We start from the raw sequence: 56707 nt of genomic DNA, 5'->3' as shown, positions 1-56707 counted from the left end.
GTACGCCAGCAGCCACCCGCGGGCCCTCAAGTGACAGCCGTCCACAGGTTCTCTCGGTAGGTTCTGCCAGGACTTTCGGCTCGACGGCCGCTCGCTGTTGGCATCGTTCGACACGCCGCACCAGGTGTGCGGCGTGCCTCCTCGGGAAAGCGCACGAGCTTCCCTACCGTCGGGGACACCCGAGCGGGCAGGACGGCTGACCGCACCCGGAGGACCCCGGGATCGGGCACCTGCATGGAGGCAACGGACCGATGGCGACCCGAGCGGACGCGGCAAGCTCTGCCGTCGCGCGCCCGCACGACAGCGACCCGGAGATGGGGGCCGCCGCGCTGCGGTCCGGCGACCCCGCCCGAGCCCGTCAGCGGAAGCTCCCCGAGCCGCCGCCGCTCACCGAGCACGGCCCGGCCCGGGTCATCGCGATGTGCAACCAGAAGGGCGGCGTCGGCAAGACGACGTCGACGATCAACCTGGGTGCCGCGCTGGTCGAGTACGGCCGCAAGGTGCTGCTGATCGACCTCGACCCGCAGGGCGCGCTGTCGGTCGGCCTGGGCGTGCCGGCCCAGAACCTGGACCGCACCATCTACAACGCGCTCATGGAGCGGCGGACCACGCTGGCCGACGTCACCGTGCCCACCGACATCCCGGGCCTGGACCTGGTGCCCAGCAACATCGACCTCTCGGCCGCCGAGGTGCAGCTGGTCAGCGAGGTCGCCCGCGAGCAGACGCTGCTGCGCGTGCTGGCCGACGCCCGGCACGAGTACGACTACATCCTCATCGACTGCCAGCCGTCGCTGGGCCTGCTGACGGTCAACGCGCTGACCGCCGCGCAGGGCGTGATCATCCCGCTGGAGTGCGAGTTCTTCTCGCTGCGCGGCGTCGCCCTGCTCGTCGACACCATCGACAAGGTCAAGGAGCGGCTCAACCCGCAGCTGGAGATCTCCGGCATCCTCGCCACGATGTACGACTCGCGGACCGTGCACTGCCGCGAGGTGTTCAGCCGGGTGGTCGAGGCCTTCGGCGACACCGTCTTCCGGACCGTCATCACCCGCACCGTGCGCTTCCCCGAGACGACCGTCGCCGGCCAGCCGATCACCACCTGGGCGCCGACGTCGTCGGGTGCCTCGGCCTACCGCGACCTCGCCAAGGAGGTGCTGGCGCTGTGACGCGTCGGCCCGTGCTCCCCGGCGCGAACGAGCTGTTCCGCCGCACCGACACCCCGGCCGCCGAGGCCGAGGTCACCGAGCTGCCGAGCCTCAGCTCCGCGACGAGCTCGCCGGCGCTGCGCGGCACCGCCCCCCGCGGGGAGGAGCCCACCACCTCGCTGACCCTCGTGCCCGGCGGCGCGGGCGACGAGCTGGCCGCGTACCGCACCCCGCCCGTGCCGGGCGCGGCGGCGGCCCCGGCGATCCCGACCCGCGGCCGGCCGCAGAAGTCGGTGCGCAACGAGCGGACCCGGCACGACGAGAAGATCACCGTCTACCTCTCCGCCGACGAGCTGCTGGCCCTGGAGAGCGCCCGGCTGACGCTGCGCGCCCACCACGGCGTCGCCGCCGACCGCGGCCGGATCGTCCGCGAGGCCGTCGCCGTGCTGCTCGGCGACCTGGCCGAGCGCGGCGCCGAATCGGTGCTGGTGAAGCGGCTCCGCGGCGCCTGAGCACTACCCTCGCCCGCGTGGGCACACCGGACGTCGCGGCACCGGACGGCGACCGGCCGTCGCGGTTCACCGTCCGGCTGACCAACTTCGAGGGTCCGTTCGACCTGCTGCTGCAGCTGATCGGCAAGCACAAGCTCGACGTCACCGAGATCGCGCTGTCGAAGGTCACCGACGAGTTCATCGCGCACCTGCGGGCCCTCGGCGACGAGCTCGACCTCGACCAGGCCAGCGAGTTCCTGGTGATCGCCTCCACGCTGCTCGACCTCAAGGCCGCCCGGCTGCTGCCGGCCGCCGAGGTGGAGGACGAGGAGGACCTCGAGCTGCTCGAGGCCCGCGACCTGCTCTTCGCCCGGCTGCTGCAGTACAAGGCGTACAAGGAGGCGGCGGCCTTCCTCAAGGCCCGCGAGGCCGACGCGGTCCGCCGGTTCCCGCGCGACGTCTCGCTCGAGCCGCGGTTCGCCGAGCTGGTGCCCGAGGTGCTGCTCGGCGTGACGCCGCAGCAGCTCGCCGCGCTGGCCGCGAAGGCGCTGGCCCCCAAGGCGCCGCAGACGGTGAGCGTCGCGCACCTGCACGCGCCGCCGGTGAGCGTCGCCGAGCAGCTGCTCGCCGTCCGCAACCAGCTCATGCGGTCGGGCACCGTGAGCTTCCGGGCGCTGACGGCGGACTGCGGGCACACCCTGGAGGTGGTGGCCCGGTTCCTGGCACTGCTGGAGCTCTACCGGCAGCAGCGGGTGGTCTTCGAGCAGCTGACCCCGCTCGGCGACCTCTCGGTGCGGTGGATCGGCGGGGACGACGTCGACGCGGCGACCCTCGCCGACCTCGGCGGCGCGGCGGACGGGGAGCACGCATGAGCGGGCCGGACGAGAAGCCGCCGATCTCGTGGGACGCGCTGGCCGCCGAGCTGGCCGCCACCCGCGAGGCCGACGAGGACGGCGACCCCTCGACCTGGGACGCCGTCGCCGCCGCGCTGGCCGCCCGCGTGGCCGAGCGCCCGGACGTGGCGGAGCCGCAGCTGCGGCCGGTCGAGGAGCCGGCGCCGCTGCCGCCGCCGGTCGCCGTCCGTGCCGGGGAGCCGGCGCCCGGGCCGGAGGACGAGCCCGAGCAGCTGGAGATCGCCGTCCTCGACCCCGAGGAGCTGCGCGGCGGGCTCGAGGCGCTGCTGTTCGTCGTCGACAACCCGGTCGACGAGGAGACGCTGGCCACGGCGCTGCGCTGCCCGCGGTCGCAGGTGGCCGAGGGGCTGCGGGCGCTGGCGGCTGAGTACGACGGGCGCCGGGCGGGGATCACGCTGCGCCGGGTGGGGCAGGGCTGGCGGCTCTACACCCGCGAGGAGCACGTCGACGTCGTCGAGCGCTACCTGGTCGGTGGCCAGCGCAGCAGGCTGACCCAGGCGGCGCTGGAGACCCTCGCCGTCATCGCCTACCGGCAGCCGGTGACCCGGGCGCGGGTCTCGGCGATCCGCGGCGTCGGCGTGGACGGCGTCATGCGCACCCTGCTCGCGCGCGGCCTGGTGCACGAGGTCGGCACCGATCCCGACAGCGGGGGAGGGCTGTACGAGACGACGCCGCTGTTCCTCGAGCGGCTGGGCCTGTCCAGCCTGGCCGAGCTGCCCGAGCTGGCGCCGCTGCTGCCGGAGACCGCCGCCGTCCTGGAGGAGCACCCCGACGCCTGACCGCCGCTTTCGGCGCCGAGAACGGGCCCGCTTTCGGCGCCGAGAGGCGAGACGGGGTCAGGCGCGGCGGGCGACCAGCGCGGCGGCGGCGAGGACGACGGCGGTGAGCGTGATCAGCACCAGCTGGAGCTGACCGGCGAGCACGTCGCCCAGCGACAGCACCGGGCAGGCGCACACCAGCACGAGGGCGGCGACGGTGAGGCCGAAGCCGCGGCGGGCCCCGGCCGGCCGGTCGATCGCGGCGGTCCACAGCAGCACCGTGCCCACCAGGCCGACGAGGACCCCGAGCAGGTACAGCGCCCCGCCGCCGATGTTCACCCCGTACGGCCGGCCACCGGCCAGGAAGACGGTGACCGCGGCGAGCAGCAGGAGCGCCGCGGCGAGGCAGACCGCGACCCCCGCTCGTCGCAGACCGGCCCCTGCCCCGGGGTCGTCGCCGCGGTCCGGTCGGTCCACGGCCACCTTCCTACCCGCAGCGCTCACGGGCCGGACGGCGCCACCTCGAGCAGGAAGGCGGCGATGTCCGCGGCGAGCCGGGCGGGCTGGTCCCAGAGGACGACGTGGCCGGCGTCCGGATACCGCACCCAGCGCGCCCGCGGGATCGCCGCGGCCAGTTCGGCGGCCTGCCCGGCGAGCAGCTGGTCGCGGTCGCCGCTGACCACCAGCGTGGGTGCCGAGATGGTGCCGGTCGCCGTCGGGGGCGGCGCCTGGCCGAGTCCGTGGAGGCTGGCCCGCCAGACATCGGCCGGGATCCGCAGCGCGTCCTCGACGCCCAGGTCGACGTACCACCCGGGCAGCCGGGAGACGTCGGTGAAGCCGGCGAGGAACCGCCGCACCCACGCCGGGTCGACCGGGTCCCTCAGGGCGTCCACGTCGTCGGCGAACGGCGCCCGACGGCCCTGCAGGTCACGGGGGCAGCCGGCCAGCACCAACCCCGTCACCCGTGCGGGCGCGTCCACGGCGACCTGCTGGGCCACGTAGCCGCCGCTGGAGGCGCCGACCAGAACGGCGTCAGGCAGGTCGAGCGCGTCCATGGCAGCGACGACGTCCCGGGCCACGGTGGGGACGTCGTAGCCGGACGGCGGCTTGTCGGCGTCCCCGTGCCCCCGCAGGTCGATCGCCACCGAGCGCACCCAGGCCGGGAGCAGCGGCTGCAGCAGCGAGAACTCCCGCCGCGAACCGGCCCAGGCGTGCACGAGGAGCAGCGCGGGACGTCCGTCCGGGTCGCCGTCCTCCGTGTACCCCGTGCGCAGGCCGGTGGACAGCCGCAGCGTGCCCTCCGTGCGGGGCCCCATGGAGGGACGCTAGCGCCGCACCGCGGTCGCCGGGTAGGGGTGGCACCGGCGGTGGGAGACTGGACCGGATGAACACCGCCCTGCCTGACGAGGACCCCACGACCGAGGGCGGCGAGGGCTGGTCGGAGGACATGGAGCTCGCGCCGCTGCACCCCGGCGACCGCGACGACGAGCCCGCCGAGCAGCGCCAGGGCGAGCGGTTGCAGAAGGTGCTGGCGCGCGCCGGCGTCGGCTCGCGCCGGGTGGTCGAGGACATGATCGACCAGGGCCGGATCAGCGTGAACGGCCGCACGGTCGCGGTGCAGGGCATGCGGGTCGACCCGCACGTCGACAAGATCGCCGTCGACGGCGCCCGCATCGAGCTGCGCGACGACCGGGTCACCTACGCGATCAACAAGCCCGCCGGCGTCATCACCGCGATGACCGACGACCGGGCCCGCCCGACCATCGGCGACATGGTCGGCGACCTCGCGCCCGGGCTCGTGCACGTCGGCCGCCTCGACCAGGACACCGAGGGCCTGCTGCTGGTCACCAACGACGGCGAGCTGGCCCACCGCCTGGCGCACCCCTCCTACGAGGTGCCGAAGACCTACCTGGCGCAGGTCGCCGGGTCGGTGAAGCGCGACCTCGGCCGCCGGCTGCGCGAGGGCGTCGAGCTGGAGGACGGCCCGGTGACGGTGGACTCGTTCCGCGTCGTCGACACCCACGCCGGCCAGTCGGTCGTCGAGGTGGTGCTGCACGAGGGGCGCAAGCACATCGTCCGGCGGCTGCTGGCGCACGTCGGCCTGCCGGTCAACCGGCTCACCCGGACGGCGATCGGCCCGGTGCAGCTGCAGCGCATGCGCAGCGGCTCGATCCGCAAGCTGACCCGCCAGGAGCTGGGCGCCCTCAAGGACATCGTCGGCCTGTAGCGGCGGCTCACTAAGCTCAACAGGGCTCCCGGAGTGCGGGGTGCCGGGCAGCGAACGAGGAGAGTGCATGGCCGTCCGAGCCATCCGGGGCGCCACGCAGGTGGACGCCGACGACCGGGAGCAGGTGCTCGAGGCGACCCGCGAGCTGGTCACCGCGGTGATGGACCGCAACGGCCTGCACCACGACGACGTCATCAGCATCCTGTTCACCGCCACCCCCGACCTGGTGTCGGAGTTCCCGGCGCTGGCCGCCCGCGAGCTCGGGTTCGGCGACGTGCCCCTGATGTGCGCCAGCGAGATCGACGTCCCGCACGCGCTGCCGCGGGTGCTGCGCCTGATGGCGCACGTCGACGTCGACAAGCCCCGATCGGAGATCCAGCACGTGTACCTGCGCGGCGCGGTGGCCCTGCGACGGGACATCGCCCAGTGAGCGAGGACCGCAGCGGGGAACGAGCGAGGAGCGGAGCGAACGGGGCCGCGGAGCGGCGGCATGTGCAGGGCGCGAGCGACTTCGTCGGTTGCGTGACGTTGGACGGGCCGTCGGGCACGGGCAAGTCGAGCGTCGGCCGCGCGGTCGCCACCCACCTGGGCGCGGCGTACCTCGACACCGGCGCCATGTACCGGGCGGCGACGGTCGCCGTCCTCGACGCCGGGGTCGACCCGGAGGACGCCGACGCCGTCGCCGGCGTCGTGGCCCGCACGGCGATCGAGGTGGGGACGGCGGCCGACACCGAGCTGGTGCGGGTGGACGGCGTCGACGTCGCCACCCGCATCCGCGGCGCCGAGGTGACCCGCACGGTGTCCGCCGTGTCCGCGGTGCCGGCGGTGCGCCGGCAGCTGGTCGACCAGCAGCGCGCGCTGGTGGCCGGCGTCGCCGCCGTCGTCGTCGAGGGCCGCGACATCGGCACCGTCGTCCTGCCCGACGCGACGCTCAAGGTCTACCTGACCGCCGCGCCCGAGGCCCGGGCCGAGCGGCGCGCGCTGCAGCTGGGGCTGACGACGCCGGAGGAGATCACCGCGCTCGCCGCGGACCTGCGCCGGCGCGACGAGTACGACAGCAGCCGGGAGGACAGCCCGCTGCGCCCGGCCGCGGACGCCGTGGTCGTCGACAGCACCGACCTGGTGCAGGAGCAGACCGTCGCGCGCATCGTCGAGCTGGCCCGCTCGGCCGTCGCGGCGGGGGAGCGCACATGACCGAGGAGAGCACCGGCCCGCTGCCCGTGGTGGCGATCGTGGGCCGGCCCAACGTCGGCAAGTCCACGCTGGTCAACCGGTTCCTCGGCCGCCGCGCGGCGGTCGTCCAGGACACCCCGGGCGTGACCCGCGACCGGATCGCCTACGAGGCGCTGTGGAACGGCAAGCGGTTCACCGTCGTCGACACCGGCGGCTGGGACCCGAAGGCGGCCGGCCTCGGTGCGTCGATCACGCGGCAGGCCGAGTACGCGATGAAGACGGCGGACGTCATCGTCTTCGTCGTCGACAGCTCGGTCGGCGCCACCGACACCGACCTGGCCGCGGCGCGCATCCTGCGCCGCAGCGACCGGCCGGTGATCCTCGTGGCCAACAAGGTCGACGACGAGCGCAGCGAGGCCAACGCCGCCGAGCTGTGGTCGCTCGGCCTGGGCGAGCCCCAGCCGGTCAGCGCGCTGCACGGGCGGGCGAGCGGCGACCTGCTCGACCTCGTCCTGGACGCCCTGCCCGAGGCACCCCGCGAGCAGCCCGAGGAGGGCGGCCCGCGCCGCGTCGCGCTGGTCGGCCGGCCGAACGTGGGCAAGTCGAGCCTGCTCAACCGCCTGGCCCGCGACGAGCGGTCGGTCGTCGACTCGGTCGCCGGCACCACGGTGGACCCGGTCGACTCGATCGTCGTGCTCGGCGGCGAGGAGTGGCGGTTCGTCGACACCGCCGGGCTGCGGCGCAAGGTCAACACCGCCAGCGGCATGGAGTACTACGCCAGCCTGCGCACCGAGGCGGCGATCCAGGCCGCCGAGGTCGCGGTCGTGCTGCTCGCCGCCGACGAGGTGATCAGCGAGCAGGACCAGCGGGTGATCAGCCAGGTGGTCGACGCCGGCCGGGCGCTGGTGCTGGCCGTCAACAAGTGGGACACCCTCGACGAGGACCGGCACGTCCAGCTGGAGAAGGAGGTCGAGCGCGAGCTGGCCCGGGTGAGGTGGGCGTCGCGGGTCAACATCTCGGCCAAGACCGGCCGCGGCGTGGAGAAGCTCGCCCAGCACCTGCGGGCGGCGCTCGCCTCCTGGGAGACCCGCATCCCGACCGCGGAGCTGAACACCTACGTGCGGGCGATCGTGCAGGAGACGCCGCCGCCGGCCCGCGGCGGCCGGGCGCCGAAGATCAAGTACGTGACGCAGGCCGACGTCCGCCCGCCGCGGTTCGTCGTCTTCTCCACCGGGTTCCTCGAGGCCGGCTACCGCCGCTTCCTGGAGCGCAAGCTGCGCGAGCAGTGGGGCTTCGGCGGCACGCCGATCGAGATCTCGGTCAAGGTCCGGGAGGGCAAGGACCGCGAGCGCGGCCGGAGCTGACCCCCGGCGCCGTCACGACCCGGGACGGACGTGCGGCGCGACGTCGGCCTCCCCGCGGGGCGCCGGGATCGGCGGCGTCCCGCCCTCGACGGACCCGTCGGGGTCGTCGCGCCGCTGCGCCAGCCGGCTCGGCCACCACATGCGCCGGCCCACGTCGAGGTTGAGCGCGGTGACCAGCACCGACCGGACGATCATCGTGTCGAGCAGCACGCCGAGCGCGACCGCGATGCCCAGCTGGGTGGTGAAGGTCAGCGGGAGCGTCGCCAGGACGGCGAAGGTCGCGGCGAGCACCAGCCCGGCGGAGGTGATCACCCCGCCGGTCGCGGAGAGCCCGATCAGCGCCGCCCGCCGGGTGCCGTGGTCGGCGGCCTCCTCCCGCACCCGGGTCATCAGGAAGATGTTGTAGTCGATCCCGAGGGCGACCAGGAACACGAAGACGAACAGCGGGAACGAGCTGTCGGTCGAGGTGACGCCCAGCACCCAGTCGAAGATCAGCGCGCTCAGGCCGAGGGCCGCCGCGAAGGAGAGCACCACCGTCGCGACCAGGATCAGCGGGGCGACCACCGCGCGCAGCAGCAGGGCCAGCACGACCAGCACCACGAGCATGACCAGCGGGATGATCACCCGGTTGTCGCGCTGGGCGGCGTTCTGCACGTCGAGGTTGAGCGCGGTGTTGCCACCGACCAGCGCCTCGCCGTCCCCGACGTCGTCCAGGGTGGTGCGCAGCTCCTCGACGGTGGCGTAGGCGGCCGGGCTGTCGGCGGCGTCGGTCAGGGTCGCCGTGACGAGCGCCTCGTCGCCGACCACCACGGGTTCCGCGACCTCGCTGACGCCGTCGGTGCCGGCGACCGCCCGGGCAACCTCGTCGGCGGTGTCGGCGGTGGTGACGACGAAGACCGGGTTGCCCTGGGCGGCCGGGAAGTGCTCCGCCGCCACCTCCTCGCCCACGACCGACTCGGGGGTGCCGCGGAAGGCCTCGGCCTGGGTCAGGCCGGAGGGGTCGAGCCGGAACAGGCCGAGGGCGGCGGCCGCGAGCAGCAGGCTCGTGACCAGCCACACCGCGCGCGGACGCGGCTTGATCAGCCCGCCGACCCGCGCCCAGAAGCCGGTCGCGCTGGGTTCGGCGCTGCCCAGGGTGGGCTTGACCGGCCAGAACACCCAGCGGCCGCAGATGACCAGCAGGGCGGGCAGCAGCGTCATCAGCACCGCGAGGGAGACGGCGACGCCGATCGCGGCGACCGGCCCGAGGCTCGCGGTCGAGTTCATCTCCGCGGCGAGCAGGCAGAGCATGCCGAGGATGACCGTGCCGGCGCTGGCCAGCACCGCGGGGCCGGCCCGGTGCACCGCCTCGGTCATGGCCTCGTGCCGGTCGCCGTGCAGCCGCAGCTCCTCGCGGTAGCGGGCGACCAGCAGCAGGGCGTAGTCGGTGCCGGCGCCCACGACCAGGACGGTGAGGATGCTCGCGCTCTGGGCGTTCACGGTGAGGTCGGCGTAGCGGGCGAGCAGGTAGACGATGGCCTGCGCGCAGAACAGCGCGATGACCGCGCAGAAGATCGGCAGGATCCACAGCACCGGGCTGCGGTAGGTGAGCAGCAGGATCAGGATGACGACGCCCAGCGCGGCGAACAGCAGCGTGCCGTCGATGCCGGCGAAGGCCTCCGACGAGTCGGCGGCGTTCCCGGCGGGGCCGCTGACCCAGGCCGAGAGCCCGTCGGGGCCGTCGGCGGTCGCGGCGCGCATCTCGTCCACCGCCGGGGCGAGCGCGTCCCACCCGCCCGGGCCGGCGTTCAGCGGGACGACGAGCTGCACCGCCTGGCCGTCCTCCGAGGGGATCGGGCCGACGACGTCGCCCGCGATGATGTCGAGCTCCGCGAAGGCGGCCGCGTCCTCGGCGACGGCCTCGGCGTCCTCCTCCGTGAGACCGGAGGTCCGCTCGTAGACGACGACGGCCGGGAAGGTGTCGGGGTCCGACCCGAGCTCGGCCTGGCGCTGCAGCGCGAGGTAGGACTCGGCGCTACCGGGCAGCCACGCCGAGATGTCGTTGTCCTGCTCGGCGGTGAGCTTCCCGGCCAACGGCGCCGCGAGGGCCGCCAGCACGAGCCAGAACACGAGGATGACCCACTTGAACCGGCGGTGGCTGACGCGGGACGCGAACGACCTGCCCATGGCGGAGCCCCTGCTCGACGACGACGGTCCCCCCGTGCGGCACGCACGCTAGCGAGACCGGAGAAGGGGTGTCACGCCCTTTGCGCGCCGTTCGCCCGCTGTTGGCGCGGCGCCCACCGGGCGGAAGGGGCGCTCGGCGGTGCGGTAACCTTCTCGGGCGGTCGTCGACCGGCCCCGGACTCCCGGGGAGGCGGACGGCGCGCGGGCTGTAGCGCAGCTTGGTAGCGCACTTGACTGGGGGTCAAGGGGTCGCAGGTTCAAATCCTGTCAGCCCGACACGAACGCTCAGGGGCCGTTCCGGACACGATCCGGGACGGCCCCTGACCGCTTTCCGCACGGTGCGACCACATGTGCGGTGTCGGTGACCGGACCAGCCCGTCAGGCCAGCAGCTGGTGCCCGCCTCACGTGGCACGGGCGAGCGCCCGCCGCAGGCGGCGTTCCACCGGGGCAGGCGGCCCGGCGGGGGAGCGCGCCACCGCCGGACCGGCCCGGCGCCGGTCGGGCGTTCTCCGCGTCCGGCAGGAAGTCGATTGCGCACCGCGTCGCCGGCGTGCGACCGTCCCGGCGATCGTGACCGTCCGGCAGGAGGTGAGACCCGTGAACGCAGTGTCCGCAGCGGGTGCTCCCCCGCAGTCCACGATCGCGCGACAGAGGTAGTCGCCACCGGGAGCGCCCCCCAGGCGATCCCCGAGAGGCGACTCCCGTGAACACCGAACCTCCTGCACCCCCGCCCGTCACGTCGACGACCTCCGGCCCGGCGGGTGACCGCCGCGGGGAGCGCGCGCTGGTCCTCGGCGGGGGCGGATCGACCGGCAACGCGTGGCTGATCGGCGTCATCGCCGGCCTGTTCGAGGCCGACGTCGACGTGACCCGGGCCGACCTGGTCGTCGGGACGTCGGCCGGAGCGACGGCCGCGGCCCAGATCACCGGCGCGACCCCGCCCGACCTGCTCGCCGCCGTCCTCGCCGCCGCGCCCCCGGCACCGACCGGTCCGGCCGGGTCCGGCGGCGGGCGCGGTCCCGCCGGGTCGGTGGCCGACCACCTCGACCGGATGGGCCGGACCATCGCGGCCGCCGGCGACGCGGCCGACATGCGCCGCAGGATGGGTGCCGTGGCCCTCGAGAGGGCCGCGGCGTCCGGCGGCTCCGGGACCGAGCGGTGGCGCGCCACCGTCGCCGCCCGGCTGCCCGCTCAGCGCTGGCCGGACCGAGCCGTGCTCATCACGGTGGTCGACGCCCACACCGGTGACCCGGTCGTCCTCGACCGCCACAGCGGGGTCGATCTGGTGGACGCCGTCGCCGCCAGCACGGCCGGCGGCCCCGCCTACGCCGTCGGTGACCGCTGGTACGTCGACGGCGGATACCGCTCCGTCGAGAACGCCGACCTGGCGGCGGGCTACGCGCGGGTGCTGGTGCTGTCACCGCTCGGCGGCAGATCGCACCACCCGCGGGAGTGGGGCACCCACCTGGCCGCGCAGGTCGGCGAACTGCGTGCCCGCGGCAGCAGGGTCGAGACGGTCGTCCCGGACAGCGACTCCGAGCAGCTGTTCGGCGTCAACGCCATGGACCCGTCGCTGCGCCCGCCCGCCGCTCGAGCCGGTCACGACCAGGGCAGGGCCCTCGCCGGCCGGCTCGCCGAGTTCTGGCGCTGACGCGTGCACGGCCGCCTCGCCAGGGATCCGGGTCACCGCAGCCAGCGGTGGAGGGACTTGCGACCCGCGGCCTCCCACGCGGCCGCGAAGTGCTCGTGCGACTGCACGCCGCGGGCCTCCTCCTGGGCGTGCAGGCGCCCGTAGAGGAACGCCACCTCGGTCGACGAGGCGTTCACGGCCAGCTCGTGCAGGCGCTCCCGGGTGAGGACGGAGTCCTGGTGCTCACCCAGTGCCTCCTGCACGGCCTCCATCGCGGCGGCGAAGGCGGTGGCGTCCGAGCCGAAGACGGGTGCGACCGACTCGGCGGCGTAGCGGGACTGCTTGGCCGCCTTGCGGGCGTCGTGCCACAGCTCCTCCTGCTCGGGCCCGGCGGGCACGGTCTGCGCCTTGTCCACGTACCTGCGGACCCGGTCGTAGCTGTGCGCGACGAGTTCCGGCAGCGTCGCGGTGGCGCGCGCCTTGGCGGGCTTGCGCAGCGGTGGCCGGTCCACCAGCTCCTGCAGCGTGGCCAGGATCCGGTGGTAGCGGTCGCTGTCGAGCCCGGCGAGCACCCGGTCGTGCGCCGCGCGGTAGGCGGCGTCCAGCTCGGCCAGGGCGGCGCCGGTCCCGGCACCCCCGCCGTCCACCGCCTCGCGCACCCGGTCGCGCATGACCTCGGCATCCCGGGCGGCGCCCAGCTCGCCGGCCAGCCACTTGAGCTCGTCGCGCAGCGAGCCGGCGACCGCGGGGTCGAACAGCGGCTTGAAGGTGCTCAGCGCGCTGCGCAGCCGTCGGGTGGCCACCCGCATCTTGTGCACGCTGTCGGGGACGTCCAGGCGCACGGGCAGGTCCTGGGCCCGCACCTGCGCGACCTGCTGGCGGACGTGCGCCAGCAGCACGTCGCCCGCCCTGGACTTCCGAGTCGGGCGCTCGGGGTCGGCAGCCGGCCCGCCGTCGACGGTCAGGACGTGCGCCGGCCCCGTCCCCGGCCCCGCCTTGCGCAGGCCGTGCCCGCGCAGCTCCTTGGAGAGCGCCTTCTTCCGGCCCGCGGCGCGGCCGGCCAGGGACAGGCCGACCTCCCGCCAGCCGGTGACGGCGCCGGCGGCCTCACCCGGGCCGTCGTGCGGGTGCAGCCGGCGTCCGGTGACCCGGTCGTCGGTCACCTCGACGAGGACCTGCCCGCTGGCGTCGGTCACGTGCCGCACGACCCGCTCGGTCGTGATGCGGGCGACCGGCTCGAGCGGCGCACCGAGGGTCCGCGCCCGCACCAAGGCCTGCAGCTCGTCCGGGACCGTGCGAGGTGTCCGGCCCGGCGGGACCCTCCCGGGTGGCAGCCGCACCTCCGACCCGCCCGCCGTCCCGGCCGGAGGCGTGAGGTGCCAGCCGGACCCGCTCCCGCCGGTCCGCCGGAGCAGGGTCACCCCCGAGGCGAGCAACCGCAGATCGGCCGTGTCGAAGTAGACGGCGTCCAGCCGCTGCTGCGCCACGTCGCCCTCGGCGAGCGGCCCGCTGCCGGGTGCGGCACCGTCGCCCCCGGTGATCGATCCGATGAGGGGAGGCAGGACGAAGGCGTCGTCGGCCTCGAACCTCAGCTCTTCTCGCTGATCGGGAACAGGCATCGGTCAGGTGTACACCAGGTGGGTGAACGGGCGACGCGCCCGGAGCCTGCCACTCCCTGGGCGACCGTCGGCGCGCCTCCGCGGCTCGGCGGGACGGGTGTGACGCAATCAGGCGATGGGCCGCGCCGAGGCTCACGATCACGTGCCGGGGGCGATCCCGCCCGCGGCCCTCGGCGCGTGGCGAGAGCTCCGCGCCGGGCTCGAGGAGGTCGGCACCGTCGAGTGCCAGCAGCAGGACCACGCGGCCTGGTGGCCGGACAAGCGGGACCTCGACTCGCCCGCGACCCGTGACGCCGTCGCCGCCTGCCGGCGTTGCCCGCTCCGAGGTCCCTGCGCCGAGTACGCCGTCGCCGCGGACGAGCGCTTCGGCGTGTGGGGGGCGACGCTCCCTGACGAGAGGCGACGCCGCCGGAACCCGTAGAGATCGTCACACCTCCTGACTCACTCGTCGCAAACTCGACACCGAAGTCGAGAGCCCGGACACTGCGTGCATGACGACCGCCCGAGACCTCCTGGACCTGATCGCCGAGTACGTCGCCGCCCGGTCGGAGGGGGGCGACGAGGCGGACCTGCAGGACGTCGCCCGACGGTTCGACGTCGCGCTGGGCGAGGCGCTGGTCGACCGGGCCAGCGTCCAGAGCGAGGCCTGACGCGCCTGTTGACAAACCGTCGCATGTGTCGAATATTCGTCAGTGGCGTCAACGAGGGGAGGCGGCGGTGCACCGGATAGGCCTGGTGGTCCCCAGCTCGAACGTGACGGTGGAGACCGAACTCCCGGCGCTGCTCGCGCGCCACCCGGACGCGGAGTTCTCGTTCCACTCCAGCCGGATGCGCATGCAGTCGGTGTCACCGGCGCAGCTGCGGGCGATGAACGCCCAGCGCGAGCGCTGCGTCCTCGAGCTCGGCGACGCCGGTACCGAGGTGATCCTCTACGCGTGCCTGGTCGCCCTCATGGCCGGCGGGCCGGGAGAGCACCAGCGGGTGGAGTCGGCCGTCGCCGAGCAGCTGGCCACCGGCGGTTCCGACACCCGGATCCGCAGCAGCGCGGGCGCCCTGGTCGAGGCGCTCCGGGCGCTCGGCGCGCAGCGGCCGGCCCTGGTCATGCCGTACACGCGCCCCCTGGCCGAGCAGGTCGTCGCCTACCTGGAGGCGGAGGGCTTCGCCATCGCCGACTGGTGCGCGCTCGAGGTCGCCGACAACACCGACGTCGGATGCATCCCGGGGGAGCGGGTGATGGAGGCTGCTCGGTCGCTGGACCTGTCCGGCGCCGATGCGCTCGTCGTCTCCTGCTGCGTGCAGATGCCGTCGCTGTCCCTGGTCGACGCCGCCGAGCGGGAGTTCGGGGTGCCCGTCCTGTCCGCAGCCACCGCGGGGGCCTTCAGCCTGCTGCGCGCCCTCGGGCTGCCCGTCGACATCCCCGGCGCCGGCAGCCTGCTGCGGGCCGACCGCGCCGCGGTCCCCGCCTGATCCGGAGGAGGACCACCCGTGAGCGAACTGCAGCACCGCGTGCGCGGCGTCGACCACGTCGCCTACCCGACCTTCGACCCGGCCGGCACCGTGCGCTTCTACCGCGACGTGCTGGGCTTCCCGGTCGTCCACTCCATCTGCGCCGCCGGCTGGGGTCCGGAGCGGCACCCCGACTTCATCCACTTCTTCTTCGACATCGGCAACGGCGACCGGCTGGCCTTCTTCTACTACTTCGGGCTCGAGCCCTTCGAGGGCGGACCGCAGGGCGACGCCTACTCCCGCTTCGCCGAGGACGTCCCGATCTTCTTCATCCGCTCGCGACACCTGGCCATCCACGTCGACTCGGAGGAGGACCTCCTCGAGTACCGGCGCCGGCTCGACGGCAGCGAGTGGCCGGTCGAGATGCAGATCCAGCACGAGACGATCGAGTCGATCTACACCCACGACCCGAACGGCTACATGATCGAGATCACCCGGGCGCTGCGGCCGGTGACGCCGCAGGAGGACCTCGACGCCCAGCTGACCGTCGACGCGCTCGTCGACGTCGTCTCCAGGCCGGAACCCAGCATGGCCGCGCTGCTCGCCCGCAAGGCCGAGCTCATCGTCGAGCGTGCGGCGGCGTGGGAGGACGAGCACCTGGCGAGGACGACGCAGCCGTGACGACCCTGTACGTGCTCGACGTGCCGGAGAACGTGCCGGTCGCGGAGGTCGCCGGCCGCGCGCCGGACGTGACCGTCGCCCGCGTCGGCCCCTACTTCGAGATCAGCGCCCCCGGGGCCATCGTGATCGACCGCAGGGCGACCGGCTGCCGGCACGCGGTCTGGTACTCCTGCGTGGCGGGCCTGCGCGGCTCGGCGATCACGCAGCAGGACAAGGACGCCCTCCGGGTCGAGCCGGCATGACCGCGCCCGCCCGCCTCGGTGCCGGCCGCTGGATCGCCGCCGCCCAGCCGCCCGACTCCACGGTCACCACCGCGCACCAGCTGACGACGGCGGACGGCGCCACCGTGACCGGCCTGCTGCGCGTCGTCCCCGGCGCCGGGACCGTCGTCTGCCTCATGCACCCGCGGCAGGACGTCAGCCACCACGCCCTCGTGCCCGAGCTCCTCGCCCGCGGCTACGCGGTCTGGACCCAGGGCAGCCGGTCCGTGAACAACGACCTGGCGCTGGTGCACGAGCAGGCGCTGCTCGACGTCGCCGCCGGCCAGGTGTTCCTCCGCGACCGCGGCTTCGCGTCCGTGGTGACGCTCGGGCACTCCGGCGGCGGCACGCTGTTCGCCTTCTACGCCGAGCAGGCCGGGCGCGCGCCCGCCGACCGCATCGCGAGGACACCCGCCGGCCGCCCGGTCGCGCTGGCCGACGCGGAGATGCCTCTTCCCGACGGCGCCGTCTTCATGGCGCCCCACCCGGGGCAGGGCGCGCTGCTGGCCCGGCTCGTCGACCCCTCGGTCACCGACGAGGCCGACCCGCTGTCGGTCGATCCCGACCTCGACCCCTACGCGCCGGCCAACGGCTTCGCGCCGCCGGGGGAGAGCTCCGCCTACGCGCCGGAGTTCGTCGAGCGCTACCGGCGGGCCCAGGCCGAGCGGATCGCCCGCATCGACGTCCGTGCCCGCGAGGCGGCCGCCGAGGCCTCCGCCGCCCGCCGCCGGTTCGGGGATTCCGGCGACCCCCGTGACCAGCGCGCCTCCCTCGCCCCGCGGATCGGAACGGTCCACCGGACCGACGCCGACCTGCGCTCGGTCGACCTCTCCCTGGACCCGAACGAGCGCCCGTACGGCTCGCTGTTCGGCCGCCGTCCCGACCTGACGAACTACGGCCTGCTCGGCTTCGGCCGGCTCAGCACGCCCGACGCGTGGCTGTCGACGTGGTCGGCGAACACCACGAACGCCGACTTCCTCCGCTGCGCGCCGGGGGTCACCGTGCCCACGCTGCTGGTCGAGCTCACCGGCGACCAGGCCTGCTTCCCGGCCGACGTCCGGGCGATGACGGCGACCCTGGGCGCCGACGACCTGAGCACGTGCGCGGTCCGGGGTACCCACTTCGGCGGCCCGATCGCGACGGGCGAGCCGACGGGGGCGAGCCTCGCCGCGGCCGAGATCGGCGCCTGGCTGGAGAAGCGCTTCCCCGCCGGGGAGGAGTCGTGAGGCTCGACCGGGTCGCCGTCCAGGGTGGCGGGCCCGGTGGGCTGTACGCCGCGCGACTGCTCAAGCTGGCCCGCCCCGAGTGCGACGTCGTCGTGTACGAGCAGGGGGTGCCCGACACGACCTTCGGGTTCGGCGTCGGGCTCGCCGCGGGGACGCAGCGCAACCTGGCGGCCGCCGACCCCGACACCCTGCGCGACATCGTGGCCGGCGGCCGGCGGCACGACATGCGGATGCGCGTCGGCGGCGCCACGGCCACGGTGCACAACCCGGCGCTGATCGGCGTCGCCCGCACCCGGTTGCTGGCCGTGCTGCAGGAGCACGCCGAGCGGTCCGGCGTCGTCCTCAAGTTCGGGGAGCGCACCACCGCCGACGCCCTCGACGCCGACCTGGTCATCGCCGCCGACGGCGTGAACAGCGCCACGCGCACCGAGCGGGCGGCCGACTTCGGCGCCACCGTCGAGCACGGCGCCGGGCTCTACCTCTGGGCGGCGACCGACTTCGCGCTGGAGCACGCGCTCTTCGAGCCGGTCCGCACGGAGTCCGGCACGTTCGTCACCCACGCCTACCCCTACTCGGCGGACCGCAGCACCTTCCTCGTCGAGACCGACGAGGCGACCTGGCGCGCGGCCGGGCTCGACGCCGCGGGGGAGGGGCTCGGCCGCGACGACACCGACGAGGTCAGCCTGCGCCACCTCGAGCGGGTCTTCGCCGGGGCGCTGCAGGGGCACCCGCTGATCGGCAACCGCACCCAGTGGCTGCGCTTCCGCACCGTGCGCGCCGCCCGCTGGTCGGCCCGGAACGTGGTGCTGCTCGGCGACGCCGCGCACACCGCGCACTACTCGATCGGCTCGGGCACCAAGCTGGCCATGGAGGACGCGATCGAGCTGGTCGCGGCCCTGCAGCAGGCCGACGACCTCCCCACCGCGCTGCGCGCCTACGAGCAGCGGCGCCGTCCGGACGTCGAACGGCTGCAGGGCCTGGCCTGCCGCAGCCAGCACTGGTGGGAGAGCTTCCCCGAGCGCCTCGACCTGCCGGTCGACCGGCTGATGGTGGCGTACATGTCGCGCGCGGGGAACGTGCCGCTGGCACGGTTCGCGCAGACCAGCCCGGACGTCGTCCGGCGCGCCGTGACCGACTGGGCCGGTACGGCGCCGGACGACCTCGCGGACGTCGAGCGCTGGGTGCTCGACCGGGCGGGCAGTCCGCACACCGATCTCCCGGAGCTGCCCGTCGGCGCGGGCAGCGCCTGGTCGGCGGCGGGGGACGCGCTGGTCGAGGAGGCCCGCGGCCTGCCCGAGGGCGTCCTCCTCGTCGGCCCGCGGGACCGGGGCGCCGTCCTGGACCGGCTCGACCTCGCCGAGCGGGTCCGCCGCGAGACCGGCCTGCTCACCGCCGCCGCCGTGCCCCGCGACCTGGCGGCCGACGCGGCCGCCGCGCTGGTCAGCGGCCGGGTGGACGCCGTCGAGCTGGGGGACCGGCCGTGACGACGACGATCCGGCGGTTCGCCGCCCAGGTGCCGCCCCACCCACCCGAGGCGGTGCGCGAGTACCGCGCGGCCGGGCTGTGGGGCGACGCGACGATCGTCCAGGAGTTCCAGCGCGTCGCCGCCGCGCACCCGCACCGCGACGCGCTGGTCACACCTGCCGGCACGCTGACCTTCGCCGAGCTCGACGCGCGCACCGACCGCATCGCGCACGGCCTCGGCGGGCTCGGCCTGCGGCCCGGTGACCCGGTGGTCTTCCAGGTGACCAACCGAGCGGAGGCGGTGCTCGCCTGGTACGCCGTCCTCAAGGCGGGGCTGGTCCCGGTCTGCGCACTGGCGTTCCACCGGGCGCACGAGATCTCGCAGATCAGCCGGCTGGTCGGCGCCGTCGGGCACCTCGTCGACGCCGGCGCCGGCGGGTTCGACCTGGTCGCGTTCGGGCGGGAGCAGGCGCAGGGACACCCGACCCTGCGGCACCTCGTCGCGCTCGGGGCGCCGGAGGGGGCCGACGTCGTCCGGCTCGAGGACCTCGGCGCGGGCACGGACCCCGCCACGGCCCGGTCCTGGGTGGACGGCGTGCAGGACCGCATCGACCCCGACGACGTCGCCGTCTTCCAGCTCTCCGGTGGCACGACCGGGGTGCCGAAGGTGATCCCCCGGCTGCACGCCGAGTACTGGTACAACGCCCGGGCCTACGCCGGGGCCTGGGGCTGGGACGCCACCAGCCGGGTCGCCCACCTGATCCCGCTGATCCACAACGCCGGCATCGTCTGCGGGCTGCACGGGCCGCACTCGGTCGGCGGCTGCCTGGTGCTCGCCACCCCCGACCTCGACCGGGCGCTGCCGCTCATGGCCGCGGCAGGCACGACCGACGTGCTGTTCGGGCACGGCCACTACGGCGTCGTCGACCACCCGGCCTTCCCCGCCGTGGGGCCGACCCTGCGCACCGTCGTGCTCAGCGGGGCGAAGGTGAGCCCGGGGCTGTTCGGCCGCTTCGAGGAGCTCGGACTGTGGACCGGCCAGCTCTTCGGCATGGGCGAGGGCTTGTTCTGCGTGACCTTCCCCGGCGCACCGCGGCGGGCGCGCAACGAGACCGTCGGCATCCCGCTGTCGCCGCTCGACGAGGTCCGCGTCCTCGACCCGGGCTCCGAGGTCGAGGTCCCGGACGGCGCCGTCGGCGAGCTGTGCGCCCGCGGCCCGTACACGATCCGGGGGTACTTCGCCGCGCCGGACCACGACGCCGGGGCGTTCACCTCCGACGGGTTCTACCGCACCGGCGACCTGGCGTGCCTCACGCTGATCGACGGCGTCCGCTACGTGAGCATCGAGGGCCGGATCAAGGACGTCATCAACCGCGGCGGCGAGAAGGTGAACGCCGAGGAGGTGGAGCAGCTGCTGCTGCGCCACCCGGCGATCGCCGGCGCCGCGGTCGTCGCCATGCCCGACCCGCGCCTGGGCGAGCGCGCCTGCGCGTTCCTCGTCGCCCGGACCGGGCCGATCACGCTGACCGACGTCCGCGAGCACCTGGAGGCGCTCGGCGTCGCCAAGGTCAAGTGGCCCGAGCGGCTGGAGTGGGTCGACGAGCTGCCCCGCACGCTGGTCGGCAAGCTCGACAAGAAGCGGCTCCGGGAGGAGATCGCCCGGCGGCTGCCCGCCGGGTGAATCAGCCGCGGAGCAGGCGCTCGAGGTAGTCGAGGTCCTGGCGGAGCAGCGACAGCGCGCGGGCGGGACCCTCGCCCTCACCGGCCCGGTCGTCCCGCTCGGCCAGCGAGGCGACCGCCATGTCGGCGAGCTGGGCGGCGACGGCCTCGTCGCCCTGCCCGGGCCTGTGCCACCAGGCGACCCAGTTGCACATGCCGATGATCCCGAGCGCGGCCGCCCGCGCGTCGACCGGGCGCAGCTGGCCGGCGTGCTGGCCCTCCTCGATCACGGAGACGAACTCGCGCAGCACCCGTCGCCGGCCGCGGGCGTAGACGCCGGACAGCGCCTCGGGCAGCTCGGCCTCGGACCGGATCAGCAGCCGGAAGCGCTCGGGGGACCGCGCCATCCGCAGCGCGACCGTCTCGGCCATGTCCCGCAGCCGCTGCACCGCGGGGCGATCGGTCTCGGCGTTGATCCGGTGCAGCTCCTCCGCCGGGCCCTCGGTCAGCTCCTGCACGAGGCGGGAGAGCAGGTCGTCCTTGTTCTTGACGTAGTGGTAGAGCGCCGGGCGGGTGAGGCCGGTCGCCTCGGCGATGTCCTGCAGGCTGGTCGCGGCGAACCCCCGCTCGGCGAACAGCCGGGTGGCGTGCTCCAGGATCTGCGCCTCGACCAGGTCGCGTCGCGCGCTGGGCCGTCCTTCGGGTGCGCTGCTCACCGGCAGCTGCCCTCCTCCACCTCGATCGGCGCTGTGCTCGGCAGCGTAACGAGCGCAGCAGGCCGTGCCCCGGCGACGCCGCCGGGGCACGGCCTGCTGCTCCTCCGGGTCAGCCGGCCGGGGCCGCCGCCAGCAGCCGCGACAGCTCCAGCACGTGGTCCTCGTGCGCCGCCGGGACGATGCTCGAGTGGACCGCGGTCCAGCAGCCGGGGCAGCAGAACTGCCGGAACACGACCTCGTCGTCGACGTAGAGCGCCGGGTCCGAGGTCACCTGCGGACCGGCCGCGGACGACGGCCCGTCGAACTTCGCCAGCCGCAGCCGGCCGTCGGCGGTGGCGTCGCCGAGCACCGTGCCGCAGTGGCCGCACGCCACGACGGCCCGGTCGTCGAGGCGGGCCTCGACGAGGTTGTCGTCGAGCCGCCGCGCGCCCTCCAGGCCGACCGACACGGTGGGGGCGGAGGGGACGCGCGAGCGGCGCTGCGCGCGCAGTTCCTCCCGGCGGGCCCGTGTCGCCTCCCCGTCGACCTCCCCGCCGGTCAGGACGACGCCGTAGACCTCCCGGGCGCCGTCCGCGGTGACCTTGTGCTCCCGGACGTCGGCCGCGACGGCCGCCGGGTCGCGCAGCAGCGGGTCGCCGTACCCGCCGCCGCCCTGCCAGTGCATGTAGAACACCTCGCCGGGCGCGAGGTAGCTCTCGGCGAAGCAGGCGCCGAACTCCTGCTCGCCGCCCACCTCCTCCAGCGATGTCGGGATCTCCCCCCGGCCGAGACGGGCCGCCATGTCGGCGCCCCGTGCGAGCACCTCCAGGCCGGTGTTGCCCGGGTAGCCGCCGGCCAGGCCGTTGTTCTGGGTCACCGACTTGCCGGCCGAGGCGAGCACGAGGCCCATCGGCACGCTGGTGCCGTACGGCGTGACCGCCATCGACGCGCTGACGCCGCCGCGCTGCCGGCCGGGGCCGCCGGAGTCCGGCTCCTCGCGCCGCCACAGGGTGAGCAGCGGGTAGAGGTACTCGCTCATCTCGGTGTCGGGGATGCGGCCCATCGGGATGCAGAACAGCCCGCCGGTGTCCATCCCGTCGGCGGCCGGGCGCGCCCCGTAACCGCCGGCCATCGGCTCCATGAAGATGTTCAGGAACGGCGTGGGGAACGCCCCGCGCTCGTCGAGACCGGCGATGACGGCGGTGTCCCACGTGCCGCAGCAGGTCGCCTGCACGCTGCGGTCCTGCTCCACCGACCGGTCGAGCATCTGCGACAGGCACTCGGCGACCAGCGACCCGGTCAGCCACGCCGGGCCGATCGGCCCGCGGCTGACCGCCGCGGGGAAGGTCGCGTTGTTGAGCGTGCCCTCCTCGCTGACCAGGTCGAAGCAGCGCATCAGCCCGCCGGCGGCCCACGGGATGTCCCCGGCCAGGATCGGCAGGACGGCGGAGATGACCCCGCCGCGCATGCCGGCGTAGGTGCAGTTGACGACCCCGGACTGCGGGCCGGTGCCGGTGAAGTCGAACGTCAGGTGGTCGTCGCGCTTGGTCATGGCGACGGTGATCTTGTGCAGGTTCCGGTCGCCGGCGTGGGACTGGTCCTGGTAGCCGCTGGCGCGCCACGTGCCGTCGGGGAGCGCCCGCAGCTTGCCCCGCAGCCGGTGCTCGGCGTCGGCCATCATCCGCTTCATCACGGCCTTGACCGTGTCGGCGCCGTACTGCTCGATCACGCTGAGCAGGCGCTGCCGGCCGATGGTGTTGGCGCCGACCTTGGCCCGCAGGTCCAGCCCGACCAGCATGGGCACGCGGGAGCGGCGCACCCAGGCGTCGGCCACGTCGTCCTGGAGCGCGAAGCCGCGGACCACCTTGATCGGCGGCGTGGGCAGCGACTCGGAGAAGACGTCGGGGGCGCTGGGGGAGAAGGAGCCCAGCCCCACGCCGCCCAGGTCGGGCTCGTGCGCGATGGCGCTGGTCCAGGCGAACAGCTGCCCGTCGTGGAAGACCGGCTGGTAGACGATCACGTCGTTCTGGTGCAGCCCGCCGCCGACCCACGGGTCGTTGCACAGGAACATGTCGCCCTCGGCGATGCCGGGGTTGGTGGCCCGGTGCCGCAGCGTCCAGTAGACGGCGAGGTCCACCGCGCCGACGAGCATCGTGTTGTAGAGACCGACCTGCACCTCCTGGCCGAGCTCGTCGCCGATGGCGAAGTCGAAGTCGTTGGCGTCGGTGACGATCGGCGAGCCGGACATGCGCTTGAGCGCCTCGCCCATCTCGTCGGTGACCGACCAGAGCCGGTGGCGGACGACCTCGTAGGTGAGCGGGTCGAGCGCGTCGATCTGCTCCGGCGTCACCGTGTGCAGCGGCAGCGACGCCGGGATCTGCGCGGCGAGCTCCTCTGGGGCCACCGGCCGGCTGCTGAACCGCTCGGAGCCGGGGATCGGCATGGTCATCGGGAGGACTCCTCACGGGGGACGACGGTCAGGTTGCCGAGGTGGTCGACGGTGCCGGTGCGGCCGGCCGGGACGACGACGGTCGTCGTCGGCACCTCGACGATCGCCGGGCCCTCGAGCACGTGGCCGGCGCGCAGGCCGCGGTAGTCGTAGACGGGGGTGTCGACGAAGCCGGCGCCGTCGGCGAGGTTGACCGGCCGGCTGCCGATGCGGGCGTCGGACGGGTCGGCGGACGCGGCGCGGTCGAGCTCCGGCAGGCGGGGGGAGAACGGCAGGACGCCGGTGCCGCGCACGCGGAAGGTGATGGCCTGGATCCCGGCGGCGCTGAAACCGGTCCCCTCGCCGTAGAGCTCGGCGTACCGGCGCTCGAAGGCCTGGGCCGCCGCCGCGATGACGTTCTCGTCGATCGGCCCGGAGGGGACCGGGACGGCGAGCTCGGCCAGCTGCATGGTGAACCGCATGTCGATCTCGCGGTCCAGGTGCACCTCGGTGTAGCGCACGCCCTGGCGCTCCAGCGCCTCGCGGACCTGCGTCTCCAGGTCGGCGAAGTTCTTCTCCACCCGCACCGGGTTCAGCGGCATCGCGCCCGGGTCGGACAGCTCGACGGCGACCACGATGTCGGACGACGCCAGGCCGTAGGCCGAGAACGCCGACGCGACCTGGCCCAGCGGGACGACGACCTCGCGGACGCCGACCTCGGCGGCGTAGGCCGCGCAGTGGGCGGGGCCGGCCCCGCCGAAGGCGTAGAGCACGAACTCGCGGGGGTCGTGGCCGGCCTCGACGACCGTCTTGCGCAGCAGGTCGCCGGTCTGCGCGTTCTGCACGGCGTGGATGGCGGCCGCGGCGTCCTCGACCGACAGGCCCAGCGGCTCGGCGATGCGGGCGCGGATCGCCTCGCGGGCCCGCTCCACCGACAGCGGCTTGCGGCCGCCGAGCAGCCCGCGCTCGGGGAGGATGCCGAGCACCAGGTTGGCGTCGGTGTTGGTGGGCTCGGTGCCGCCCTGGTCGTAGCAGGCGGGGCCGGGCACGGCCTGCGCGCTCTGCGGTCCGACCTGCAGGTTCCCGCCGGCGTCGAGCCAGGCGATCGCGCCGCCGCCGGAGCCGATGGCGTGCACCTCGAGCGTCGGCACGTTGACCGGGTGGTGGTTGATGATCGTGGTCGTCGCGCGGACCGGCTCGCCGTCGACGACCAGGCCGACGAGGAACGTCGTCCCGCCGACGTCGGTGGAGATGATGTTGCGGTGCCCGAGCTGCTCGCCGAGGGCGACCGAGCCGACGACGCCGCCGGTGAGCACCGAGCCGACGGTCGTGATGGCGGTGGCCGGCGCCTGCCGGGCGGCGACCGCGCCGCCGTTGCTCTGCATGACCAGCAGCGGGCCGGTCAGGCCGCGGCTGCGCAGGCCGTCCTCGAGCGTGCCGAGGTAGTCGCGCAGGCCGGGGCCGATCTGGGTGCTCATGATCGTGGTGGCGTTGCGGGCGAACTCCCGGATGCGGGGGCTGACCTCGCTGGAGAGGGAGACGAAGACCCCCGGGTCGAGCTCGTGGACGATCTCGCGCAGCCGCTGCTCGTGCACGGGGTTGCGGAACGACCAGAGCAGGGAGACCGCGATCGCGCGCAGGCCGTCGTCCAGCAGGCCGCGGATCGCCGTCCGGGCCTGCTCCTCGTCGAGCGGGACGATGACGTTGCCGTCGCGGTCGATGCGCTCGGTGACCTCGAGCGCGTGCTTCTTCGGCAGCAGCCCGTGGGACTTGCTCTGACCGAGGACGTGCTGGAGCTCGTGCGGCGAGCTGCCGAGGTAACGGCCCTCGACGTTCATGATGTAGATGGAGTCGCGGTGCCCGCGGGTGGTCAGGAAGCCGACCGGCGGCACGTTGCCCGTCACCAGCGCGTTCAGCGAGGACGTCGTCCCGTGGGCGATGTGGTGGGTGTCGGCGAGCACGTCCTCCAGCGGCCGCCCCAGTTGCTCGGCCAGGACGGCGAGGACGTCCAGCACCCCCTGCGAGTAGTCCGGTGGGGTGGACGGCGACTTCGCCGCGATGATCGTCCCGGCGTCGTCGTCCAGAACGGCGTCGGTGAACGTCCCTCCGACGTCCACCCCGATCACGTAGGCCACGGTGCGCTCCCTTGCGTAGACCTGGACGGGGCGGACTCCGCCGACCCGATTGACGATCGCGTAGATTTTTCGACGTAACCTTCGTCACGTCAAGAGGGGGCGGCCCTCCCGTCCGACGGGGGCGCCCCGCGGCGAGGCGCGCCACCGGGACCGCCACGAGCGCAGCGACGGGGAGGAGGCGCGTGCCCGGACCTCGTGCGGGGGTGGTCGTCCGGTTCACCGTCGCCCCTCGGGGTGGTCGGGGCGATCCGCGGGACGACAGCGGCAGGGCGCTCCCGAGAGCCAGCACCGGGTCGAGCAGGTCGGCCGGTCAGGCGCGTCGCGACCCCAGCAGGTGCAGCAGCGCCCGGGCGTAGGCCTCGGACGGATCGGCCCCCTCGTGCCCGCTCGTCGCGCCGTCGACCCGGAGCGTGACGCGGTAGCCGTAGCCGGTCGGCGCGAGCCCCAAGAACGCGTCGCCGAGCAGCTCGCGCAACTGGTGCTCGGCCGGCACCCACAGCGCCTCGGACTGCTCGATGGAGTCCAGGGCCCACTCGGTCGTGCCGTTGAAGCCGATCACCGGGCCGCCCGGGAACTCGTGGACCTCGATCGTCATGTCCGAGAGCACGAAGACGTCGGCGTCCATCTCCCGGTCGGGCATGACGAAGCTGTCGCCGCGGGCAGGGGTCCAGGACAGCCCGGCGTCGCGCAGGGCGCGGGCCAGCGCGATCGACAGCACGGGACCATCCTGCGTCATCCCCGGCGGACCGTCAGGACGCGGCCGACTCCGGCTGGGGGAACAGCCGGCGCAGCACGTCGGAGAGCGTGACGACACCGAGGACCGCCCCGGCGTCGGTGACGACGGCGAGGTGGTTGCGGGTCTGCCGCATCTCCCTGAGCGCGGCGGGCACCGTGGTGGCCGCCTCGAGCGCGAAGACCGGCCGGGCGAACGACGCCGCGGCCTCGTCCGCCGCCGCCGTGAGGGTGTCGCGGACGTGCACCACGCCGGTCAGCCGCGCCCGGTCGCCGAGGAGGATGCGCAGGTGCCCCGTCCGCCGGGTGGCGGCGCGCACCGCGCCGACGTCGGCGGCGGCGTCCACCGCGACCAGCGGGGCGTCCGGGGTGACCAGGTCGCGGACGGTCAGGCGCTCGAGCTCCAGCGCGCCGGAGATCTGCGCGGAGAACCCGGCGTCGAGCGCGCCCACGTTCGCCGAGTGCTCGACGAGGTGCCGCAGCGCGTCGGGGCTGTGCCCGATCGCGACCTCGTCGGCCGGCTCGACCCCGACCCGGCGGACCAGCGCGTTGGCCGCGGCGTTGAGCACCCGCAGCACCGGCCGGAACACGGCCAGGAACGCCCGCATCGGCCCGGCGAGCAGGGTGGCCGAGCGCTCCGGGTGGGCGATCGCCCACGACTTCGGCGCCATCTCACCGACCACCAGGTGGAGGAACGTCACCACCAGCAGCGCCAGGACGAAGCCGACGACGTCGGCGGCGACCAGCGGCAGGCCCCAGCTCTCGAACAGCGGGGTGAGCCAGTGGTGCACCGCCGGCTTGCTGATGGCACCCAGGGCGAGGGTCGCCGCGGTGATGCCCAGCTGCGACCCGGCCAGCAGCAGCGTCAGCTCCGAGGAGTTGCGCAGCGCGGCCCGCGCCGACCGGCTGCCGGGCGCGGCCGCCTCCAGCCGGTGCCGCTTGGCCGCCAGTGCGGCGAACTCGACGGCGACGAAGAAGGCGCTGAGCGCCACGATGAGCACGGTGGCCGCGGCGACCACCCAGGGGTTGTCGGTCATCGAGCGTCCTCCGCGGCGGCGGGCAGCTCCAGCCGGACCCGCGAGGGCACGTGCCGGTCGACGGCGAGCACCTCCACGCGCAGGTGGCGGGTGACCGGCTCGTCGGCGTGCACCAGGTCGCCGGGGTCGGGCGGCAGCTCGACGGCGAGCGTGTCGCCGGGCCCGGGCAGCGTGCCGGCGGCGGCGATGACCAGGCCGGCGATCGTCTCGTAGTGCCCGCGGGGGAGGTCGACGGCGAGCGCGCGCTCGACCTCGTCGACGTGCACGTCCCCGGCCATCTCCCACACCCCGTCCCCCTCGACCGGCACGTACTCGGGGGCGACGTCGGCGTCGTGCTCGTCGGTGATCTCCCCGACCAGCTCCTCGGCGAGGTCCTCGAGCGTGACGACGCCGGCGAACCCGCCGTACTCGTCGATGACGCAGGCCAGCTGGTTGCGGGTGTCGGCGAGCTCGCGCAGCGCGTCGGGCAGCCGGGTGAAGGTGGAGACGACCAGGCACTCGCGGGCGATCGCGGTCACCCGTGCCGTGTCGGGCTCCGCGGTCGTCAGCAGGTCGGCCAGGTGCACGACGCCGACGACGTCGCCGCTGCCGGCGTCCAGCACGGGGTACCGCGAGTGCCCCGACGCCATGAGCGCGCGCAGGTGGCCGAGGGTGTCGGTGGTCCGCACCGTGCCGACGCGGGGCCGGGGGATCATCGCGTGCTCGACGTCGCGCTCGGGGAAGTCGAGGATCCGGTCGACCAGCATCGACAGCTCCGCCGGCAGGTCACCGCTCTCCCGGGACTCCTCCACGATGTGCTCGAGGTCGCGGGCGGTGGCGGCGTGCTCGACGTCGTGCACCGGCTCGATCCGCAGCGCGCGCAGCAGCAGGTTGGACGCCTGGTCGAAGACCTTGATCAACCAGCCGAACACCGCCAGGTAGGCGGTGGTCGAGGCGGCCAGCCGGCGGGCGACCGGCTCGGGCCGGGCGATCGCCACGTTCTTCGGGAACAGCTCCCCGAAGAGCATCTGGACCAGGGTGGAGAACAGCAGGGCCAGGACGGCGCCGAGGCCGATCCCCACCGCGGTGGGGACGCCGACACCGCCGAGCAGCGCGCCGAGCGACTCACCGATCAGCGGCTCGGCGACGTAGCCGACCAGCAGCCCGGTCACGGTGATGCCCAGCTGGGCGCCGGACAGCATGAACGACGTCCGCCGGGTCACGCCGAGCGCGCGCCGGGCAGCGGCGTCCCCGGCCTCGGCCCGGGCGGCCAGGCCGGCGCGGTCGACCGCCATGTAGGCGAACTCCTGGGCCACGAAGTAGCCGGTGACCACCGTGATCGCCAGCACGACCACCACGCCGAGCAGGAGGGAGAGCACTTCCGTCACCGGCCACGCACCCCCCTTCCGGGAGCGGGGGGCGTGGCCTGGGGACTGTGATAGGGACTCATGTCTCTCTTCGACGCAGGGGCGGAGCGGGCACGGCGCTCCCGCGGTCCAACGTAGCGACCCCGTGGCCCGTTCCTGCCGCACCGCCCCGGCGGGCCGCGGTGACCTCCCGGCCCCGTGCGGAGTTGGGGAAGCGCTCGATCGCGGCGCGCAGCTCGGCCGCGGCCACGTTCGCGCCGAAGGGCTCGGTGCCGGGCTCGTCGGCCGGCGTCGGCGACGCACTCCGGGTGGACGGCTGGGCCGGGTGTGGCCATGCGCAGGTCAGGGGGGAGCGCAACCGGCCACAACGACTCGTGCGCGGGCCGCAACACCCTCCGGCTGTGCTGGCCGGGTCGTCGGGAACCACCCGGCACCACCCGAAAGGCCGGCGCCATGTCCGCAGACCCCACGCACACCTACCCGTCCGTCCTCGTCGACGGCGGCATCCGCACCCCACGTGTCGGGGCCCCCTCCCCGGTCCGGCCCCGTCGGAGCGGCCGCGGTCGGACCCGGCGTCGCGTCGGCGGCGTCCTGGCGTCCATCGTGGGGCTCGCCGTGACGGCCGGGTGCGGCATCGCGGCCGACGCGCGGGCCGCGGCGGCAGCCCCCGCGACCTCGGACGGAGGGCCGTTCCCGTACCAGATCGGTGTCGTCCGCGACCGCAACGTCGTCGTCGTGATCGAGTCCACCGGCTGGACCGAGCGCGCTGAGGTGGCCCTCGAGCTCGCGCTGCAGCGAGCCCTTCCGGGCGCGCAGGGACGGTGCGCCGACGGCGTGCTGCCCTGCCCCCGTCCGACGCCCTCCACCACTGGGCCGGGTCCCTTCGATCTCGCTCCCGACCCGCTGCTCGCCGAGGCGGACTGGGCACGGATCGCCCGCGTCGCGAACCACCCCGTCGTGAGCGGCTCCCCGCCGGAACAGCTCGCGGAGTGCCTCACCGTGCTCCCGGCGCCCGAGGCGACCGAGGTCCGTGCCGTGGCGTTCGAGACTCCGACCCATCCGGACACCGGCCTGAACCAGTACGTGCTGCGGTACGCCGACGACGCCGCGGCGACCACCGCCGTGGCCGGCCTCCGCGACCAGTTCCTCGCCTGCCCCGACCGCATCGCACGTGGGGAGGTCGCGGTGCAGTTGCACGAACACCGGGCCTCCGACCGCGACGGGTGGTGGACCGTCGACGAGGCCTTCGTGGGTGACCGCGCCTTCCCGGGGCGGGAGCCCCTCACGGGCGGCTGAGGATCAGGACCGGTCGCTGCAGGTGGGCTCCCACCCGCGGTCAGGCAGGTAGCGGGCCCACTCCGCCCGGGTGAGATCCCGTCCGGCGATGGCGCAGGCCTGGTCGAGCCAGACGGAGGGCTCCATCGGGTAGCGGCGGCCGGCCCGCTCTCCGCTGAGGGTGACGAGTTCCCGGGGGACCAGGAGGAGCAGGTGCGTGGCTCCTCGGCCGTCCACCTCGGAGCCGGGCAGCGGTCGTGCTCGCACGAGCCCGCGTTCCACGTCGACGAGGGAGGCCACGCCGTCGTCGCCCGCGGTCACGACGGTCCGGTCGTCCCACCACTCGACCTGGAGCGCGCGCCCTTCGTGCACGGTGATCGGGGGCGTCGTCGGACTCCAGGTCGCCGTGTCGACGACGTGCAGCAGGCCGGCATCGTCACCGACGGCGAGCAGCCCGCCGTCGGCGGCGAACGCCATGTCGAGCACGAGGCCCTGGGTAGGCAGCGGCACCGTCCGGGTGACCGCCAGCGTCGTCGCATCGAGGACCACCACGCTCGGGGTCACGTTGCTCGCCACGGCCACCACGCGACCGTCGGGGCTCGGCTCGATGGCCCGGGCCGAGCCCTGGACGTCGATCGCGCGGTCGACACGCCAGGTCGTGGTGTCCACGGCGACCAGCTGCCCGGCCCCTGGCGCGGGCACGCGTCCGTGCATCCCGAGCAGCAGCCGCGACCCGTCCGGGGTCCATCCCGCGGAGAGGACCGACGCCCCGTCGGGATCGATCCGTGTGACGACCTCCCGCGTCGCGACCTCCAGCACCGTCGCGCCGAGGCCCCAGGTCACGGCGACCATCCGCTGGTCGGGGCTGACCGACACCGACGAGAGGAAGCCGGCGGCGGCGCCCGTCTCGCCGACGAGCACCTCGTCCACGACTGCCCCGGTCGCCGGGTCGAGGAAGGTCGCGGCGACCGTCCGGGAGTCGCCGGCGGGCGTAGCGGAGGGATCGCCGGCGCCGGCTCCCCCGCGGGTCGGTGCCACCAGCAGCCCGTCCGGCCCGGTCAGCTCGGGTCGGCCGCTGATCCACCGGTCGCGCAGGCCGGGGTAGGCCTCCCCGAATCCGCCGTCGACGCTCATGTCCCAGGCGATGACGGTGTTGTCGGTGGCCACCGTGTACAGCCGCTGCCCGACGGGGTCGACCTCCGCGGCGAGCACGTCACCGTTGTGGCCCGACAGGGCCGCCCGTTGCGACCAGTGGCCCGTCGAGTGGTCGACGTCCCACAGGACGACCGCGGAACCGCCGCCGACGGTCGCGGCCCAGGTTCCGTCCGGGGACACGACGACGTCCCGCACCGGACCCCCGGGGAGGTCGAGCTGCTGGACCGCGGTTCCCGTGAGGTCGTGGAGCGTGACGGCGCCGTCCTCCCACAGGTGAGCGGTTCCCCACGGCAGGGCGAGGAAGTCGCCGCCCACACCCGGTCGGCGCTCCGCGGAGAGGTCGACCCGCCGCCCGTCCACCATCGAGACCGCAGTGCTGGGCGCCGTGCCGGCCTCGTCCCACAGGACGAAGGAACTCCCGTCGTCGGCGAACCGGGCGGCCAGCGCGTCGACCGGCGCGGCGACGCGGCCGCTGACGCCGGTCGCCCGCGTCGTCCCGCTCGCGGGGTCCACGTCGATCACGCGCCAGTCGGAGAGAGGGGGCGCTCCGCCGCTGCCCGGAGTCGCCAGCAACAAGTGGAACCACCGGCCTTCGGCGTCGAACGCCCCGGCCAGCGCAACACCACCGATGGCCTGGCCCTCGACCACCATCTCGTCGACCCCGCCGGGCCGGATCCGGCGTACCCACGGGTGGCTGGCGCTGGTCCCGACCACGAAGAGGACCTCCTCGGTCGGCGCCGCATCCACGGTGAGGACGTCACCCCACTCGCCCGGGACGTCCATGAGACGCCGAGGCTGCGTTGCGGGCCCGACGCGCCAGTACTCGAACCCGCGCCGGCCCGTGAGGAAGAGCATCCCTCCGTTCCCGCCCAAGGAGGCTGCCCGCAGCTCGCCGGAGAACGGCACGGCCCGCTGTGCCCGGCCGTTCGCGGTGAGCGCCGCCAGGAGGCCGTCCTGGGCATCCGGGGTGCCCGCCAGCTCGACGGCCTGAGCCGCCAGCAGGAGAGAGACGTCCAGGGAGCCCACGGTGGTGGCCAGGGCGGCCAGCCGGTGGGCGTCCGCGACGGTGGATGCGTCCTCCGCCGCCCGCTGCGCGCGCACGGCCAGGCCCGTTCCGACCAGCGCCAGCACGAGCATCACGGCGAGTGCCCCCGCCAGCCGCCGGGTGCGTCTCCGTGCCGCGGCCTCGCCGCGTGCCCGATCGCGCGCCGCGGTCAGTTCCGCGTCCGCCCGGGCCCGCGACGCGTCGAGGAAACGGCGCTCCACCTGGGTGAGGTCCGCCTCCACTCCTGCGGACCAGTCCAGCGCGGCGGCGAGGCGAGGGCCGCGGTACAGCTCGTCCTCGCGCTCACCACCTCGCTGCCACTCGTGCGCCGCCGGGGCGAGGTGGCGGCGGACGGCCCGACCCACGGCGTCGTCGTCCAGCCACCGGGACAGCCTCGGCCAGGCCGTCAGCAGGGCCTCGTGGGCGACGTCGAGGTACTCGCCGTCGACGGCCAGCAACCGGTGCGCGAGGAAGGTCGCGACGACGGCGCGACGGTGGCCGCCCCGTGCGCCGTCGAGGTCGAGATCGGCCAGCAGCTGTGGTTGCCGGACGAGGGCGCCGGCCCCGTCGGTCCCGGCGAGGCGCACGAGCAGACCGCGAGCCGCGGCCTTCCCCTCGTCGGTCAGCTCGCCGAACGCCTCTTCCGCCGAGCGGCCGACGGCGCCGGCGACACCGCCCGCCTCCAGATAGCCGGCCAGGGTGAGTCGACGACCCCGGCGGCGTTCCCACGTGCCCACCAACGCCGTCGAAAGCAGTGGCAGCGCACCGGGCCGCCCGAGGACGTCGGCCACGACGGAGTCCACGAACTCCCTGTCGACGGTCAGGCCCACCGATCGGGCGGGCTCGACGACCACCGCGCGCAGTTCCTCGCCCGTCATCGCCGGGACGAGGACGAGCGCGTCCCCGAGCCGCTCGGTGAAGGCGGCGTGTTCGGCCAGCCGGCCGACGTGATCGGCCCGGAGCACGACGACGCACCGGACGGCGACGCCGCGGTCGATCAGGGCGAGGAGCCTGTCGAGGAACGCTGCCCGGGCGGCCGGGTCCACGCCGGGTGCCCACAGCTCCTCGGCCTGGTCGCAGACCAGGAGGACCGGTCCGGTTAGGTTCTCTGGCAGGTCGGTGAGGACATCGCTCGGCCGGCGGCCGGGGGTGACGAGGACGGGTCGCCACTCCCTGCTGTCGGGAAGGGCGCCTCGGGCCAGCGCCGGCACCAGGCCGGCCCGGACGACGGAGGACTTGCCGGCGCCGCTGGGTCCGGAGACCACGGCGAGCGGCGCGTCGACCAGCCTCGCCACCAGACGGTTCACCACCCGGTCCCGGCCGTGGAACAACGCGCTGTCGGTCGCCTCGTAGGTCGCCAGTCCCTTGTAGGGGCAGCTGCCGACGTCATGGCGACCACCGGGGGGTGGGGGGTCCAACGCCGGGTCGTGGGCGAGGACCGCCGCCTCCATCGCACGCAGCCGCGGCCCGGGATCGGCACCGAGGTCCTCGGCCAGCACCCGACGCGCCCGCCGGGTTGCGGCCAGGGCAGCGCCCTGACGGCCACAGCGGTAGAGGGCCAGTGCCAGCAGTCGCCACCACTCCTCGTGCAGCGGATCGTCGGCGAGCAGGCGCTCCAGATCGGGTACGACCTCGGCGTGCCCGCCGAGTGCGAGTCGCGCCTCCACGAGCGCGGTGACCGTTCCCGCCCGGACCTCGCCCAGTCGGGTGCGCTCGGCATCGGCGAAGGGCGCGTCCGGCCAGTCCGCGTACGGCTCGCCCCGCCAGAGGTCCACGGCCTGCGTCAGGAGCCGTGCCGCCTCCTCGGCATCGCCGGCGGCCAGCTGCGCGCGCCCCCGTGCCGTCAGCTCGCCGGCCGCCGAGACATCGAGCTCCAGCGGTGGGATCGCGAGGACGTAACCCGTGCCGCGGCGGAGGACGTAGCGGCCGGGGGAGCCGGGTGGTCTGCCGGGCTCCAGCGCGCTCCGCAGGCGGACCACGTGCGCCTGGAGCGACCGGCGGGCCGTGGCCGGGGGAGCGCCGTCCCACACGGTCTCCACGAGCCGGTCGGCACTGACCACGGCGGGGAACCCGGCAGCGAGCACGGCCAGGATCAGGCGCTCCTTGGCCCCCGGCACGACCACTGACGCGCCGTCACTGGTCCGGACCTGCAGCGGTCCGAGGACCGCGATGCGCATCCATCGACGTTAGCGCTCGCAGCAGCGCCGCAGATCTTCCTCGTGCGCGGCTCCGGGTGACGGCGCGGACCGTCTGGTCACGAGGCCTTCCCGAGGAGCCCCCGCACCTGCGGCACCACCTCGGCGCCGAACAGCTCGACCGAGCGCAGCCGGGCGCGCGCCGGGACGCTGCCGGCGGTGTAGATCATGTCGAAGCGCCCCACGTCGAGCGCCCGCACCGCGTCGGCGATCCGGCGCGCCACCGTCCCGGGCGAGCCGATGTAGAGCGACCCGTGCGCGATCTCGGCCTCGAACTCCTCGCGCCGCACCGGCGGCCAGCCGCGCAGGGCGCCGATCCGGTCGCGCATGACCTTGTACCGCGGCCACACCGTCTCGACGGCCTCGGCGTCGGTGTCGGCGACGAACCCGGGGGAGTGCATGCCGACCGGGTGCGCGGTCGTGCCGAACTGGGCGGCGGCGCGGCGGTAGAGGTCGACGTAGGGCGCGAACCGGGCGGGCGACCCGCCGATGATCGCGAGCATCAGCGGCAGGCCGTAGCGCGCGGTGCGGATCACCGACTGCGGTGAGCCGCCGACCCCGACCCACGTGTCGAGGTGCCCGGACTCGGTCTTCGGGAAGACGTCGGCGTGCTGCAGGGGAGCGCGGGTGGTGCCCTCCCACGTCACCGGCTTCTCCTCCAGCAACCGGGCGAACAGCTCGATCTTCTCCTCGAAGAGGACGTCGTAGTCGCTCAGGTCGTAGCCGAAGAGCGGGAAGGACTCGGTGAACGACCCCCGGCCCAGGATGACCTGGGCGCGGCCACCGGACAGCGCGTCCAGCGTGGCGAAGCGCTGGAACACGCGGACCGGGTCGTCCGAGGACAGCACCGTGACGCCGGACGCGAGCGTGATCCGCTCGGTGCGCGTGGCGATGCCGGCGAGCACCGTCTCGGGGCTCGAGATGGCGTACTCCGGCCGGTGGTGCTCGCCCAGCGCGACGACGTCGACGCCGAGGCGGTCGGCCAGCACCGCCTCCTCGACGACCTGGCGGATCGCCGCACCCTGGGAGAGCAGCTCGCCGGCGTCGTCCTCGGGGACGTCGCCGAACGTGTCGAGCCCGAACTGCAACGGGCGGTCGGGGGCGGGGATGGCCATGGGGGGACCGTCTCTCTGGCGGGGAGGCGGGCCGGGGGCGACCCGGCCCGCGGGGTGTCAGGCAGCCGCGGCGCGGGGGGCCGACCGGAGCGGGGCGAGCGCGGCGCTCCAGGCGACGACCTGGTCGAGCAGGGTGTCCAGCGCGGGCAGGTTGTAGTCACCCGGGGCGAACGTCGAGTAGTTCTCGAACTCGGTGGCCAGCGAGAGGGCCACCTGCTGGCGGACGTCGGCCATCTGCAGCTCGCCGGCGACCAGGCGCAGGTGCTCGACGGCGCGGGCGCCGCCGACGGCGCCGTAGCTGACGAAGCCGACCGCCTTGTTGTTCCACTCGGCGTACAGGTAGTCGATGGCGTTCTTCAGGACGCCGGAGGTGCTGTGGTTGTACTCCGGGGTGACGATCACGAACCCGTCGAAGGAGGCGATGGTCTCCGCCCACTGCCGGGTGTGCTCGCCCTGGTACTGGCCCAGCGACGGCGGGATCGGCTCGTCGAGGTGGGGGAGCGGGTGGTCGCGGAGGTCGACCAGCTCGAACTCCGCGTCGGCGCGCCGGGAGGCGACGTCGAGGACCCACCGGGCCACCTGCTCGCCGTTCCGGTGGGGGCGGGTGCTGCCGAGGATGATGCCGATCCGGGTCACGGGGGACCTCCTGCTGCTCGTCGACGGCGGACCGTCGCCGCCGATGACTTGAACGGTCAACTGAACGGGTCCACCGTACGAGCGATGACTTGAACCGTCAAGTGAGCGCTATCCTCGTACCGTGACCGACCACGGTGCGGCCGCCGAGGCGGCGGAGGAGGACGTCCGCTGGCTGACGGCGGCGGAGGACGCCAGCTGGCGCTCGCTCATGGCGCTGATGGCCCAGCTGCCCTGGTCGCTGGAGTGCCAGCTCCAGCGGGACGCGCAGCTGAGCGTGGTCGAGTACCACGCGCTCGCCATGCTGTCCGAGCGACCGGACCACACGCTGCGGATGAGCGAGCTGGCCCAGCTGACGAACGCGTCGCTGTCCCGGCTGTCGCACCTGGTCAAGCGGCTGGAGGCCCGCGGGTTCCTGCGGCGCGAGCCCGATCCCGCGGACGGCCGCTACACGCTCGCGATCATGACCGCCGACGGGTACCGGCACCTGGTCGCCAGCGCGCCGGGCCACGTCCGCCACGTGCGCGACGTCGTCCTGGACGCCCTGACGCCCGAACAGGTGACGGCGCTGGGGGAGATCTCCCGCCAGGTGCTCGCCCGGCTGCACCGCACGGACGGCTGAACCGGGGCGCGGGGCGGGTAGGAGCGTCCCGACGAGGGGGAGGGGCGATGGCCGAAGATCCGGCGCGGCGCCGGGACGAGCTGACCGAGCGCGCCAACTACCACGTCGAGGCGCAGCGGCGCCGGGACGAGGAGGAGTCGGCGAAGGCGCAGGTGCTCGTCGACCGGTTCGTCGCTCAGGCGACGGCGGCGGGTCTGGCGACGGAGGAGCTGACGGCCCGTCCGTGGACCGGCCGCGGTCGCTACCGCACCGGTGTCCGGGGCTGGTACCTGCTGCGGGACCGCTCGGTGGGTGTGGGCGTCGACGGCGGCTTCTACGTGCTGCTCGTGCCGCCCGTGCGGTTCGGCCGGTGGCGGACCGTCGACCTCGCACCGACCCCGCCACCGCTGCAGGTCGGCAAGGGGGCCCGCGACGGCGAGTCCATCGCCCTCGCCGCCGCGCTCGAGGTGCGGCTGCAGTGGCCGGAGACCGGACCGGCCTGAGCGGAGGGGGCAGGGCGGATGGGGGACGTGGAGATCCGCACCACGCGGCTGGACCTCGCGGCGGATGATCGGCTGATGGCCCTGGCCCGGGCCGGCGCGGACGCCTTCGGCCACACCGCGGAGCTGGCGCTGGACCGCCGGCTGGCGGAGCTGCTGCGACTGCGCGTCGCCCAGGTGAACAACTGCACGTACTGCCTCCACCTCCACCACCGCGTCGCCCGCGAGATCGGGATCCCTCAGGTCGAGGTCGACTGCCTCGCCGCGTGGTGGGAGACCCGGCTGTTCAGCGACGCCGAGCGGGCTGCGCTGCGGTACGCCGAGGCCCTCACCCGGGCCGCCGACACCACGGTCGCCCAGGCGTTCCAGCAGTACCACGACGCGCTGGCCGCCCACTTCGACGAGACGCGGATGCGGGAGATCGTCGCGGTCGTCGTCAACATGAACGTCTGGACCCGGATCAAGCTCGCCGAGGGGGCCATGCCGTCCCCGGGGTGACCGACCGGCCCCCGGACCGGGGGGTCTCCCTGGCGCGACGGTGCGCCGCGGAGACCGATCGTCCCCGGAGGGCCGCGACGGCGGTCGGCCGCGGCGGGACGAGGAGGCGGGGATGGCGCGCTACCGGATGGTCTACGGCGACGACGAGCAGGTGGTCCGCGAGACCTTCGACGACGTCGTCGTGGAGCGCGAGGACGGCTGGACCGTTCTCTTCCGCGGGAACGACGCGATCCTGAGGATCCGTGACGAGCACGTGCAGGCGCTCGAGCGGGTGGACCCACCCGCGGCGGGCGGACCGACGTGACCGCGACCACCGTCGCGCGCTGGCCGGCCGTCCCGTACGAGCGGTGGGCGGCCACCTGCGACACGCTCCACGCGCACGCCCAGGTCCTCGGCAAGATCGCCACCGCGCTGGCCCCGCCCGAGCCGCAGCTGCAGCACGCCGCGATGCGGCTCACCGTGCGCGGCTGGGAGACGGCCCCCCTCCCGGCGCCCGACGGTTCCGGTGCCCTGGCCCTGGTCCTGGACATGCGGCGGCACGAGGTCGCGGTGGAGCACAGCAGCGGGTGGAGCGAGCACGTCCCGCTCACGCCGCACCGGGCGGTGCGGGACGTGACGCGGGAGGTCCTGGCGTCGGTGGCCCGGATCGGCGGCCCGGTGGCGATCAACCCCGAGCCGCAGGAGGTCCCGTGGCGGGTGCCCCTCGACGAGGACCGTGAGCACGCGCGGTACGAGCCGGAGGCGGTCCGCGGCTACTTCGCCGCGGCGGGTCGCGCGGTGCAGGTGCTGACCGAGTTCCGGGCGCCGTTCCGGGGGCGCTCCACCCCGGTCGCGGCGTGGTGGGGGTCGTTCGACCTCGCGGTCGGCCTCTTCTCCGGCAGGGCCGTCGATCCGCCGGCCGACGACTTCATCACGCGGAACTCGGCGGACGCGCAGATGGTGGCCGTCGGGTGGTGGCCCGGGAACGCCCGCTACCCGAGGGCGGCCTTCTACGGCTACGCCCACCCACCGGTCGAGGGCCTGAGGCAGGCCGACCTGTCGCCTCCGCAGGCCCGCTGGGAGCCCGACCTGGGTGAGTTCGTCCTCGACTGGGACGACGTGCGAGCCGCGCCCGACCCCCACGCCTGCGCTCTGCGGTTCGCCCGGTCGCTCGCCCGCCGGGCCGGGGCGCTGGCCGGGTGGGACGAGGCGCTGATCGCCAGCGTCGACGGCCGGCCACCGCCGCTGCGGCCCCGTCGCGGCGGCGATCGACGGGTCCGTCCGGCGGTCAGGGCCGACCGCGGCGGACCGGACCGGTCTCGTACGCCCGGGTGACGATGCGCACCCGGTCGCGCAGGCCGAGCCCGGCCGAGATCCGGCCGACGTGGGTCTTCACCGTCGGCTCGGCGAGGTAGAGCCGGGGCCGCGATCTCGGCGTCTGTGGCCCCGAGGCGATCTCGACCATCACCTCGCGCTCCCGCTCGGTAATGGCACGATGCCCCCATGGCCTCGCCACGGGTGCCGGCCGACCGGGGCGGGACGGCGTTCGTGCTGGGCGGCGGCGGTGTCCTCGGCGCGGCCGAGGTGGGGATGCTGCAGGCGCTGTTCGAGCGCGGCGTCCGGCCCGACCTCGTCGTCGGCACGTCGGTCGGCGCGATCAACGGCGCGCTCGTCGCGGCCGACCCCACGCCCGCCGCGGTGGCCCGGCTGCGCGAGGTGTGGCAGCAGATGGCCTCCGAGCGGATCTTCGCCGGCTCGCTGTTCGCCCGCGCCGGCACCCTGGTGCGCACCCGCACCCACCTGCACCCCCGCGAGCCGCTGCGGGACCTCCTCGCCGCGCACCTGCCGGTGCGCACCTTCGCCGAGCTGCAGGTGCCCTTCCAGTGCGTGGCGGCCAGCATCGAGCGGGCCGCCGAGCACTGGTTCACCGCCGGCGGGCTGCTCGACGCGGTCCTCGCGTCCTGCGCCGTCCCCGGCCTGCTGCCCCCGGTCGAGCTGGACGGCGAGCACTACCTCGACGGCGGGCTGGTGCACAGCATCCCGGTCGGCCGGGCGGTCGCGCTCGGGGCCACCCGCATCTACGTGCTGCACGTCGGGCGGATCGACCGGCCGCTGCAGCCGCCGACCCGGCCGTGGGAGGTGGCCACGGTCGCGTTCGAGATCGCCCGGCGGCACCGGTTCGCCGCCGACCTGGCCGCGCTGCCGCCGGGCGTCGCGCTGCACGTGCTGCCCGCCGGCGACGAGGCCCCACCGGGCGCGGCGAACCTGCGCTACCGCGACTTCTCCGCCGTCGCCGACCGGATCGAGCAGGCGCACGCCGCGGCCCGGCGCTACCTGGTCCGGGCGGGCGCGCCGGACGGCGGGGCCTGACGTGCTGCCACCCCGCCGGGTCCGCCGGCTCGCCGGGCCGCTGGTCGTCGCCGCGCTCGTCGTGGCCGTCCTGCTGCTGCCGCTCCTCCTCGTCGTGGCGGTGCTCGCCTCGATCTGGCTGCCCGGGCGGTGGCGGGCGCTGCGGCTGCTCTTCTTCGGGCTGGTGTACCTGGCGGTGCAGGTGGTCGGCCTCGTCGCCGCGGCCGCGCTGTGGGTGCGCGGCGGGTTCGGCCGCCGGATGGACACCCCGGCGGTCCGGGCGGCGCACTACGCGGTGCTGCGCCGGCTGCTCGACGTCCTCATGGCCGCCGCGCGCCGGCTGTTCGCGCTGCGGCTGGTCACCGACGGCGAGTCCTGGTCGCCGCTGGACGACGGCGTGCCCGGCTCGACCAACGCCATGGTCGTCCTCTCGCGGCACGCCGGCCCGGGTGACTCGTTCCTGCTCGTGCAGACGCTGATGGACCGCGACCACCTGCGCCAGCCGCGCATCGTGCTCAAGGACGTGCTGCAGCTGGACCCGCTGATCGACGTCTACCTCAACCGGCTGCCCAACCACTTCGTCGGCGCCGGCCCGGGAGGGGGTGCCGAGGAGGCGATCGCCGACCTGGCCCGCGGGCTGGGGGAGGAGGACGCGCTGCTGATCTTCCCCGAGGGCGCCAACTTCACCCCGCAGCGCCGCTTCCGCGCGATCGAGCGGCTGCGTCACCGGGGCCTGGTGTCCGCGGTGCGCCGGGCCGAGGCGATGCAGCACGTGCTCCCCCCGCGGCCGGCCGGGGTCACCGCGGCGCTGCGGGGCGCGCCGCACGCCGACGTCGTCTTCGTGGCGCACACCGGGCTCGAGCACCTGAGCACGGTCCGGGACGTGTGGCGGTACCTGCCCATGGACAAGACGCTGCACCTGCGCTGGTGGTTCGTGCCGGCGGCCGAGGTGCCGCGGGACGACGCCGAGCTGACCGACTGGCTCTACCGCTGGTGGGAGACGATCGACGACTGGATCACCACCACCCGGCGGCAGGAGGCCGCACCGGGAGCGGCCTAGGAGCGGCGGACGAGGGCCACGGCCTCGCGGTGCCCCAGGCCGGCGCCGGCGGCGAAGGCGTCGGCGAAGTCCCCGGCGTCGAGCGCCTGCCGGGCCCGGGTGACCAGCTCGGCCTCCGTCGGCCGAGCCGCCGGCCACGACCGCAACCCCGCCCGCCGGCGCAGCCCGTCGGCCGCGCCCAGCGCGGTCGCCGCCCGCCGGGCGTCGCCCCGGGCCAGCGCCAGCACCGCGGCGGCGACGAGGGAGAGGCTGAGGGTCAGCGTGCTGACGTCGGTGTCGGCGGGCGCGTCCACCGAGGCGACCAGCAGCGCGCGGGCCTCGTCCTCACGCCCGGCCCGCACCGCCAGCGCGGCGAGCTGGGCGCGCGCCGCCGACGTCAGCCAGGCGTTGCCGAACCGGGCGCCGAGGTCGGCGACCTCGGCGAGGTGCGCGCGGGCGGCCTCGTCCCGGCCGAGGACGAACTCCAGGCCGCCCATCGTCAGGACGGCGAAGGCGAGGAACGGCTCGTTGCGGGACCGGAAGCCGTCGAGCGCCGTCGCCGCCGCGCGCAGCGCTCCGTCGAGGTCGCCGACGATCGGCACGATCCACGAGACGGCCAGCTGCGCGGCGCACTCGAGGGATGGGTCCCCGATGCGGCCCTCGAGCCGGCGCAGCCCGTCGACGGCGGCCAGCGCGCTGTCGTCGTCCCCCACCTCCACGGCCGTGACCGCCGAGGTGAACAGCAGTTCGGCCCGGGCGTGGTCGTCGAGCGCGTCGGCGCGCTGCTGCGCCTCGGCGATCCAGGCCCGTCCCTCCGGCATGCGGCCGCGCATCTGCCAGAACAGCCAGAGGATGCGGAACACGTGCGGCAGGCGCCGGACGTCGTGGGCGAGGAACCACCGGACGGCGGCCCGCAGGTTCTCCTCCTCGTCCTGCAGTCGGTCGGCCCACTCGCCCTGCCGCTCGGTCGGCCAGTCGGCGTCCTCCACCAGCGCCCCGAAGTAGCCGGCGTGGCGCCGCTGGACGTCGTCCCGGTCGGCCCGGCCGGCCAGCTGCCCGGCGGCGTACTCCCGGACCGAGCCGAGCATGCCGAACCGCGGCCCGGCGTCGGTGGGGTCGACGGTCACCAGGCTGTGCGTGGCGAGGACGTCGAGCAGGTCGAGCGTGCGGTCCTCGGCGAGGTCGGCGACCTGCACGGCGGCCTCGACGGTCCACCCCTCGACGAAGACCGACAGCGTGGCCAGCAGCTGCTGCTCGGCGTCCTCCAGCAGCCCGACGCTCCACTCCACGGTCGCGCGCAGCGTGCGCTGCCGCTCGGGGAGGTCGACCGGCCCGGGACCCAGGGCGTCGAGCCGGCCGGCGAGCCGGGCGAGCAGCGCGGCCGGGGTCAGCAGCCGGCTGCGCGCGGCGGCCAGCTCGATGGCCAGCGGCAGGCCGTCCAGCCGCCGGCAGACGTCGGCGACCGCCGTCGCGTTCTCCTCGGTCAGCGCGAAGTCGTAGCGGACGGCCTGGGCCCGCTCGACGAAGAGCCGGACGGCGGGCAGGGCCGCGATCTCCGCCAGCCCCGGGGGGTGCGGGAACGCCGGCACCTCGAGCGGCCCGACCGGGTACTCGCGCTCGGCGCGCAGGCGCAGCGCGGTGCGGCTGGTGGCGAGGATGCGGACCCCGGCGCTCCCGGCGAGCAGGGCGTCGAGGTCGGGGGCGGCACCGACGACCTGCTCGAGGTTGTCGAGGACGAGCAGCGTCGGCGTGTCCGCCAGGTGCTCGACGAGGACGTCCAGCGGCCGCCGCGCCCCCTCCACGACGGCGCCGACGGCGGCGGCGATGCGCGGCAGCACCTGCGCCGGGTCGTCGACCGAGGCGAGCGGGACGAAGACGGCGCCGCGCGGACCGCCCTCCTCGAGCCGCTCCGCCGCGGCGATCGCCAGCCGCGTCTTGCCGACGCCGCCGGGGCCGGTCAGCGTCACCAGCCGCACCCCGGGCGTCCGCAGCAGCTCGGCGACGTGGGCGACGTCCCGCTCCCGGCCCATCAGCGACGTCGACGGCACCGGCAGCGACCGCGCGCCCCGCCGGTCCGCGGCCGGCGGCGGGGGCGCCCCGGGCTCGGGACGGCGGGTGGCGAACCGCTCGCTGAGCAGCAGCGCGAGGTCGTCGCGCACCAGCCGCCCGAGCTCCCGGGGGGTGCGGAACGAGCGGTAGGAGTCGGCGCCCTCGGCCTGCAGCTGCTCGATCATGGCCGTCAGCCGCGGCTCCCGCTCGGGGGCGGGGGTCTTGACGTACAGCAGGCGGGGGAGGGAGCCGGACAGCCGGAACTCGTCCTCGAGGCCGGAGATGTCCATGTCCGGGCCGATCCAGCCGTACCGCTGCCAGTACAGCCCGACGAAGACGTCGGACTGCGCCAGGTACGCGCGGTACAGCTCCCGGGGCGGGTGCGGCCGGGCGCCGAGCTCGAACATCACCGGCGTCAGCCGCAGGGCGGAGACGGCCCGCGCCACCGCCGCCCGCTCCTCGGCCAGCTCGGCCAGCGTGGAGCTGACGAAGACGCGGAGGCGCTGGTCCGGCGTCCGGATCGGGGGTGCTTCCTGCTCGTCGACCGTCATGGCCAGTCCTCGGGAGGCGTCGTCGGGCGGGGTGCCATGGTGGCGCTCGCCGGGCGTCGGGCGGTAGCCCCGCACGCGGCCGGACGTGCCGCTTCGCAGACGGCGGCCGCTGCCCCCGCGCTCGCCCGAGGCCGCGCCGGATCGTCCGCGGGAGGTGATGCGGAACCGGTCGGTCCACCCCCAGCGTGGGCGGCGTCGCGGACGGGGCCCTGTGCGGCACGACCCCGCGGGAGCTGGTCGCCGTGGTCTGGATCGCGCTCAGCATCGCCGGTCTCCTCGTCGAGACAACCGTCATCGTCGTCCTCGGCCGGATGGTGACCGGTCCCTACGAGGACGAGCACGCCACCCATCTCGGCCCACCGGTCAGCGTCGGTGCCCGGGAGGGGCGGCGGGCCCGGCCCTGAGGCTCACGCACCGACCCCGCACGGCCCTCCACCGCGCAGGAAACCGTCCCGGAACGCGCGGAGCAGGTCGAACCCGCGCAGGCCGGAGCCGGGGAGCACCCGCTCCTCGACCCCGTGGACGAGCAGGAACTGCACCGCCTCGTCGACGTCGCCCGGACCCGTCGCCACCCCCGGCACGGCGCCGCCGGCGAGCTGCGCGGCGTACCAGCCGGTCAGGCACACCGCCGAGCGGGTCGCCCGGGCACCCGCCGTCGGCAGGCCGAGCTGCGCGCGGACGGCGAGGGAGTAGGGCAGCGACAGGGCGGCGGCGACCGCGAAGTCGCCGATGCCCACGGCGGCCGGCCGCAGCAGGCCCGCCTCGTCGGCGTAGACCGTCGACACGGACGCGCAGTAGGCCAGGTCGCGGCCGGCCGCGCAGCCGGGCCCCGTGCCGTCGAACCCCTCCAGCCGGGGGAGGGCGAACGCGCGGCCGAAGGCTCCCGGGAACACCGACGTCCAGAACGCGGCCAGCGTCTCCTCGGCCGTCCGCACGGTCCCGCCGTAGGGGGCGTCGACCCGGCCCGCGGCCCCGGCCGGGTCGAACGCCGTCGCCGTGAACAGCCGGTCCGCGCCGAAGCCGTCCCGGCAGGCCGCCGCGCCGTCCTCGTAGCCCTCGGCGAAGGCCGAGAGCCGGTCGAACCACGAGCCGTGCGCCCCGCTGCCCTCCGGGTCGCCGCCGACGGGGTCGCGCAGCACCCCGAAGCCGCGCGCGACGTCGTCGAGGTCCGGCACCCGGACCGCGACGTGCGCCGCCGAGCCGGCCACCACCCAGGCGACCCACGCGCCGGCGAAGCAGTCGGCCTGCGTCTCGTCCTGGATGCTCCGGCCGCTCGCGGCGAAGCCCACCCGCCCCTGGACGACGTGGCCGAACTCGTGGGCGAGCAGCACCGCCGGCAGCGCCGGGCCGTGGGTGGACAGGAACTCCCGCAGCAGCCCGCGGTCGTAGGAGACGGCGTCGCAGGGCGTGCTGTAGAACGCCTGACCGGTGACCTCCGCCGGGTCGATGGGCTGCCCGGGGCAGCCGATGCCGGTCGGCGGGTACGCGGCCCGGTCGACGTCGGTGCCCTCGACGGAGAAGTAGCCACCCACCACGGCCGGGAAGCCCGCGCCGTACACCTCGGGGAACGTCTCCGACCAGAAGGTCTCCAGGTCGGCCAGCGCGTTGCGGGCCAGCCGGTCCACCGGGTCGTCCACCGCGCCGGTGATGGCCGGCTCGGTGGCGGTCGCGTCGACCGGCACGCCCGGGCCGGGGGTGGGTGAGCCGACCACCACCGAGCCGCACCCGGCGAGGAGGAGCAGCGCGACGGCACCCCACGCCCGGCACCGCCCGCGGCCGGCTCGTGGTCGTCCGAGGGCCATCGGAGCTCCTGGGGAACGGCGCGCACCGGTCCGGGCAGCGTCGCGCGGCCGGCGCGGTCTCGCCCCAGGGAAACCCCCTGGCGCGAGGTGGCTCCCGGACGAGGACCGTCGACGGCGCGCGGGGACCGGTCGCCCGGCGCAGGAGGAGGGCGGCGCCCGTGGCTCCCGACACGACCCCCGGCGGCCGGCGGCCGGCGCTCCTGCGGCGGCTGCGCGGCCGCGGAGCCGACGAGCCGCGGCGCGGCGCCCCGTGGCGGGTGGAGGGCATGCCCGACGACGCCGACCGCCCGGCCGGGCGGCAGCCGCGGCGGGTGGGCGTCTGGTGGCTGCTGGTCGCCGCACTGGTGGTCAACTGGGTGCTCGCGTCGCTGGTCATGGGCCCGCCGGCCCGCACCGACGTCTCCTACACCTTCTTCACCGAGCAGCTCGACGCCGGCAACGTCGAGACGGTGACCTCGACCGCGGACACCATCGAGGGCGAGCTGGGCGACGCGGTGGACTACCCGCCCGGCGCGGACGACGCGGTGCGGGTGGACCTGTTCACCACGCAGCGGCCGTCGTTCGCGACCGACGACCTCCTGGGGACGCTGGAGGCCAAGGGCGTCACGGTGAACGCCACCGATCCGGACGCCGCTGCCCCGCTGTGGCAGCAGCTCCTCGTGGGCTTCGGGCCGACGCTGCTGCTCGTCGGGCTGCTCGTGTGGTTCCTGCGGCGGCGGGCGGCCGCGGGCCCCGGCGGCCTGGGCGGGCTGGGCGGGTTCGGCCGCTCCCGGGCGACCCTGTACTCGCCCGACTCCGGGCCGCGGACGACGTTCGCCGACGTCGCCGGCATCGACGAGGTGCAGCACGAGGTGCGGGAGATCGTCGACTTCCTGCGCGACCCGCAGCGCTACAGCAGGCTGGGGGCGCGGATCCCGCACGGCGTGCTGCTCTCCGGCCCGCCGGGGACGGGCAAGACCCTGCTCGCCCGGGCGGTGGCGGGCGAGGCCGGGGTGCCGTTCTTCTCGATCTCCGCCTCGGAGTTCATCGAGGCGATCGTGGGGGTCGGCGCCAGCCGGGTGCGCGACCTGTTCGACCAGGCGAAGAAGGTCGCCCCCGCCATCGTCTTCATCGACGAGCTCGACGCGATCGGCCGCGCGCGCGGCGGGGGCTTCGCCGCCGGCGGGGTGGACGAGCGCGAGCAGACCCTGAACCAGGTGCTCACCGAGATGGACGGCTTCGAGGGCAACGAGGGCGTCGTCGTCCTCGCGGCCACCAACCGCCCGGAGGTGCTCGACCCGGCGCTGCTGCGGCCGGGCCGGTTCGACCGCCGGGTCGCCGTGAGCCCGCCGGACCTCGACGGCCGGCGGATGATCCTCGAGGTGCACACCCGGCACGTGCCGCTCGCGCCCGAGGTGGACCTGGCCGCGATCGCCGCGGCGACGCCGGGGATGGTCGGCGCGGACCTGGCCAACCTCGTCAACGAGGCGGCGCTTGCAGCCGCCGCCCACGGCCACGAGCGGGTGACCGGGACCGACTTCGGCGAGGCGCTGGAGAAGGTCCTGCTCGGCACCGTGCGCGGCATCGTGCTCTCGCCCGCCGAGAAGCTGAGCACCGCCTACCACGAGTCCGGGCACGCGCTGCTCGGCATGCTCACCCCGGGCGCCGACCCGGTGCGCCGGGTGACGATCATCCCGCGCGGGCAGGCGCTGGGCGTCACGGTGCAGACCCCGGAGATGGACCGGTACGGCTTCTCGGAGAAGTACCTGCGCGGCCGCATCGCCGGGGCCCTCGGCGGCCGCGCGGCCGAGGAGATCGTCTACGGCGAGGTCACGACCGGTGCCGAGAGCGACCTGGACCAGGCCACGCGCCTGGCCCGCCGGATGGTCGGCCGGTGGGGCATGTCCCCGGCGGTCGGGCCGGTCTCGGTGCTCCCGCCGCCGGGGGAGGAGCAGCCGTTCGGCGTCGACGGGGTCGCACCGGCGACCAAGGAGCTCGTCGACACCGAGGTGCGGCGGCTGGTGGAGGAGTGCTACGCCCAGGCCCTCGACACGCTGCGCGGCAACCGCGAGCGGCTCGACCGTCTCGCCTCGGCCCTGCTCGAGCGCGAGACGCTCGGTGAGGACGAGGCGTACGCCGCCGCCGGGGTGCCCCGCGCGACCGCGCCGGCCGCCGTCGCCCGCGGGGAGACGCCCGGCGGCGAGCGCGCGCCCGGGATGCCCCCGGCGGGCGTCTCCCTGCCCGCCCGCTGACCTGGGCACGAGCCCCGGGGAGCGCGGTGTCCCGGGAAGCGCGGTGTCCCGGGAGCGGCCAGGGTGTTCGACGGGTGCGACCCCCGGGCGGGAGGACGAGCGTTCGGCCCATGACCACCCTGTTCCGGCGTCTGCACATGCCCTCGTTCGACGGGGCGACCGCCTGGCTGAACTCCGAGCCGCTCGACCCGCCCGGCCTGCGCGGCAAGGTCGTCCTGGTCGACTTCTGGACGCTGACCTGCATCAACTGGCTGCGCCAGGAGCCCTGGGTGCGGGCCTGGTCGCGGGCCTACCGCGACGACGGGCTGGTCGTCATCGGCGTGCACACCCCCGAGTTCGCCTTCGAGCGCGACCTCGACCTCATCCGCGAGGCGGTCCGGGAGCGGGCGATCGACTACCCGGTCGCCGTCGACAGCGAGTACCGGGTCTGGAACGCCTTCGCCAACCACTACTGGCCGGCCCTGTACTTCGTCGACCGGGAGGGCATGATCCGCGACTCCCACTTCGGCGAGGGGCGCTACGAGGAGTCCGAACGGCTCCTGCAGCGGCTGCTGGGCGTCGACCGGGAGCTCGTGCCCGTCGTGGCCGAGGGCGTGGAGGCCCAGGCCGACTGGGACTCCCTGCGCACGCCCGAGACCTACCTCGGCTACGAGCGCAGCTCGCACCTCGCCTCCCCGGACGGCCGCCCCTACCGCCTGCCCGAGCGCCTGCCGCCCAACCACTGGGCCCTCGCCGGGGAGTGGTCCCTCGGGCCGGAGGACGTCGTGCTCGAGGAGGCCGGCGGCAGCATCGCCTTCCGGTTCGAGGCCCGCGACGCCCACCTCGTGCTGTCCAACCCGGGGAGGGCGCCGATCCCGTTCCGCGTGCTCCTCGACGGCGAGGCCCCGGGCCCTTCGCACGGCGTGGACGTCGACGAGCAGGGCGACGGCGTGCTCGTGCACGGCCGCATGTACCAGCTCGTCCGCCAGCACGGCGGCGTCCGCGACCGGACGCTCGAGATCACCTTCGGCGAGCCCGGCGCCCGGGCCCACGTCTTCACCTTCGGCTGAGATCCGCACCCACCCTCCAGGAGCGTTCCCCATGTCCGTGCCCACCCGACCCACCGCACCCGGCTCCGTGGCCGGCGACGTACCCGCGCCGCGCACCGCCCCGGACGGCGACCCGACCGCGGTCCGCCCGTTCGAGGTGCACGTCCCGGAGGAGGAGCTCGTCGAGCTGCGCCGCCGGATCGCCGCGACCCGCTGGCCCACCCGGGAGCTCGTGGACGACAGGTCGCAGGGGGTCCAGCTGGCGACGCTCCAGGAGCTGGCGCGGTACTGGTCGGCCGACTACGACTGGCGGCGGTGCGAGGCCCGGCTCAACGCCGTCCCGCAGTTCCTGACCGAGATCGACGGGCTGGACGTCCACTTCATCCACGTGCGGTCGCGGCACGAGGACGCGCTGCCGCTGGTCATGACCCACGGCTGGCCCGGCTCGGTCGTCGAGCTGCTCGACTCCGTCGGCCCGCTCACCGACCCGACCGCGCACGGCGGCCGCGCCGAGGACGCCTTCCACCTGGTGCTGCCGTCGCTGCCCGGGTACGGCTTCTCCGCCGAGCCCACCGAGCTCGGCTGGGACGTCGCCCGGACCGGCCGCGCGTGGGCGGAGCTCATGCGGCGCCTGGGCTACTCCCGCTACGTCGCCCAGGGTGGCGACGTGGGCGCCGGCGTCACCGACGCGATGGGCCGCCAGGCACCGGAGGGGCTGCTCGGCATCCACCTCAACCTGCTCGTCACCGCGCTGGCCGGCGGCCAGCCGACCGACACCGGGCAGGAGCGGGCGGCGGCCGCCGCCGTCGGCACGTTCCGGACGACCGGCAGCGCCTACTTCCAGGAGCAGGCCACGCGGCCGCAGACCATCGGCTACGCGCTGCTCGACTCGCCCGTGGCGCTGGCCGCGTGGCTGATCGACCACGACACCGACGCCTACTACAAGATCTCGCGCGCCTTCGTCGACGGGCAGCCCTCGGGCCGCCTGACCCGGGACAACGTGCTCGACGACGTCACGCTCTACTGGCTGACCGGCACCGGGGCCTCGGCGGCCCGGTCGTACTGGGAGAGCTACGGGGCCGACGCCCCGGCGGCCGCCGCGGCCGGTCAGGCCCCGCCGCCGGTCACGGTCCCCGTCGGGTTCACCACCTTCCCCGGCGAGATCTGGCGGGCCCCGCGGAGCTGGGTCGCCCAGTCCTACCCGACGCTGACCTACTTCAACGAGGTCGAGCGGGGCGGCCACTTCGCCGCGTGGGAGGAACCGGAGCTCTTCGCGACGGAGGTGCGGGCGGCCTTCCGGCCGCTGCGCACCGGCTGACCCCACGAGCCGGACGCACCGGCGGCCCCGGGGGATCCCCGGGGCCGCCGGTCGGCGCCGGCTCGGCGTACCGAGCGTCAGCGCACCGAGGCGTCAGCGCACCGAGCGGAAGGCCGCCCGGAGCTGCTCGGCGAAGAGCTGCGGCTGCTCCCAGGCGGCGAAGTGACCGCCCCGGTCGAGCCGGTCGTAGTGGATGAGGTTCGGGTACGCCTGCTCGGTCCAGCTGCGCGGGGCCTCGTACTGCTCGCCCGGGAACACGCTGACGGCGACCGGGATCGAGACGCCCTTGGCGTTGAAGAAGCCACCCCGGTACTCCCAGTAGAGACGCGAGGCCGACACCCCGGTGCCCGTGAGCCAGTAGAGCGTGATGTTGTCGAGGACCTCGTCGCGGATCAGCTCCCCGGTGTCGCTCGACGTCCGGTCCAGGGCGGCCATGACCGCGGCGGCCGGCTGGCCGTCGGCGTCGTTGTGGTCGAGCAGCCAGGCGGCGAGGCCGACAGGGGAGTCGGCGATCCCGTACAGGGTCTGCGGGCGGGCCGCCATGTACTTGGCGTACTCGACCTGGGCGTAGGTCCGGACCAGCTGGTCGCAGGCGCGCCGTTCCTCCTCGGACAGCCCGGCGGGCAGCGGGCCGCCCGCCTGGAGGGCGGCGTCGACGTCGGCCGGCACGGTGGCGGGCATGTTGGTGTGGATCGCCAGCAGCCCCTCGGGCGCCTGCAGCCCCATCTGGTCGACGACGAACGCCCCCCAGTCGCCGCCCTGGGCCACGTAGCGGTCGTAGCCGAGCCGCCGCATCAGCTCCGCCCAGGCCCGGCCCATCCGCTCGGGGCCCCACCCGGTGGTGGTCGGCTTGCCCGAGAAGCCGTACCCGGGCATCGACGGGACGACGACGTGGAAGGCGTCGGCCGCCTCGCCGCCGTGGGCGGTCGGATCGGTCAGCCGGTCGACGATCTTCAGCTGCTCGACGACCGAGCCGGGCCAGCCGTGGTTGACCACCAGCGGCAGCGCGTCCTCGTGCGGCGAGCGGGCGTGGACGAAGTGGATGTCCAGCCCGTCGATCTCCGTGACGAACTGCGGCAGGGCGTTGAGGGCCGCCTCGCACCGGCGCCAGTCGTAGCCGGTCCGCCAGTGCTCCGCGAGCGCCTGCATGACGGCCAGCGGCACGCCCTGGGACGTGTCGTCGACGGTCTCCTTCTCGGGCCAGTTGGTGGCCGCGATCCGCCGGCGGAGGTCGACCAGGGCCTCCTCCGGGACGTCGACGTGGAAGGGGCGGATCCCGACCGCCGTCTCCAGGGTGCCGGTCATGTGCGCCTCCGTTCTGCGAGCGGGCTGGCGTGCCCCGGGGCCGGGGCCGCGTCGTCGAGGAGGCGGCGGGCTGCGTCCGCGTCGGCGGCGGGGACCAGGACGCGCACCCCGTCGAGCTGCAGCTGCGGCTCCTGGCCGCCGGCGTCGTCGGTGACCGCGCCGGCTCTCAGCCCGTGGGCCCGGAGCAGCCCGACGATCAGCTCCGCCTCGATGCGGCTGCCCACGACCGCCACGGTCACCGGCGCGCCGTCCACGGGCCCACCTCCTCCGTCCGCTCCGCCGTCCCTCCTCGGCAGCGTCGCGTGCCCGGGCGGTCCCTCGCGCCCGTGGAACCTCCGGGTGCGCTCCCCGGGGCCCGGGGTCGGTCCGGCGGACCCGGCGGCGAACCCGTGCCTCCGACGGGGGCGAGGGCCGTGGAGGACAGGCCACCTTCGCCACCGCGACGTCCTCAGGGAGGAGACCACCATGACCTCGACACCGACCAGGCCGGACCTCGGCACCGCGCGGGGGACCTCCGCTCCCTCGGTCCGCCCCTTCCGGGCGGAGGTGCCCCAGGCTGACCTGGACGACCTCCGCAGGCGCCTCGCGGCGACGCGGTGGCCGGACGCGGAGACCGTCCCCGACCGGTCGCAGGGGGCGCAGCTCGCCGACATGCAGGAGCTGGTCCGGTACTGGGCCACGGAGTACGACTGGCGCAGGGGCGAGGCGCAGCTGAACGCGTGGCCGCAGTTCACGACGACCGTCGACGGGGTCGACGTCCACTTCTTCCACGTCCGCTCCCGGCACCAGGACGCCCTCCCGCTGGTCATCGCCCACGGCTGGCCCGGCTCGGTGTTCGAGCAGATCAAGGTCATCGGTCCCCTCACCGATCCCACGGCCTTCGGTGGCCGGGCGGAGGACGCCTTCGACGTCGTCGTCCCGTCCCTGCCCGGCTACGGGTTCTCGTCACGACCGACCGAGACCGGCTGGGACGTCGAGCGCATCGGGCGGGTCTGCGCCGTGCTCATGACGCGGCTGGGGTACTCCCGCTACGTCGCCCAGGGCGGCGACTGGGGCGCGGGCGTCGTCGAGGCCATGGCGCGGCAGGAGCCCGAGGGGCTGGTCGGCATCCACACCAACCTCCCGGCGGTGTTCCCGCCCGACGCGGCCGCGGCCATCGCCAGCGGCGGGCCGGCCCCGGCCGGCCTCTCCGAGGAGGAGCAGGCCGCGTTCGACGACGTGCGGACGTTCCTCGCCACCGGGGGCTGGGGGTACTACCAGATGATGACCGCACGACCGCAGGCGGTCGGCTACGGGCTGACCGACTCCCCGGCCGGGCTGGCGGGGTGGATGCTCGTGCACGGCGGGTTCGGCAGGTGGAGCTACGGCAGGGATCCGGACCAGACGCCGACGGTCGACGAGGTGCTGGACAACTTCTCGCTGCACTGGCTGACCGGCACCGTGGCCTCCGGGGCGAGGCTCTACTGGGAGAACCGCGCGCAGAGCCTGATCAGCGCGGCCGGGCAGCGGACCGACACCATCAGGATCCCCGTGGCCATCACGGTGTGCCCGGACGACGACCTCTTCCGGGCCCCGGAGTCGTGGGCCCGTCGTGCCTTCCCCAGCCTGGTCTACTTCCACCGGGCCGAGCGCGGCGGCCACTTCCCGGCGTGGGAGGAGCCGCAGGTCTTCGCCGAGGAGATGCGCGCGGCCTTCCGATCCCTGCGCTGAGCCCTGCGGTGGGGGTGGCGGGCCGACCGTCCGCCACCCCCGCCCACCCGGTGCTCAGCGCAGCACGGTCGCCATGTGCGCGGTGGCGTCGGCGACGGCCTGCTCCTCGCTGCGACCCTGCTCGCGCGCGACGATGTAGGCGGCGTACCAGTCCGACCAGTGGTGCGGCGGTGCGACGGCCTCGTACGCCCCGTGGTGCTCTTCGGCCTCCCGCAGGAGCCGGGCCAGGTGCTGAACGTCCATCGGTGCCCCTCCGTCGTCGTCGGGCCCGCCGCTCAACGGCCGGGGAGCCGGCCGGTCAGCTCCTGGAGCACCCAGCCGTTGCCGTCGGGGTCGGGAAAGGTCGCGTACGACGCGTAGCTGCGGCGTCCCGGGTCGGGTCCCGGTGCCCGCCGGGCGGGGTCCCAGGGGAACCCGAGGCCCCCCTCGGCGTCGTGGAAGACCCCGCTGACCTCCGCGCCGTTCCGGGTCAGCTCCGCCCGGGCCGCCTCGATGTCGGGAACGGCCAGGTACAGGCCCTGCGCCGAGCCGGGCGCCGTCCCCGGGAAGCCCGTGCCGAAGTGGATGGAGCACGGTGAGCCGGGAGGGGTCACCTGGACGACGCGGACGTCGTCGCCGCGGACGACGTCGACGTCCTCGCGCCACCCCAGCCCCTTGTAGAACTGCTTGGCCCGGTCGACGTCGGACACGGGCAGGACGACGACCTCGAGCTTCATGTCCACGGCTGCACTCCTGGTCTCGGGGAGCGGCACCTGCAGGTCCGGCGGGACGAGGCTGGCGGCCCGCCCACCCCGATCGACCCAGGGGGAGTCCCTGGTCCGATGCCTGGTCGCGCGGCGGGCCGCAGGGACGCGGGACGCCCGGGACGGCCAGGGGCAGTCCCTGGTGCGAGGCCGGCGCCGGCGGACGACGGTGGCCGGCGTCGGCACGACCGACCCGTCCCGCGGACGAGAGGTGGTCCCCGTGCGTCCCGACATCACCCCGGGCGGCGTCTTCCCCGACTACGCCCTGCCCGACCACACCGGTGCGGTCCGCACCCTCGGCGAGCTGCAGGGGCGGGACCCGATGATCCTGGTCCTGGCGCGCGGTCACTTCTGCCCCGAGGAGCGCCAGCACCACCTGGAACTGGCGGCGTTCCACTCCCGGATCGCCGTGGCGTGCACGCAGATCGTCACCGTCGCGACCGACGACCGGCGCACGCTGGAGGAGTTCCGCGCGTCGGTGGGCGCGTCGTGGACCTTCCTCTCCGACCCGGGGCGGATCGTGCAGAAGGACCTCGACATCCGGGAGTACACCGACCCCGCGAACGACCCGATGATCCCCCACACGCTGGTCCTCAGACCGGGGCTGGTCGTGCACTCGGTCTACGACGGCCACTGGTTCTGGGGCCGCCCCTCGGTCCAGGACCTGTGGCACGACCTGCGTGCGGCCACGGCCCAGACCCGCCCGGACTGGGACCTGAGCCGACCCGGTCTCCGGGAGGCGTGGGCGGCCGGCGAGCGGTCGCTGTTCCGGGGGCCGCGCGAGGTCCTGGCCGGTACGTGACGGGTCCAGCCGTCGGCGAGGTCAGGTGGCCGCGCGGTCGGCCTCGGGGAGCGAGCGTCGCAGCTCCCGGCGGGTGCTCACGCCGAGCTTGGTGAAGATCTTGCGCAGGTGCCACTCCACCGTCCGCGCGCTGATGTACAGCTCGATCCCGATCTCGGGGTTCGTCAGCCCCTGCGCGGCCAGCCGGGCGATGTGGGCCTCCTGGGCGGTGAGCTGCGCGGTCGTCTCCACGGTGCGCTTGCGCACCGTCTCGCCGGTGGCCAGCAGCTCGTGGCGCGCCCGCTCGGCGAACGCGGCCAGGCCCATCGCGGCGAGGTCCTCGTGGGCGGTCCGCAGCTGCGCCCGGGCCTCGGCTCGACGGCCCTGCCGGCGCAACCACTCGCCGTAGAGCAGCCGGGCGCGGGCCGGCTCCACCCGCACGGTCGTGCGTTCGAGGCGCTCGATGCCCTCGCGGTGGAGCTCCTCGGCGGCGGCTCCCGGGGTGAGCAGGGCCCGCCGGCTCACCTCGACGCCGAGCGCCCAGTCGGTGCCGCTGGCCCGGGTCAGCGCCGACAGCTGCTCGAGCGCGGCCGTCGCCGCGGTGAGGTCACCGGCGCGGGCGCCCGCCTCGACCAGCTCGGCGAGCGCCCACCGGGGCGGGCCCAGCTCCAGGGGGTCCGCGGTCGCGTCCCGGGCCGCCCGCAGCGCGTCGCCGTAGCGGCCCAGACCGTTGCACAGCAGGGCGCGCGCCCACTGCACCATGTTGATCCCCACCCCCTCGCCGCGGGCGGTCACGTCGTCGAGGCAGGACTGCAGCAGCGGTTCGGCGCGATCGGCGTCGCCCCGCGCGGCGAGCAGCCCGATCTCGCCGTACGGGACCAGCCGGCTCCTCGTCACCTCGGTCCCCGACCGGGCCTGTTCGACCAGGGACGTCGCCGTCTCGAGGTCACCGGTGAACAGGTGGACGACGGTCCGCGTGTTCAGCGCCAGCGGGAGCGCGCTGAGAGCGCCGGACTCCCGCGCGACGGCGAGGTGGCGGCGGGTGAGGGCGTCCCAGGCGGTGTCGTCCCACAGCGAGGCCGCCGTGGCCGCCGCCAGCCAGGCGAACCGCAGCCCCTCGTCCATCGTCAGGTCCTCGGTGACGAACGCGCGCACCGCCCGCTGCAGCACCGGCGCCGCCGGTCCGAACCCGTCGGTGAACATCACCGCGAGCCCCTCGAGGAGCTCGTCGTCCTTGCGGGGGGCGGCCGGGGGGCGCGCGGAGCGCACCGCCTCGGCCACCTGCCGGGCGCCGGGGCCGGCCGCCAGCCGCCCGGCGAACAGGGCGGCGGACAGCGCGTCGAGGTAGGTGTCCCGGGCCAGCTGGGCGTCGAGCGGTTCCAGACGACGGGCGGCGGCGAGCAGCAGGGGCAGCGCTTCGTTGCCCCGGTTCGCCGCGAACGACAACTGGGCCCGCAGCAGCTGCGCACGGGCGCGTCCGTCCTCGCCGAGCGGCCCCACCTCGGCCGTCGCCAGGAGGGCCGAGGCGTCGTCGAACGCGCCGGCGGTGACCTTGGCGCGGGCGGCGTCGAGCGCGCGCCGTGCCCGCCGGGCCGGCTCGGGGGTGAGCGCCACCGCCTCGTCGAGGAAGGCGGCGGCCGCCGCCAGCCAGCCGTGCCCCAGCGCCCGGTCGGCCGACCGCTCCAGCTCCGCGGCCACGGTTTCGTCCGGTCCCACCGCGGCGTGCGCGCGGTGCCAGGCCCGGCGGTCGGGGTCCACCTCGGGGTCGGTGACGTCGGCCAGCGCACGGTGGACCTCCCGGCGCTCGGCCCGCGATGCCGAGCGGTAGACCGCCGACCGGACGAGCGGGTGGCGGAACCGGACCCGGTCGCGCAGCTCGACGAGCCCCGCCGCCTCGGCCGCCGCCGCCGCGTCGGCGCCGATGCCGAGGCGCCCGGCCGCGCGCCACAGCAGCGCGACGTCGCCGACCGGCTCGGCGGCCGCGGTGAGCAGGAGCGTGCGCGCCGGACGGGGCAGGGGCTGCACCTGGACCATGAAGCCGCGTTCGAGGCGGTGCACCAGCGAGCCGCCGCCGGTGTCGCCACCGAGGTCCAGCTCCGCGGGCGAGAGCCCGCGGGGCAGCTCGAGCAGCGCCAGCGGGTTGCCGTGGCACTCGGCCAGGATGCGGTCGCGCACCCGTGGGTCGAGCGTGCCGGTCACCGCCGAGTCCAG

At 75.2% G+C, this 56707-nt stretch carries 53 protein-coding genes and 1 tRNA gene (2 of these 54 running past the window's edge); 33 read left to right on the top strand and 21 right to left on the bottom strand.

Annotated features, from left to right (window positions below; translation table 11 throughout):
- The 5 genes from xerD to scpB form a co-directional block, all read left to right on the top strand.
- Positions 1 to 34: the 3' portion of a site-specific tyrosine recombinase XerD gene (gene xerD, locus ACI797_RS07645; protein ID WP_456541962.1), read on the top strand. It extends 938 nt beyond the left edge of the window; 34 of the gene's 972 nt are visible here — the last part of the coding sequence; the start codon falls outside the window, past its left edge; it ends in the stop codon at positions 32 to 34.
- 217 nt (positions 35 to 251) lie between these two features.
- Complete coding sequence (locus ACI797_RS07640; protein WP_456858002.1) at positions 252 to 1163, top strand: ParA family protein; 912 nt, start codon at positions 252 to 254, stop codon at positions 1161 to 1163.
- Entirely contained in the window at positions 1160 to 1654 is a 495-nt protein-coding gene (locus ACI797_RS07635; RefSeq protein WP_456858001.1) for a hypothetical protein, read from the top strand. Before ACI797_RS07640 ends, ACI797_RS07635 begins: the two co-directional genes overlap by 4 nt.
- Before the next feature lie 17 nt (positions 1655 to 1671).
- Positions 1672 to 2505 (top strand): segregation and condensation protein A, encoded by an 834-nt coding sequence (locus ACI797_RS07630; protein WP_456858000.1) that lies wholly within the window; start codon positions 1672 to 1674, stop codon positions 2503 to 2505.
- Entirely contained in the window at positions 2502 to 3326 is an 825-nt protein-coding gene (scpB, locus tag ACI797_RS07625; RefSeq protein WP_456857999.1) for an SMC-Scp complex subunit ScpB, read from the top strand. Before ACI797_RS07630 ends, scpB begins: the two co-directional genes overlap by 4 nt.
- A 57-nt stretch (positions 3327 to 3383) precedes the next feature.
- Here scpB and ACI797_RS07620 read toward each other — a convergent pair whose 3' ends face one another.
- On the bottom strand, positions 3384 to 3782 hold the full coding sequence (locus ACI797_RS07620) for a hypothetical protein (RefSeq protein WP_456857998.1): 399 nt from the start codon (positions 3780 to 3782) through the stop codon (positions 3384 to 3386).
- Positions 3783 to 3805: 23 nt separating this feature from the next.
- Positions 3806 to 4621 carry an alpha/beta fold hydrolase gene (locus ACI797_RS07615; protein WP_456857997.1) on the bottom strand — a complete coding sequence of 272 codons (816 nt, stop codon included), beginning with the start codon at positions 4619 to 4621 and terminating at the stop codon, positions 3806 to 3808.
- A gap of 68 nt (positions 4622 to 4689) precedes the next feature.
- Between ACI797_RS07615 and ACI797_RS07610 the strand changes: the two genes are divergently transcribed.
- From ACI797_RS07610 to der, 4 genes are all read left to right on the top strand, one after another.
- Entirely contained in the window at positions 4690 to 5532 is an 843-nt protein-coding gene (locus ACI797_RS07610) for a pseudouridine synthase (RefSeq protein WP_456857995.1), read from the top strand.
- A gap of 67 nt (positions 5533 to 5599) precedes the next feature.
- Positions 5600 to 5962, top strand: a complete 363-nt coding sequence (gene aroH, locus ACI797_RS07605) for a chorismate mutase (protein ID WP_456541954.1) — start codon at positions 5600 to 5602, stop codon at positions 5960 to 5962.
- Between the two features lie 92 nt (positions 5963 to 6054).
- Positions 6055 to 6726, top strand: coding sequence for a (d)CMP kinase (gene cmk, locus ACI797_RS07600; RefSeq protein WP_456857994.1), 672 nt, complete (start codon positions 6055 to 6057; stop codon positions 6724 to 6726).
- Positions 6723 to 8069 carry a ribosome biogenesis GTPase Der gene (der, locus tag ACI797_RS07595; protein ID WP_456857993.1) on the top strand — a complete coding sequence of 449 codons (1347 nt, stop codon included), beginning with the start codon at positions 6723 to 6725 and terminating at the stop codon, positions 8067 to 8069. The genes cmk and der overlap by 4 nt, the downstream gene beginning before the upstream one ends.
- Positions 8070 to 8081: 12 nt before the next feature.
- On the opposite strand, the gene ACI797_RS07590 is transcribed toward der, so the two are convergent.
- Entirely contained in the window at positions 8082 to 10235 is a 2154-nt protein-coding gene (locus ACI797_RS07590; protein WP_456857992.1) for an MMPL family transporter, read from the bottom strand.
- 202 nt (positions 10236 to 10437) lie between these two features.
- On the opposite strand from ACI797_RS07590, the gene ACI797_RS07585 reads away from it, so the two are divergent.
- Together ACI797_RS07585 and ACI797_RS07580 are read left to right on the top strand one after the other, a co-directional pair.
- Positions 10438 to 10511 (top strand) — tRNA-Pro (locus ACI797_RS07585).
- 428 nt (positions 10512 to 10939) lie between these two features.
- Entirely contained in the window at positions 10940 to 11887 is a 948-nt protein-coding gene (locus tag ACI797_RS07580) for a patatin-like phospholipase family protein (protein WP_456857991.1), read from the top strand.
- 32 nt (positions 11888 to 11919) lie between these two features.
- Here ACI797_RS07580 and ACI797_RS07575 read toward each other — a convergent pair whose 3' ends face one another.
- Positions 11920 to 13485: a CYTH and CHAD domain-containing protein gene (locus ACI797_RS07575; protein WP_456857990.1), complete on the bottom strand. Its 1566-nt coding sequence runs from the start codon at positions 13483 to 13485 to the stop codon at positions 11920 to 11922.
- Between the two features lie 142 nt (positions 13486 to 13627).
- On the opposite strand from ACI797_RS07575, the gene ACI797_RS07570 reads away from it, so the two are divergent.
- From ACI797_RS07570 to ACI797_RS07535, 8 genes are all read left to right on the top strand, one after another.
- A complete protein-coding gene (locus tag ACI797_RS07570; RefSeq protein ID WP_456857989.1) occupies positions 13628 to 13906 on the top strand; it encodes a WhiB family transcriptional regulator in 279 nt (92 codons plus the stop codon).
- A 70-nt stretch (positions 13907 to 13976) separates the two neighbouring features.
- On the top strand, positions 13977 to 14135 hold the full coding sequence (locus tag ACI797_RS07565) for a hypothetical protein (RefSeq protein ID WP_456857988.1): 159 nt from the start codon (positions 13977 to 13979) through the stop codon (positions 14133 to 14135).
- A 67-nt stretch (positions 14136 to 14202) separates the two neighbouring features.
- Positions 14203 to 14952, top strand: coding sequence for a maleate cis-trans isomerase family protein (locus ACI797_RS07560; protein WP_456857987.1), 750 nt, complete (start codon positions 14203 to 14205; stop codon positions 14950 to 14952).
- 18 nt (positions 14953 to 14970) lie between these two features.
- Positions 14971 to 15612, top strand: coding sequence for a VOC family protein (locus ACI797_RS07555; protein WP_456857986.1), 642 nt, complete (start codon positions 14971 to 14973; stop codon positions 15610 to 15612).
- Positions 15609 to 15854: a hypothetical protein gene (locus ACI797_RS07550; protein ID WP_456857985.1), complete on the top strand. Its 246-nt coding sequence runs from the start codon at positions 15609 to 15611 to the stop codon at positions 15852 to 15854. Before ACI797_RS07555 ends, ACI797_RS07550 begins: the two co-directional genes overlap by 4 nt.
- Positions 15851 to 17098 carry a hypothetical protein gene (locus ACI797_RS07545; protein WP_456857984.1) on the top strand — a complete coding sequence of 416 codons (1248 nt, stop codon included), beginning with the start codon at positions 15851 to 15853 and terminating at the stop codon, positions 17096 to 17098. Before ACI797_RS07550 ends, ACI797_RS07545 begins: the two co-directional genes overlap by 4 nt.
- Positions 17095 to 18582 carry an FAD-dependent monooxygenase gene (locus tag ACI797_RS07540; RefSeq protein WP_456857983.1) on the top strand — a complete coding sequence of 496 codons (1488 nt, stop codon included), beginning with the start codon at positions 17095 to 17097 and terminating at the stop codon, positions 18580 to 18582. The genes ACI797_RS07545 and ACI797_RS07540 overlap by 4 nt, the downstream gene beginning before the upstream one ends.
- Positions 18579 to 20243, top strand: coding sequence for a (2,3-dihydroxybenzoyl)adenylate synthase (locus ACI797_RS07535; protein WP_456857982.1), 1665 nt, complete (start codon positions 18579 to 18581; stop codon positions 20241 to 20243). The genes ACI797_RS07540 and ACI797_RS07535 overlap by 4 nt, the downstream gene beginning before the upstream one ends.
- A 1-nt stretch (position 20244) precedes the next feature.
- Here ACI797_RS07535 and ACI797_RS07530 read toward each other — a convergent pair whose 3' ends face one another.
- The 6 genes from ACI797_RS07530 to ACI797_RS07505 all read right to left on the bottom strand — a co-directional run bounded on the left by ACI797_RS07530 (position 20245) and on the right by ACI797_RS07505 (position 28615).
- Positions 20245 to 20937: a TetR/AcrR family transcriptional regulator gene (locus ACI797_RS07530; RefSeq protein WP_456857981.1), complete on the bottom strand. Its 693-nt coding sequence runs from the start codon at positions 20935 to 20937 to the stop codon at positions 20245 to 20247.
- 109 nt (positions 20938 to 21046) lie between these two features.
- Complete coding sequence (locus ACI797_RS07525) at positions 21047 to 23365, bottom strand: hydantoinase B/oxoprolinase family protein (protein ID WP_456857980.1); 2319 nt, start codon at positions 23363 to 23365, stop codon at positions 21047 to 21049.
- Entirely contained in the window at positions 23362 to 25479 is a 2118-nt protein-coding gene (locus tag ACI797_RS07520) for a hydantoinase/oxoprolinase family protein (protein WP_456857979.1), read from the bottom strand. The genes ACI797_RS07525 and ACI797_RS07520 overlap by 4 nt, the downstream gene beginning before the upstream one ends.
- Positions 25480 to 25789: 310 nt before the next feature.
- Positions 25790 to 26197, bottom strand: coding sequence for a hypothetical protein (locus tag ACI797_RS07515; protein WP_456857978.1), 408 nt, complete (start codon positions 26195 to 26197; stop codon positions 25790 to 25792).
- Positions 26198 to 26228: 31 nt separating this feature from the next.
- Positions 26229 to 27248 (bottom strand): hemolysin family protein, encoded by a 1020-nt coding sequence (locus tag ACI797_RS07510; RefSeq protein WP_456857977.1) that lies wholly within the window; start codon positions 27246 to 27248, stop codon positions 26229 to 26231.
- Positions 27245 to 28615, bottom strand: a complete 1371-nt coding sequence (locus ACI797_RS07505; RefSeq protein ID WP_456857976.1) for a hemolysin family protein — start codon at positions 28613 to 28615, stop codon at positions 27245 to 27247. The genes ACI797_RS07510 and ACI797_RS07505 overlap by 4 nt, the downstream gene beginning before the upstream one ends.
- Positions 28616 to 29197: 582 nt before the next feature.
- Here ACI797_RS07505 and ACI797_RS07500 point away from each other — a divergent pair.
- Positions 29198 to 29890: a hypothetical protein gene (locus tag ACI797_RS07500; RefSeq protein WP_456857975.1), complete on the top strand. Its 693-nt coding sequence runs from the start codon at positions 29198 to 29200 to the stop codon at positions 29888 to 29890.
- Positions 29891 to 29893: 3 nt separating this feature from the next.
- On the opposite strand, the gene ACI797_RS07495 is transcribed toward ACI797_RS07500, so the two are convergent.
- From ACI797_RS07495 to ACI797_RS07485, 3 genes are all read right to left on the bottom strand, one after another.
- Positions 29894 to 34246 (bottom strand): nSTAND1 domain-containing NTPase, encoded by a 4353-nt coding sequence (locus ACI797_RS07495; RefSeq protein WP_456857974.1) that lies wholly within the window; start codon positions 34244 to 34246, stop codon positions 29894 to 29896.
- A 77-nt stretch (positions 34247 to 34323) separates the two neighbouring features.
- Positions 34324 to 35379, bottom strand: coding sequence for an LLM class flavin-dependent oxidoreductase (locus ACI797_RS07490; protein WP_456857973.1), 1056 nt, complete (start codon positions 35377 to 35379; stop codon positions 34324 to 34326).
- Positions 35380 to 35436: 57 nt separating this feature from the next.
- Positions 35437 to 36015, bottom strand: coding sequence for an NADPH-dependent FMN reductase (locus tag ACI797_RS07485; protein ID WP_456857972.1), 579 nt, complete (start codon positions 36013 to 36015; stop codon positions 35437 to 35439).
- Between the two features lie 121 nt (positions 36016 to 36136).
- On the opposite strand from ACI797_RS07485, the gene ACI797_RS07480 reads away from it, so the two are divergent.
- The 5 genes from ACI797_RS07480 to ACI797_RS07460 all read left to right on the top strand — a co-directional run bounded on the left by ACI797_RS07480 (position 36137) and on the right by ACI797_RS07460 (position 38925).
- Positions 36137 to 36634, top strand: coding sequence for a MarR family winged helix-turn-helix transcriptional regulator (locus tag ACI797_RS07480; RefSeq protein ID WP_456857971.1), 498 nt, complete (start codon positions 36137 to 36139; stop codon positions 36632 to 36634).
- A 47-nt stretch (positions 36635 to 36681) separates the two neighbouring features.
- Positions 36682 to 37116 (top strand): hypothetical protein, encoded by a 435-nt coding sequence (locus tag ACI797_RS07475; RefSeq protein WP_456857970.1) that lies wholly within the window; start codon positions 36682 to 36684, stop codon positions 37114 to 37116.
- A gap of 27 nt (positions 37117 to 37143) precedes the next feature.
- Entirely contained in the window at positions 37144 to 37611 is a 468-nt protein-coding gene (locus ACI797_RS07470) for a carboxymuconolactone decarboxylase family protein (protein WP_456857969.1), read from the top strand.
- A gap of 112 nt (positions 37612 to 37723) precedes the next feature.
- Positions 37724 to 37915, top strand: a complete 192-nt coding sequence (locus ACI797_RS07465; RefSeq protein WP_456541934.1) for a hypothetical protein — start codon at positions 37724 to 37726, stop codon at positions 37913 to 37915.
- Positions 37912 to 38925 carry a DUF5996 family protein gene (locus ACI797_RS07460; protein WP_456857968.1) on the top strand — a complete coding sequence of 338 codons (1014 nt, stop codon included), beginning with the start codon at positions 37912 to 37914 and terminating at the stop codon, positions 38923 to 38925. Before ACI797_RS07465 ends, ACI797_RS07460 begins: the two co-directional genes overlap by 4 nt.
- On the opposite strand, the gene ACI797_RS07455 is transcribed toward ACI797_RS07460, so the two are convergent.
- Positions 38879 to 39055 carry a hypothetical protein gene (locus ACI797_RS07455; protein ID WP_456858026.1) on the bottom strand — a complete coding sequence of 59 codons (177 nt, stop codon included), beginning with the start codon at positions 39053 to 39055 and terminating at the stop codon, positions 38879 to 38881. The two genes, ACI797_RS07460 and ACI797_RS07455, sit on opposite strands and share 47 nt — an antisense overlap.
- Positions 39056 to 39093: 38 nt before the next feature.
- Here ACI797_RS07455 and ACI797_RS07450 point away from each other — a divergent pair, with 38 nt between their 5' ends.
- Together ACI797_RS07450 and ACI797_RS07445 are read left to right on the top strand one after the other, a co-directional pair.
- Positions 39094 to 39960, top strand: coding sequence for a patatin-like phospholipase family protein (locus ACI797_RS07450; RefSeq protein ID WP_456857967.1), 867 nt, complete (start codon positions 39094 to 39096; stop codon positions 39958 to 39960).
- A 1-nt stretch (position 39961) separates the two neighbouring features.
- Entirely contained in the window at positions 39962 to 40999 is a 1038-nt protein-coding gene (locus tag ACI797_RS07445) for a lysophospholipid acyltransferase family protein (protein WP_456857966.1), read from the top strand.
- On the opposite strand, the gene ACI797_RS07440 is transcribed toward ACI797_RS07445, so the two are convergent.
- Positions 40996 to 43578: a DUF4062 domain-containing protein gene (locus tag ACI797_RS07440; RefSeq protein ID WP_456857965.1), complete on the bottom strand. Its 2583-nt coding sequence runs from the start codon at positions 43576 to 43578 to the stop codon at positions 40996 to 40998. The genes ACI797_RS07445 and ACI797_RS07440 overlap by 4 nt on opposite strands.
- Before the next feature lie 185 nt (positions 43579 to 43763).
- On the opposite strand from ACI797_RS07440, the gene ACI797_RS07435 reads away from it, so the two are divergent.
- Positions 43764 to 43982, top strand: coding sequence for a hypothetical protein (locus ACI797_RS07435; RefSeq protein WP_456857964.1), 219 nt, complete (start codon positions 43764 to 43766; stop codon positions 43980 to 43982).
- Positions 43983 to 43985: 3 nt separating this feature from the next.
- Here the strand turns inward: ACI797_RS07435 and ACI797_RS07430 are convergent, their stop codons facing one another.
- Positions 43986 to 45380, bottom strand: a complete 1395-nt coding sequence (locus tag ACI797_RS07430; protein ID WP_456857962.1) for a neutral zinc metallopeptidase — start codon at positions 45378 to 45380, stop codon at positions 43986 to 43988.
- A 158-nt stretch (positions 45381 to 45538) separates the two neighbouring features.
- Here ACI797_RS07430 and ftsH point away from each other — a divergent pair, with 158 nt between their 5' ends.
- The 3 genes from ftsH to ACI797_RS07415 all read left to right on the top strand — a co-directional run bounded on the left by ftsH (position 45539) and on the right by ACI797_RS07415 (position 49957).
- Positions 45539 to 47611 (top strand): ATP-dependent zinc metalloprotease FtsH, encoded by a 2073-nt coding sequence (gene ftsH / locus ACI797_RS07425; protein ID WP_456857961.1) that lies wholly within the window; start codon positions 45539 to 45541, stop codon positions 47609 to 47611.
- 110 nt (positions 47612 to 47721) lie between these two features.
- Positions 47722 to 48660, top strand: coding sequence for a thioredoxin (locus ACI797_RS07420; protein ID WP_456857960.1), 939 nt, complete (start codon positions 47722 to 47724; stop codon positions 48658 to 48660).
- Between the two features lie 31 nt (positions 48661 to 48691).
- Positions 48692 to 49957 (top strand): epoxide hydrolase family protein, encoded by a 1266-nt coding sequence (locus ACI797_RS07415; RefSeq protein WP_456857959.1) that lies wholly within the window; start codon positions 48692 to 48694, stop codon positions 49955 to 49957.
- Between the two features lie 93 nt (positions 49958 to 50050).
- On the opposite strand, the gene ACI797_RS07410 is transcribed toward ACI797_RS07415, so the two are convergent.
- Together ACI797_RS07410 and ACI797_RS07405 are read right to left on the bottom strand one after the other, a co-directional pair.
- Complete coding sequence (locus ACI797_RS07410) at positions 50051 to 51262, bottom strand: epoxide hydrolase family protein (RefSeq protein WP_456857958.1); 1212 nt, start codon at positions 51260 to 51262, stop codon at positions 50051 to 50053.
- Complete coding sequence (locus tag ACI797_RS07405) at positions 51259 to 51516, bottom strand: putative signal transducing protein (protein ID WP_456857957.1); 258 nt, start codon at positions 51514 to 51516, stop codon at positions 51259 to 51261. The genes ACI797_RS07410 and ACI797_RS07405 overlap by 4 nt, the downstream gene beginning before the upstream one ends.
- A 211-nt stretch (positions 51517 to 51727) precedes the next feature.
- Here ACI797_RS07405 and ACI797_RS07400 point away from each other — a divergent pair, with 211 nt between their 5' ends.
- Positions 51728 to 52972, top strand: a complete 1245-nt coding sequence (locus ACI797_RS07400) for an epoxide hydrolase family protein (protein WP_456857956.1) — start codon at positions 51728 to 51730, stop codon at positions 52970 to 52972.
- A 54-nt stretch (positions 52973 to 53026) separates the two neighbouring features.
- Here the strand turns inward: ACI797_RS07400 and ACI797_RS07395 are convergent, their stop codons facing one another.
- On the bottom strand, positions 53027 to 53215 hold the full coding sequence (locus ACI797_RS07395) for a hypothetical protein (protein ID WP_456857955.1): 189 nt from the start codon (positions 53213 to 53215) through the stop codon (positions 53027 to 53029).
- A 32-nt stretch (positions 53216 to 53247) separates the two neighbouring features.
- Positions 53248 to 53688, bottom strand: a complete 441-nt coding sequence (locus ACI797_RS07390) for a VOC family protein (protein ID WP_456858025.1) — start codon at positions 53686 to 53688, stop codon at positions 53248 to 53250.
- Between the two features lie 247 nt (positions 53689 to 53935).
- Here ACI797_RS07390 and ACI797_RS07385 point away from each other — a divergent pair, with 247 nt between their 5' ends.
- The gene (locus tag ACI797_RS07385) at positions 53936 to 54517 is read left to right on the top strand and encodes a redoxin domain-containing protein (protein ID WP_456857954.1); all 582 of its coding nucleotides are present in this window, start codon (positions 53936 to 53938) and stop codon (positions 54515 to 54517) included.
- Positions 54518 to 54538: 21 nt separating this feature from the next.
- Here ACI797_RS07385 and ACI797_RS07380 read toward each other — a convergent pair whose 3' ends face one another.
- Positions 54539 to 56707 carry the 3' portion of an ATP-binding protein gene (locus ACI797_RS07380; RefSeq protein WP_456857953.1) on the bottom strand. The gene runs 594 nt beyond the window's last position, so only the last 2169 of its 2763 coding nucleotides appear in the window; its start codon lies off the right edge, out of view; it ends in the stop codon at positions 54539 to 54541.

This window comes from Geodermatophilus sp. SYSU D00691, from assembly GCF_054050275.1.
Note: the sequence above shows the minus strand (reverse complement) of the source record. Positions and strands in the feature narration are given on the sequence as shown.

Excerpts from the sequence above, each read along its gene's own strand:
- ACI797_RS07640 (WP_456858002.1), top strand. The coding sequence starts at position 252 with ATGGCGACCCGAGCGGACGCGGCAAGCTCTGCCGTCGCGCGCCCGCAC.
- scpB (WP_456857999.1), top strand. The coding sequence starts at position 2,502 with ATGAGCGGGCCGGACGAGAAGCCGCCGATCTCGTGGGACGCGCTGGCC.
- ACI797_RS07615 (WP_456857997.1), bottom strand. The coding sequence starts at position 4,621 with ATGGGGCCCCGCACGGAGGGCACGCTGCGGCTGTCCACCGGCCTGCGC.
- ACI797_RS07610 (WP_456857995.1), top strand. The coding sequence starts at position 4,690 with ATGAACACCGCCCTGCCTGACGAGGACCCCACGACCGAGGGCGGCGAG.
- aroH (WP_456541954.1), top strand. The coding sequence starts at position 5,600 with ATGGCCGTCCGAGCCATCCGGGGCGCCACGCAGGTGGACGCCGACGAC.
- der (WP_456857993.1), top strand. The coding sequence starts at position 6,723 with ATGACCGAGGAGAGCACCGGCCCGCTGCCCGTGGTGGCGATCGTGGGC.
- ACI797_RS07590 (WP_456857992.1), bottom strand. The coding sequence starts at position 10,235 with ATGGGCAGGTCGTTCGCGTCCCGCGTCAGCCACCGCCGGTTCAAGTGG.
- ACI797_RS07575 (WP_456857990.1), bottom strand. The coding sequence starts at position 13,485 with ATGCCTGTTCCCGATCAGCGAGAAGAGCTGAGGTTCGAGGCCGACGAC.
- ACI797_RS07565 (WP_456857988.1), top strand. The coding sequence starts at position 13,977 with ATGACGACCGCCCGAGACCTCCTGGACCTGATCGCCGAGTACGTCGCC.
- ACI797_RS07545 (WP_456857984.1), top strand. The coding sequence starts at position 15,851 with ATGACCGCGCCCGCCCGCCTCGGTGCCGGCCGCTGGATCGCCGCCGCC.
- ACI797_RS07525 (WP_456857980.1), bottom strand. The coding sequence starts at position 23,365 with ATGACCATGCCGATCCCCGGCTCCGAGCGGTTCAGCAGCCGGCCGGTG.
- ACI797_RS07510 (WP_456857977.1), bottom strand. The coding sequence starts at position 27,248 with ATGACCGACAACCCCTGGGTGGTCGCCGCGGCCACCGTGCTCATCGTG.
- ACI797_RS07495 (WP_456857974.1), bottom strand. The coding sequence starts at position 34,246 with ATGCGCATCGCGGTCCTCGGACCGCTGCAGGTCCGGACCAGTGACGGC.
- ACI797_RS07490 (WP_456857973.1), bottom strand. The coding sequence starts at position 35,379 with ATGGCCATCCCCGCCCCCGACCGCCCGTTGCAGTTCGGGCTCGACACG.
- ACI797_RS07475 (WP_456857970.1), top strand. The coding sequence starts at position 36,682 with ATGGCCGAAGATCCGGCGCGGCGCCGGGACGAGCTGACCGAGCGCGCC.
- ACI797_RS07465 (WP_456541934.1), top strand. The coding sequence starts at position 37,724 with ATGGCGCGCTACCGGATGGTCTACGGCGACGACGAGCAGGTGGTCCGC.
- ACI797_RS07455 (WP_456858026.1), bottom strand. The coding sequence starts at position 39,055 with ATGGTCGAGATCGCCTCGGGGCCACAGACGCCGAGATCGCGGCCCCGG.
- ACI797_RS07450 (WP_456857967.1), top strand. The coding sequence starts at position 39,094 with ATGGCCTCGCCACGGGTGCCGGCCGACCGGGGCGGGACGGCGTTCGTG.
- ACI797_RS07440 (WP_456857965.1), bottom strand. The coding sequence starts at position 43,578 with ATGACGGTCGACGAGCAGGAAGCACCCCCGATCCGGACGCCGGACCAG.
- ACI797_RS07430 (WP_456857962.1), bottom strand. The coding sequence starts at position 45,380 with ATGGCCCTCGGACGACCACGAGCCGGCCGCGGGCGGTGCCGGGCGTGG.
- ACI797_RS07420 (WP_456857960.1), top strand. The coding sequence starts at position 47,722 with ATGACCACCCTGTTCCGGCGTCTGCACATGCCCTCGTTCGACGGGGCG.
- ACI797_RS07415 (WP_456857959.1), top strand. The coding sequence starts at position 48,692 with ATGTCCGTGCCCACCCGACCCACCGCACCCGGCTCCGTGGCCGGCGAC.
- ACI797_RS07410 (WP_456857958.1), bottom strand. The coding sequence starts at position 51,262 with ATGACCGGCACCCTGGAGACGGCGGTCGGGATCCGCCCCTTCCACGTC.
- ACI797_RS07400 (WP_456857956.1), top strand. The coding sequence starts at position 51,728 with ATGACCTCGACACCGACCAGGCCGGACCTCGGCACCGCGCGGGGGACC.
- ACI797_RS07395 (WP_456857955.1), bottom strand. The coding sequence starts at position 53,215 with ATGGACGTTCAGCACCTGGCCCGGCTCCTGCGGGAGGCCGAAGAGCAC.
- ACI797_RS07390 (WP_456858025.1), bottom strand. The coding sequence starts at position 53,688 with ATGAAGCTCGAGGTCGTCGTCCTGCCCGTGTCCGACGTCGACCGGGCC.